Annotated in this window: 55 protein-coding genes and 2 pseudogenes (2 of these 57 cut by a window edge); 33 read left to right on the top strand and 24 right to left on the bottom strand. The window is 59.5% G+C overall.

Annotated elements, in window-relative coordinates:
* The 3 genes in view from FHT84_RS09295 to FHT84_RS09285 are tightly spaced (at most 2 nt apart) and all read left to right on the top strand, a layout consistent with a single transcriptional unit that may run on beyond the window.
* A protein-coding gene (locus FHT84_RS09295; RefSeq protein ID WP_245430540.1) for a hypothetical protein crosses the window boundary here: on the top strand, positions 1–198 show its 3' portion. The gene continues 54 nt to the left of window position 1, outside the view; 198 of the gene's 252 nt are visible here — the last part of the coding sequence; its start codon lies beyond the left edge, outside the window; the stop codon is at positions 196–198.
* Positions 199–200: 2 nt separating this feature from the next.
* A complete protein-coding gene (locus tag FHT84_RS09290; RefSeq protein ID WP_112345773.1) occupies positions 201–872 on the top strand; it encodes a response regulator transcription factor in 672 nt (223 codons plus the stop codon).
* Positions 869–2,260 (top strand): HAMP domain-containing sensor histidine kinase, encoded by a 1,392-nt coding sequence (locus FHT84_RS09285; protein ID WP_183761876.1) that lies wholly within the window; start codon positions 869–871, stop codon positions 2,258–2,260. Before FHT84_RS09290 ends, FHT84_RS09285 begins: the two co-directional genes overlap by 4 nt.
* A 35-nt stretch (positions 2,261–2,295) precedes the next feature.
* Here the strand turns inward: FHT84_RS09285 and FHT84_RS09280 are convergent, their stop codons facing one another.
* Positions 2,296–3,231: a sugar-binding transcriptional regulator gene (locus FHT84_RS09280; protein WP_113248851.1), complete on the bottom strand. Its 936-nt coding sequence runs from the start codon at positions 3,229–3,231 to the stop codon at positions 2,296–2,298.
* 434 nt (positions 3,232–3,665) lie between these two features.
* Between FHT84_RS09280 and FHT84_RS09275 the strand changes: the two genes are divergently transcribed.
* The 6 genes from FHT84_RS09275 (at position 3,666) to FHT84_RS09250 (ending at position 9,958) form a co-directional block, all read left to right on the top strand.
* A complete protein-coding gene (locus FHT84_RS09275; protein WP_113248850.1) occupies positions 3,666–5,300 on the top strand; it encodes an ABC transporter substrate-binding protein in 1,635 nt (544 codons plus the stop codon).
* Positions 5,301–5,381: 81 nt separating this feature from the next.
* Positions 5,382–6,395, top strand: coding sequence for an ABC transporter ATP-binding protein (locus FHT84_RS09270; RefSeq protein WP_113248849.1), 1,014 nt, complete (start codon positions 5,382–5,384; stop codon positions 6,393–6,395).
* The gene (locus FHT84_RS09265; RefSeq protein WP_113248848.1) at positions 6,392–7,375 is read left to right on the top strand and encodes an ABC transporter ATP-binding protein; all 984 of its coding nucleotides are present in this window, start codon (positions 6,392–6,394) and stop codon (positions 7,373–7,375) included. Before FHT84_RS09270 ends, FHT84_RS09265 begins: the two co-directional genes overlap by 4 nt.
* A gap of 8 nt (positions 7,376–7,383) precedes the next feature.
* Complete coding sequence (locus FHT84_RS09260) at positions 7,384–8,313, top strand: ABC transporter permease (protein WP_113248847.1); 930 nt, start codon at positions 7,384–7,386, stop codon at positions 8,311–8,313.
* Positions 8,314–8,323: 10 nt separating this feature from the next.
* On the top strand, positions 8,324–9,202 hold the full coding sequence (locus FHT84_RS09255; RefSeq protein ID WP_113248846.1) for an ABC transporter permease: 879 nt from the start codon (positions 8,324–8,326) through the stop codon (positions 9,200–9,202).
* 12 nt (positions 9,203–9,214) lie between these two features.
* Entirely contained in the window at positions 9,215–9,958 is a 744-nt protein-coding gene (locus tag FHT84_RS09250; RefSeq protein ID WP_183761873.1) for a glycerophosphodiester phosphodiesterase family protein, read from the top strand.
* Positions 9,959–10,075: 117 nt separating this feature from the next.
* Here FHT84_RS09250 and FHT84_RS09245 read toward each other — a convergent pair whose 3' ends face one another.
* Positions 10,076–10,882, bottom strand: a complete 807-nt coding sequence (locus FHT84_RS09245) for an MBL fold metallo-hydrolase (protein WP_183761870.1) — start codon at positions 10,880–10,882, stop codon at positions 10,076–10,078.
* 408 nt (positions 10,883–11,290) lie between these two features.
* Between FHT84_RS09245 and FHT84_RS09240 the strand changes: the two genes are divergently transcribed.
* Positions 11,291–12,976, top strand: coding sequence for a Na/Pi cotransporter family protein (locus FHT84_RS09240; protein WP_183761867.1), 1,686 nt, complete (start codon positions 11,291–11,293; stop codon positions 12,974–12,976).
* Entirely contained in the window at positions 12,969–13,457 is a 489-nt protein-coding gene (locus tag FHT84_RS09235) for an NUDIX hydrolase (protein ID WP_112345782.1), read from the top strand. Before FHT84_RS09240 ends, FHT84_RS09235 begins: the two co-directional genes overlap by 8 nt.
* 379 nt (positions 13,458–13,836) lie before the next feature.
* Here FHT84_RS09235 and FHT84_RS09230 read toward each other — a convergent pair whose 3' ends face one another.
* The 3 genes from FHT84_RS09230 to FHT84_RS09220 are packed head-to-tail and all read right to left on the bottom strand — an operon-like array spanning position 13,837 to position 17,257.
* On the bottom strand, positions 13,837–14,274 hold the full coding sequence (locus FHT84_RS09230) for a toxin-activating lysine-acyltransferase (RefSeq protein WP_113248843.1): 438 nt from the start codon (positions 14,272–14,274) through the stop codon (positions 13,837–13,839).
* A gap of 5 nt (positions 14,275–14,279) precedes the next feature.
* Complete coding sequence (locus tag FHT84_RS09225) at positions 14,280–15,605, bottom strand: HlyD family type I secretion periplasmic adaptor subunit (protein WP_183761864.1); 1,326 nt, start codon at positions 15,603–15,605, stop codon at positions 14,280–14,282.
* Positions 15,602–17,257 (bottom strand): peptidase domain-containing ABC transporter, encoded by a 1,656-nt coding sequence (locus FHT84_RS09220; RefSeq protein ID WP_210278833.1) that lies wholly within the window; start codon positions 17,255–17,257, stop codon positions 15,602–15,604. The genes FHT84_RS09225 and FHT84_RS09220 overlap by 4 nt, the downstream gene beginning before the upstream one ends.
* A 713-nt stretch (positions 17,258–17,970) precedes the next feature.
* On the opposite strand from FHT84_RS09220, the gene FHT84_RS09215 reads away from it, so the two are divergent.
* From FHT84_RS09215 to FHT84_RS09185, 7 genes are all read left to right on the top strand, one after another.
* Complete coding sequence (locus tag FHT84_RS09215; protein ID WP_113248840.1) at positions 17,971–18,636, top strand: CPBP family intramembrane glutamic endopeptidase; 666 nt, start codon at positions 17,971–17,973, stop codon at positions 18,634–18,636.
* A 638-nt stretch (positions 18,637–19,274) separates the two neighbouring features.
* The gene (locus FHT84_RS09210) at positions 19,275–20,114 is read left to right on the top strand and encodes a transporter substrate-binding domain-containing protein (protein WP_112345787.1); all 840 of its coding nucleotides are present in this window, start codon (positions 19,275–19,277) and stop codon (positions 20,112–20,114) included.
* A gap of 54 nt (positions 20,115–20,168) precedes the next feature.
* Complete coding sequence (locus tag FHT84_RS09205) at positions 20,169–20,831, top strand: amino acid ABC transporter permease (protein ID WP_112345788.1); 663 nt, start codon at positions 20,169–20,171, stop codon at positions 20,829–20,831.
* A 4-nt stretch (positions 20,832–20,835) separates the two neighbouring features.
* Positions 20,836–21,495, top strand: coding sequence for an amino acid ABC transporter permease (locus FHT84_RS09200; protein ID WP_112345789.1), 660 nt, complete (start codon positions 20,836–20,838; stop codon positions 21,493–21,495).
* 12 nt (positions 21,496–21,507) lie between these two features.
* Positions 21,508–22,278 carry an amino acid ABC transporter ATP-binding protein gene (locus FHT84_RS09195; protein ID WP_113248838.1) on the top strand — a complete coding sequence of 257 codons (771 nt, stop codon included), beginning with the start codon at positions 21,508–21,510 and terminating at the stop codon, positions 22,276–22,278.
* A gap of 16 nt (positions 22,279–22,294) precedes the next feature.
* Positions 22,295–22,684: a RidA family protein gene (locus FHT84_RS09190; RefSeq protein WP_112345791.1), complete on the top strand. Its 390-nt coding sequence runs from the start codon at positions 22,295–22,297 to the stop codon at positions 22,682–22,684.
* A gap of 17 nt (positions 22,685–22,701) precedes the next feature.
* Positions 22,702–23,508: an IclR family transcriptional regulator gene (locus tag FHT84_RS09185; RefSeq protein ID WP_112345792.1), complete on the top strand. Its 807-nt coding sequence runs from the start codon at positions 22,702–22,704 to the stop codon at positions 23,506–23,508.
* 131 nt (positions 23,509–23,639) lie between these two features.
* On the opposite strand, the gene FHT84_RS09180 is transcribed toward FHT84_RS09185, so the two are convergent.
* The 3 genes from FHT84_RS09180 to FHT84_RS09170 all read right to left on the bottom strand — a co-directional run bounded on the left by FHT84_RS09180 (position 23,640) and on the right by FHT84_RS09170 (position 25,515).
* Entirely contained in the window at positions 23,640–23,885 is a 246-nt protein-coding gene (locus FHT84_RS09180) for a WGR domain-containing protein (protein ID WP_113249067.1), read from the bottom strand.
* A gap of 137 nt (positions 23,886–24,022) precedes the next feature.
* Positions 24,023–24,667, bottom strand: a complete 645-nt coding sequence (locus tag FHT84_RS09175; RefSeq protein ID WP_113248837.1) for a TenA family protein — start codon at positions 24,665–24,667, stop codon at positions 24,023–24,025.
* A gap of 5 nt (positions 24,668–24,672) precedes the next feature.
* On the bottom strand, positions 24,673–25,515 hold the full coding sequence (locus tag FHT84_RS09170) for a BtpA/SgcQ family protein (RefSeq protein WP_113248836.1): 843 nt from the start codon (positions 25,513–25,515) through the stop codon (positions 24,673–24,675).
* Between the two features lie 26 nt (positions 25,516–25,541).
* Between FHT84_RS09170 and FHT84_RS09165 the strand changes: the two genes are divergently transcribed.
* Complete coding sequence (locus FHT84_RS09165; RefSeq protein ID WP_183761861.1) at positions 25,542–26,444, top strand: PfkB family carbohydrate kinase; 903 nt, start codon at positions 25,542–25,544, stop codon at positions 26,442–26,444.
* Positions 26,445–26,447: 3 nt separating this feature from the next.
* Here the strand turns inward: FHT84_RS09165 and FHT84_RS09160 are convergent, their stop codons facing one another.
* From FHT84_RS09160 to FHT84_RS09135, 6 genes are read right to left on the bottom strand one after another with little or no spacing between them, the layout of a single operon-like run.
* Positions 26,448–27,218, bottom strand: coding sequence for a glutamine amidotransferase (locus tag FHT84_RS09160; RefSeq protein WP_112345797.1), 771 nt, complete (start codon positions 27,216–27,218; stop codon positions 26,448–26,450).
* Between the two features lie 17 nt (positions 27,219–27,235).
* Entirely contained in the window at positions 27,236–28,312 is a 1,077-nt protein-coding gene (locus tag FHT84_RS09155) for a phosphotriesterase (RefSeq protein ID WP_113248834.1), read from the bottom strand.
* Complete coding sequence (locus FHT84_RS09150) at positions 28,312–29,316, bottom strand: ABC transporter permease (protein WP_113248833.1); 1,005 nt, start codon at positions 29,314–29,316, stop codon at positions 28,312–28,314. The genes FHT84_RS09155 and FHT84_RS09150 overlap by 1 nt, the downstream gene beginning before the upstream one ends.
* Positions 29,313–30,122 (bottom strand): ATP-binding cassette domain-containing protein, encoded by an 810-nt coding sequence (locus FHT84_RS09145; RefSeq protein ID WP_113248832.1) that lies wholly within the window; start codon positions 30,120–30,122, stop codon positions 29,313–29,315. Before FHT84_RS09145 ends, FHT84_RS09150 begins: the two co-directional genes overlap by 4 nt.
* Positions 30,119–31,069, bottom strand: coding sequence for a substrate-binding domain-containing protein (locus tag FHT84_RS09140; protein ID WP_113248831.1), 951 nt, complete (start codon positions 31,067–31,069; stop codon positions 30,119–30,121). Before FHT84_RS09140 ends, FHT84_RS09145 begins: the two co-directional genes overlap by 4 nt.
* A gap of 20 nt (positions 31,070–31,089) precedes the next feature.
* A complete protein-coding gene (locus FHT84_RS09135) occupies positions 31,090–32,127 on the bottom strand; it encodes a LacI family DNA-binding transcriptional regulator (RefSeq protein WP_113248830.1) in 1,038 nt (345 codons plus the stop codon).
* 151 nt (positions 32,128–32,278) lie between these two features.
* On the opposite strand from FHT84_RS09135, the pseudogene FHT84_RS09130 reads away from it, so the two are divergent.
* Positions 32,279–32,536: pseudogene (locus FHT84_RS09130) on the top strand (oxidoreductase); the annotation flags it as partial.
* 64 nt (positions 32,537–32,600) lie between these two features.
* Here FHT84_RS09130 and FHT84_RS09125 read toward each other — a convergent pair.
* Positions 32,601–33,830 carry an NAD(P)/FAD-dependent oxidoreductase gene (locus FHT84_RS09125; protein WP_113248828.1) on the bottom strand — a complete coding sequence of 410 codons (1,230 nt, stop codon included), beginning with the start codon at positions 33,828–33,830 and terminating at the stop codon, positions 32,601–32,603.
* Positions 33,831–33,926: 96 nt separating this feature from the next.
* Between FHT84_RS09125 and FHT84_RS09120 the strand changes: the two genes are divergently transcribed.
* Positions 33,927–35,456, top strand: coding sequence for a sodium:proton antiporter (locus tag FHT84_RS09120; protein WP_113249066.1), 1,530 nt, complete (start codon positions 33,927–33,929; stop codon positions 35,454–35,456).
* Positions 35,457–35,712: 256 nt separating this feature from the next.
* On the opposite strand, the gene FHT84_RS09115 is transcribed toward FHT84_RS09120, so the two are convergent.
* The gene (locus FHT84_RS09115; RefSeq protein ID WP_162736920.1) at positions 35,713–36,423 is read right to left on the bottom strand and encodes a hypothetical protein; all 711 of its coding nucleotides are present in this window, start codon (positions 36,421–36,423) and stop codon (positions 35,713–35,715) included.
* Positions 36,424–36,438: 15 nt separating this feature from the next.
* The gene (locus FHT84_RS09110; RefSeq protein WP_113248826.1) at positions 36,439–37,350 is read right to left on the bottom strand and encodes a LysR family transcriptional regulator; all 912 of its coding nucleotides are present in this window, start codon (positions 37,348–37,350) and stop codon (positions 36,439–36,441) included.
* 110 nt (positions 37,351–37,460) lie between these two features.
* On the opposite strand from FHT84_RS09110, the gene FHT84_RS09105 reads away from it, so the two are divergent.
* The 3 genes from FHT84_RS09105 (at position 37,461) to FHT84_RS09095 (ending at position 40,897) form a co-directional block, all read left to right on the top strand.
* The gene (locus tag FHT84_RS09105) at positions 37,461–38,810 is read left to right on the top strand and encodes an amidohydrolase family protein (protein ID WP_113248825.1); all 1,350 of its coding nucleotides are present in this window, start codon (positions 37,461–37,463) and stop codon (positions 38,808–38,810) included.
* 61 nt (positions 38,811–38,871) lie between these two features.
* Positions 38,872–40,071, top strand: a complete 1,200-nt coding sequence (locus tag FHT84_RS09100; protein WP_113248824.1) for an arabinose transporter — start codon at positions 38,872–38,874, stop codon at positions 40,069–40,071.
* Positions 40,072–40,126: 55 nt separating this feature from the next.
* Positions 40,127–40,897: an SDR family NAD(P)-dependent oxidoreductase gene (locus tag FHT84_RS09095; protein ID WP_113248823.1), complete on the top strand. Its 771-nt coding sequence runs from the start codon at positions 40,127–40,129 to the stop codon at positions 40,895–40,897.
* A gap of 149 nt (positions 40,898–41,046) precedes the next feature.
* Here the strand turns inward: FHT84_RS09095 and FHT84_RS09090 are convergent, their stop codons facing one another.
* The 3 genes from FHT84_RS09090 to FHT84_RS09080 form a co-directional block, all read right to left on the bottom strand.
* On the bottom strand, positions 41,047–42,471 hold the full coding sequence (locus tag FHT84_RS09090) for an oligosaccharide flippase family protein (RefSeq protein WP_162736919.1): 1,425 nt from the start codon (positions 42,469–42,471) through the stop codon (positions 41,047–41,049).
* Between the two features lie 175 nt (positions 42,472–42,646).
* Positions 42,647–43,555 (bottom strand): CheR family methyltransferase, encoded by a 909-nt coding sequence (locus FHT84_RS09085; protein WP_113248821.1) that lies wholly within the window; start codon positions 43,553–43,555, stop codon positions 42,647–42,649.
* Between the two features lie 276 nt (positions 43,556–43,831).
* A complete protein-coding gene (locus FHT84_RS09080; RefSeq protein ID WP_183761858.1) occupies positions 43,832–44,212 on the bottom strand; it encodes a hypothetical protein in 381 nt (126 codons plus the stop codon).
* Between the two features lie 372 nt (positions 44,213–44,584).
* Here FHT84_RS09080 and FHT84_RS09075 point away from each other — a divergent pair, with 372 nt between their 5' ends.
* The 7 genes and pseudogenes from FHT84_RS09075 to FHT84_RS31370 form a co-directional block, all read left to right on the top strand.
* Entirely contained in the window at positions 44,585–44,971 is a 387-nt protein-coding gene (locus FHT84_RS09075; protein ID WP_145646320.1) for a hypothetical protein, read from the top strand.
* 89 nt (positions 44,972–45,060) lie between these two features.
* Positions 45,061–45,288 (top strand): hypothetical protein, encoded by a 228-nt coding sequence (locus FHT84_RS31375; RefSeq protein WP_246698515.1) that lies wholly within the window; start codon positions 45,061–45,063, stop codon positions 45,286–45,288.
* Positions 45,285–46,748: a TolC family protein gene (locus FHT84_RS09070; protein WP_183761855.1), complete on the top strand. Its 1,464-nt coding sequence runs from the start codon at positions 45,285–45,287 to the stop codon at positions 46,746–46,748. Before FHT84_RS31375 ends, FHT84_RS09070 begins: the two co-directional genes overlap by 4 nt.
* A gap of 14 nt (positions 46,749–46,762) precedes the next feature.
* On the top strand, positions 46,763–48,109 hold the full coding sequence (locus FHT84_RS09065; protein ID WP_183761852.1) for a copper oxidase: 1,347 nt from the start codon (positions 46,763–46,765) through the stop codon (positions 48,107–48,109).
* 33 nt (positions 48,110–48,142) lie between these two features.
* Positions 48,143–48,622: a plastocyanin/azurin family copper-binding protein gene (locus tag FHT84_RS09060; protein WP_113248815.1), complete on the top strand. Its 480-nt coding sequence runs from the start codon at positions 48,143–48,145 to the stop codon at positions 48,620–48,622.
* Positions 48,623–48,646: 24 nt separating this feature from the next.
* Entirely contained in the window at positions 48,647–48,931 is a 285-nt protein-coding gene (locus FHT84_RS09055; protein WP_145646324.1) for a copper-binding protein, read from the top strand.
* Positions 48,932–49,040: 109 nt separating this feature from the next.
* Positions 49,041–49,199, top strand: a pseudogene (locus tag FHT84_RS31370) (DUF411 domain-containing protein); the annotation flags it as partial.
* Between the two features lie 109 nt (positions 49,200–49,308).
* Here the strand turns inward: FHT84_RS31370 and FHT84_RS09045 are convergent.
* Complete coding sequence (locus tag FHT84_RS09045) at positions 49,309–49,839, bottom strand: cytochrome c (RefSeq protein WP_113249065.1); 531 nt, start codon at positions 49,837–49,839, stop codon at positions 49,309–49,311.
* 308 nt (positions 49,840–50,147) lie between these two features.
* On the opposite strand from FHT84_RS09045, the gene FHT84_RS09040 reads away from it, so the two are divergent.
* The gene (locus FHT84_RS09040) at positions 50,148–51,827 is read left to right on the top strand and encodes an FAD-dependent oxidoreductase (protein WP_183761849.1); all 1,680 of its coding nucleotides are present in this window, start codon (positions 50,148–50,150) and stop codon (positions 51,825–51,827) included.
* A 214-nt stretch (positions 51,828–52,041) separates the two neighbouring features.
* Here FHT84_RS09040 and FHT84_RS09035 read toward each other — a convergent pair whose 3' ends face one another.
* The 3 genes from FHT84_RS09035 to FHT84_RS09025 form a co-directional block, all read right to left on the bottom strand.
* The gene (locus FHT84_RS09035) at positions 52,042–52,884 is read right to left on the bottom strand and encodes an alpha/beta hydrolase (protein WP_113248812.1); all 843 of its coding nucleotides are present in this window, start codon (positions 52,882–52,884) and stop codon (positions 52,042–52,044) included.
* An 81-nt stretch (positions 52,885–52,965) separates the two neighbouring features.
* Positions 52,966–53,433, bottom strand: coding sequence for a DUF992 domain-containing protein (locus tag FHT84_RS09030; RefSeq protein ID WP_183761846.1), 468 nt, complete (start codon positions 53,431–53,433; stop codon positions 52,966–52,968).
* A 25-nt stretch (positions 53,434–53,458) separates the two neighbouring features.
* A complete protein-coding gene (locus FHT84_RS09025; RefSeq protein ID WP_113248811.1) occupies positions 53,459–53,977 on the bottom strand; it encodes a DNA starvation/stationary phase protection protein in 519 nt (172 codons plus the stop codon).
* Between the two features lie 595 nt (positions 53,978–54,572).
* Here FHT84_RS09025 and FHT84_RS09020 point away from each other — a divergent pair.
* A protein-coding gene (locus FHT84_RS09020) for an ATP-binding protein (protein ID WP_113248810.1) crosses the window boundary here: on the top strand, positions 54,573–55,723 show its 5' portion. 427 nt of this gene lie beyond the right edge of the window; 1,151 of the gene's 1,578 nt are visible here — the first part of the coding sequence; the start codon lies at positions 54,573–54,575; its stop codon lies off the right edge, out of view.

The raw sequence follows: 55,723 nt of genomic DNA, 5'->3' as shown, positions 1-55,723 counted from the left end.
GAGGATGCCGGTACGCTGCGGCCACTGCGCGACATCTATGCCGTCGTTGCACGCGAAATGCCGGGACGGGTGCTGCGAATCAAGCGGGTTCGCCGCGCCGGCCATCAGGCCTATGCCGTGCGCGTGCTGAAACCCGACGGCAAGCGCGGCGATATCGTGCTCGACGGTGCAACGCTCGCCGTGATCGAGAGACGCTGACGATGCGCATTCTCATAGCCGAGGACGAGCCCAGCATCGTGGCGGATATGCGCCGCTGCCTGGAAGACCAGCACTATGTCGTCTCGACCGTGAGCAACGGCGAAGAGGCATGGTATCGCGGTGATATCGAGCATTTCGATCTCGTTATCCTGGATCTTGGGCTGCCGAAGCTCGACGGCCTGACGGTATTGCGACGCTGGCGTGCCGAGCGCCGCGGCATGCCTGTCATCATATTGACGGCCCGTGACGGCTGGCGCGACAAGGTCGACGGCATGGATGCAGGTGCCGACGACTATTTGACCAAGCCCTTCCGAATGGAGGAGCTTCTCGCCCGCGTGCGCGCACTGATGCGCCGCGCCGCCGGACAATCCTCTCCCATACTTTCCAATGGCGTGCTGGAACTCGACACGCGCCAGCGCACGGTTTCGTTTCGCGGGCAGCCGGTGCAGGTCACGGCCCTTGAATATCGGCTTCTGGCCTATTTGATGCACAATGCCGGTACCGTCCTGTCGCGGTCGCAGATCGCCGACAGTATCTATGACGAGGAAACGGAACTGCTGTCGAACGCGCTCGAAGTCGTCGTCGCGCGCCTGCGGCGCAAATTCGATGGGACGGTCATCGAGACTCGTCGGGGCCAGGGTTATATCATCCCGCGCGAGGCGCCGCCGTCATGACACCGTTCTCGCTGCGGGGGCGGTTGCTGCTGGGTTCCGTGGTGGCGATCATCGTTGCAACCTTTCTGGCCGGGGTCGGCATCAACGCCATTTCCGGACTGGCGGTGAGGGCGCTTGCACTTTCCGAGATAGACGAGGAACTGCGCGTTCTGCTGGCGGCGGTCGATATCAATGCCTCCAATCAGCTCTTCCTCGACGATACGCCGACGGATCCCCGTTTCGGCATTCCGAATGGCGGTTTTTACTGGCAGGTCGGGCGCAACGGCACCGTCGAACTACGCTCGCAATCGCTCTGGGAGCAGAACCTGCCCTGGCTGCGTGCCCGTCCCCGCGATGCCGGCCGGGCAACGGATATGAAAGGGCCGAACGGCAGCCATCTTCTCGCCGTCGAACGATCCATCTCGATCCCCTCGGCCACCGGTGACCAGATCGTCGACATCGTCATGGCGCTCGACAACAGTGAGCTTGCGCCGGCGCGCTGGCGCTTCTTCTATGCCATGGCACCCTCCCTTGGCGTGCTATCGGTCGCCCTGATCGGGGCGGTCGTGGTATTTCTGCGCTATGGATTGCGGCCGCTGAACGATCTCCGCACGGCGTTGATGGCGGTCCAGGAGCGATCCGCACGAAAGATCACGGGCCAGTTTCCGCGCGAGGTCCAGCCCCTGGTGGACGATCTCAACGGTCTGCTGGCGTCCCGCGAGACGCAGCTGACCCAGGCGCGCGCTCGCGCCGGCGATCTCGCGCATGGCCTCAAGACTCCGCTGGCGGCTCTCGAGGCTACGGCGCGGATGCTTTCGGAGGAGGGCATGTCGGAGCGTGCCGCGGCAATCCAGGCGGAGGTCAGCCGTATGGAAGCGCAGATCAAGCGGACGCTGGCGCAGACCCGCGCGAGCCTGGCAGCCGCCCATACGGTCGGCGTCATGGATGCCAGCGCAGACCTGCAGAAGATCATCTCCGTCATGCGGCGCCTGTCGGCGGATCGGGAGATCGAGTTCGAGCTCACGGCACCCGCCGAGATGTGGCTGGCGGTGGACGAAGCGGATTTCGCCGATATTACCGGCAACCTGATCGACAATGCCAGGAAGTGGGCAGCGGGAAGGGTCGAGGTTCGTCTGTCGCTGCAGCCCGAACTCGAAGGCGTGAGGTTGCTCATCGAGGATGACGGTCCCGGCCTGCCCGAGGATGCGGAGATCGCCTTCATCCGCCGTGGCCGGCGACTGGACGAAAGCATCGCCGGAACCGGCTTCGGTCTTGCGATCGCCAAGGATCTGGCCGAGGCCTATGACGGCAAGCTGACGCTCGCCCGCTCCGATCTCGGTGGATTGTCTGTGACCGTCACTTTGCCGGCGCGACTGGTCAAGGACAAGCAAATGGCACCGGAAGTCTGAAGTCGTTCGAGGAACGCTTTTGCTGCCCGATATCATCAGGCGGACAATAACAGCTTTGCGCTCTCCTCGTCCGTGACAAGCGACGTCGCCAGTCCGGCCCGGATCGCCGCGCGCAGGATCGCCTGCTTGTGCAGGCCGCCGGAAGCGATGATGCGACAGGGTATGCCGCGATAATCGGCGAGAGGAGGGGCGATCACCTTTCCGTTCAGCGGATGGTCGACAGGAGCGCCGTCCGCGTCGAGATAATGGCCGAGCAGATCTCCGACTGCGCCGGCCATGGCAAGGGTTTCGACATCCGTGCCGGCCGGCAGCCCATAGCGCACCTGGAGCGATTGCCGGGTCATGTCGCCGACACTCAGGAAGGAAATATCCACTTCGCAGGTCTTGCGGAAAATTCCTTCGAAGACAGATTGGGAGATGATCGCTTCTCGCGATTGCGGACTTTCCGCGTAGATCGGAGCGAGAAAATAGTGGCATTCCGCCTTCAGCACCTGGGCGAAGCCTCGGACGATTTCAAACGTGTTGATTTCAGAGCCGCGCGCCAGCCCGCCCATCATCGAGCGCACCTCGATCTGCGTTTCGCTCGCGGGTGTCATATGGCTCACCGTTTCGCGCAGCGTCGCGCCCCAGCCAACGCCGATCGAGCGCGGCCGGCGTGCCTGGATCAGCCGACCCAGATAGGCCGCGGCACCGCGGCCGATTGCCTGATGGAGCAGGCGCGAATCGGCCGGCGTCGGAACCACGACAGCGCCTTCGAGGCCGAAGCGCTCGCATAAGCGCGATTCGAGCTCGATGCTGGCGGTGAGCGGGGAGGCGAAGCTCACCCTGACGATCCCTTCCTCCACGGCGGCTGCGAGCAACTCGTTCACCCGCCGGCGGGTAAGGGTCATCCGCTCCGCGATCTGTGCCTGGGTCAGGCCTTCCACGTGGTAGAGCCATGCCGCCCGGATCTTCATCTCGTGCACTTCCATATTTCGCCTGCCCACATGCCCAAAAGTTACAAACATCACATAGGTGTAACATATGTAACGTAATGCCATCGGCATGACGATAGAGTTTCTGATTTCCGATTGCGACACGGCATCAATCGACAGCGGGCCAATATCCGGCGGCACGCTCGCTCGGGCGCTTCAAGAGGCCGGCGTCTCCATGAGCGAAGAGGTCCACCGTCGCTTCCTGCACGTTTTCAGCGGAGCGCCCGGCGCCTTTGCATCCAGGAATGCGGCCGCCAGATGATCTCGGCGCGCGGATATTTCGCGCGACGAAACCGCTCCTCGCCGCATCTGCGGTGGGCGCGTTAACCGAAACTTCATGAAGCCGTCAACCTGGCGACATGCAAGCGATCTTAATAGGCAAGGCCGCGCGGCTCCGGGGGGCTCGTGGGTCATCACAAGAGGAGTTTCCGATGCTTTCGATCAATCGACGCGGCGCGCTCGGCCTGCTCGGCGCAACCGCCGGCACGCTCATGCTGCCGCGCTTCGCTTTCAGCCAGGCCAAGCGTCCGTCCATCACCATCGCGGTCCAGAAGATCACCAATAACAACACGCTCGACATATGGAACGAGCAGTCCAACGTCGGCGAGCGCGTCTTCTTCCCGAACCTTTGGGAAGGCCTGATCCTGCGCGACTGGATGGGCAACCAGGGGCCGGTTCCGGGCCTTGCCACCGAGTGGAAGCGCCTCGACGACAGGACGCTCGAACTCAAGCTGCGCCAGGGCGTGAAGTTCCACAATGGGGATGAACTCACCGCCGAAGACGTCGCCTTCTCCTTCTCGCGCGAGCGCTTGTTCGGCAATACCGAGCCCGCAGGCGGCAAAACGATCTTCGAAGACGATCACAAGCCCGCAACCGTCAAGGAATTGCCGGCCACCATTCCCGGCATCGGCCGCCGTCTGTGGCCGGCGCTCGCCGGGGTCGAGATCGTCGATAAATATACGGTTCGTTTCCACAACGCGACGCCCGACGTGACGATGGAAGGCCGTCTGTATTCCTTCGGCAGTCAGATTGCCAACCGCCGCAGCTGGGATGAGGCCGCCGCCTATGCCGATTGGGCTCGCAAGCCCATTACCACCGGTCCCTACATGGTCGGCGAATTCAAGCCCGACGTTTCGCTGACGCTGATCGCCTTCGACCAATACTGGGGCGGCCGCCCGCCGCTCGAGCAGATCCGTTTCGTCGAGGTTCCGGAAGTCGCCTCGCGCGTCAATGGCCTGCTTTCGGGCGAATACGACTTCGCCTGCGACTTGCCGCCGGACCAGATTGCCACGGTCCAGGCTGCTCCGGGCTATGAAGTTCAAAACTCGATGATCTGGAACCATCGCATTTCGGTCTTCAACGTGCAGAATCCCGTCCTTGCCAACCCGCTGGTGCGTCGCGCCATGACGCATGCCATCGATCGTCAGGCGATCGTCGACGCGCTTTGGGGCGGAAAGACCGTCGTCCCGGCCGGCCTGCAGTTCGATTCTTTCCGTTCCAGCGACATGTTCATCGAAGGCTGGAAGGTTCCGGAATATGATCCGAAGCTTGCCCAGGATCTTCTGAAGCAGGCGAACTACAAAGGCGATGCGATACCGTTCCGCCTGCTGAACAATTACTACACCAACCAGACGGCCAACGGCCAGATCATGGTGGAGATGTGGAAGCAGGTCGGCATCAACGTCGAGATCCAAATGAAGGAAAACTGGGCCCAGATCCACGATCCGGCCGGCGTCAAGGGCGTTCGCGACTGGTCGGCCGGCAACAGCATCAACGACCCGATCACGCCCCTGGTCGTGCAGTTCGGCCCGAACGGCGAAGTCCAGCAGAAGAAGGATTGGAGCAACGAGGAGATGAACAAGCTCTCCGTCGTCATGGAAACCTCGACCGACCGTGCGCTGCGCAAGAAGGCCGTCGCCCGCATGCTCGAGATCTGCGAACGCGAAGACCCGGCCTACCAGGTCCTGCATCAGAATGCCGTCTTCACCGGCATGAAGTCATCGCTGAAGTGGAAGGCGGCTCCGGCTTTCGCCATGGACTTCCGCTCCACCAACTGGTTGATCTGACCAGCTCATCGCTTCGGCCCGCGGCGGTGGCAAGCCCGCCGCGGGCCGTCTTTTGCTTCGAACGAAATGCGGGGATGAAACATGGGCACGACCGGCTCCAGCCTTGTGGAACTGCGCGATCTGACGGTCGCCTTCGACGGGGTGCAGGTTCTCCACGGCATCGATCTCGATGTCGGCAGGGGTGAGGCGCTCGGCCTTGTCGGCGAATCCGGCTGCGGCAAGTCGGTGACCTGGCTGGCGGCACTTGGCCTGTTGCCCGCCAAGGCGGGTGTTGCCGGCTCCGTCAAGCTCGAAGGCCGCGAGCTGATCGGCGGGCAGCGTGCCGTGCTCGAAAGCGTGCGTGGCAAGCGCATTGCCATGATCTTCCAGGATCCGTCGAGTTCCCTCAATCCGGTGCTGCGCATCGGCCGGCAGATTGCCGAGGCGCTCGCTGCCCACCGCGGCCTGCGCGGCGAGGCCGCAAGAGCGGAGGCGATACGGCTGATGGATATGGTCGGCATTCCCGACGCGCGTCGCCGCTTCGATTCCTATCCGCATGAATTTTCCGGCGGCCAGTGCCAGCGCCTGATGATCGCCATGGCACTTGCCGGCCAACCCGATCTTCTGATTGCCGACGAGCCGACGACGGCGCTCGACGCTACAATCCAGGCGCAGATCCTCGATCTGCTGATCGAGCTTCGCGCCGAGACCGGCATGGCGACCGTCTTCATCAGCCATGATCTGGGTGCCGTCAGCCAGGTGTGCGAGCGCATCTGCGTCATGTATGCGGGGCGCATTGTAGAGGAGGGCAGTGTCGAGCAGCTTTTCTCCGAACCGCGGCATCCCTATACGCGTGGCCTGTTCGACGCCATTCCCCGCATCGATGGTGGCCGCGAACGGCTGATCCCCATTCGCGGCACCGTGCCGAATCCGAAACATCTGCCGAAGGGCTGTTCCTTCTCGCCGCGCTGTATGCGTGCCGTCGAGGACTGCCGCAACGAGCGGCCGCAGCTTGTTACGCTCGAAGACGGACGCAAGCTTGCCTGTCTGCGGCCCGTGCCAGCAGCAGGGGCTTCCGAGATCCGGTCCGATATTCCGGAGGGCCTGTTGCAATGACCCCGCTCATCGAAGCTCGCAACCTTGTGCGCATCTATGGCATGCGCAGCGGCCTCTTCGGCCGTCCAAGCTCGGTGCGCGCCGTCGATGGCGTGTCGCTGGCGGTCGCGCCCGGCGAGACGCTCGGCATCGTCGGCGAATCCGGTTCCGGCAAGTCGACGCTCGGGCGCATGCTCCTTGGGATCGATGACGCTCAGGAAGGCGCAATTCATTTCGAAGGTCGGCCGATGCCCGAACGCGGCAGCGCGGAGTGGCGCAGACTGCGGGCGAAAATGCAGCTCGTCTTCCAGGATCCGCTTGCAGCCCTCGACCGCCGCCTGACGATCGCCGCCCAGATCGCTGAACCGCTCGAGATCCATAAGCTCATTCCGAAGGAACATCATGCCATGCGCGTGGCGGAGCTCATGGCCGCCGTGGGGCTGCGTGGCGACCAGGCGGAGCGCTATCCCCATGAGCTTTCCGGCGGTCAGCGGCAGCGCGCGGTGATTGCCCGGGCGCTCGCCTCGCGACCGAGGCTTCTGGTGTGCGACGAACCCGTTTCGGCCCTCGACGTGTCGATCCAGGCACAGGTCATCAACATGATGCGGGACCTGCAGGAGCAGAACGGCATCGCCATGGTCTTCATCAGTCACGATCTGAAGGTGGTGCGCAACGTCGCAGACCGCGTCGCCGTGATGTATCTCGGCCGCATCATGGAGGAGGCCTCTTCCGACGTCATCTTCCATTCGCCGCAGCACCCTTACACCAGGGCGCTGGTTTCGAGCATTCCCGTGCCCGGCAAGCCGCTACGCGATCGCGTCATCCTGCAAGGCGAGCCGCCAAACCCCGCAAGCCGCCCATCCGGCTGCGCCTTCCATCCCCGCTGCCCGTTGGCGCGCGACATATGCCGCTCCACCGCACCGGAACTGCGCGAGATTGGCGATGGACGCACTGCCGCCTGTCACGTCGTGACGGGTGAAACCACGCCGGTCGCGGCATAGGGGCCATCATGATTCGCTTTGTTCTCGTCCGCCTCTTCCGTGCCGCACTGACGATCCTGGCCGTCATCACCTTCGCTTTCGTCGTGCTGCGCATGTCGGGCGATCCGGCCCTGGTGATGCTCGGGCCTGATGTGCCGCAGGAAGCGGTCGATGCCTTCCGCAAGTCCTGGGGTCTCGACCAGCCACTATGGGTTCAATATATCGCCTATATCAAATCGATCTTCACCGGCGATTTCGGCGTCTCGATGCGCGACAAGGCTTCGGCGCTGCATCTGGTGCTGGAACGCGTGCCCGCAACCCTGCAGCTGACGATCCCAGCCCTCGTTCTCAAGCTCGTCCTCGGCATCCCGGCGGGTGTCTATGCCGCCTTGCATCGCCAGAGCTTTACGGACCGCGGCGTCATCCTTGCCGCCGTGCTCGGCTTTACCATTCCCTCTTTCGTCATGGGGCTGGTGCTCGTGCTGATCTTCTCCGTCATTCTCGGCTGGCTGCCCTCAGGCGGACAGGACACCTGGATGCACGGTATCCTGCCGACGCTGACCATGAGCATCGGCGGGATCGGCATCCTCGCGCGTTTCTCGCGCAGCGCCATGATCGAGGTCATGGGGCAGCCCTATATCCGCACGGCTTCCGCCAAGGGGCTGACATGGCGCGATGTGGTCTGGAAGCATGCCCTGCCGAATGCGGCGGTGCCGATCGTCACCATCGTCGGCTTCATGGTCGGCTCGCTGCTTGCCGGCGCGGTCGTGGTGGAATCGATCTTTTCCTGGCCGGGCATCGGACGCCTGCTGGTGGTTTCGGTCAGCAACCGCGACCTTGCCGTCGTTCAATGCATCCTGCTCATCATCGCCGCCGCCATGGTCGTGTCGAATCTCGTCGTCGACCTGCTCTATGGCTGGCTCGACCCGCGCCTTCGCTCGCATGCGGCGCGACACTGAGGAGAATATGATGGCTACTGCTGATCTTATCGAAACGCCGGTCTCCCGAAAGCAGGGCGGCCTCGTTTCCTTCCTGCGTCGCAACGTGCCGTTTTCGGTCGCTCTTTGCCTGCTATGGCTTGCGGCCATGGTCGCGACCGCAATTTTTGCCGATCATATCCGCCCCTTCAACATCACCGCCATGGATCTGACCAGCCGGCTGTCTGCGCCGGGCGGGGCCAAGCATCTGCTCGGCACCGACGAACTCGGCCGCGATGTGCTTTCGCGCCTCATTCAGTCGATCCGGGTCTCGCTTGTGATCGCCTTTGGCGCGACGCTGCTATCTTCGATCTTCGGCACACTGCTCGGCTTCCTGGCGGCGCAGTTCCGTGGTTTCGTGGAGCATCTGGTCCTGATGCTCGCGGATTTCCAGGCGGCGCTGCCTTTCCTCATCATGTCGCTGGCGGTGCTCGCCTTCTTCGGTTCCTCGATGCTGCTGCTCGTATGTCTCATGGGTTTTTACGGCTGGGAGCGCTATGCGCGCATCGCGCGAGGGCTTGCCATCGCCGCTGGCGCTCAGGGCTATGCCGCCGCGGTGGTGCAGCTCGGCGCGACACCGGCACGGGTTTACCTGCGCCATATCCTGCCCAATGTCGCCTCGACGCTGATCGTTTCCATGACGCTGACTTTCCCTGAAATCATCCTGATGGAAAGCGGTCTGTCCTTTCTCGGCCTCGGCGTACAGCCGCCGGAAACCAGCCTTGGCAACATGGTCGGCTTCGGCCGGGAGTATCTGACGCGCGCTCCCTGGATCATGCTGGCGCCCGCCATCGTCATCATGCTGACAACGCTCTCCATTTCGCTCGTCGGCGATTGGCTGCGCGACAAGCTCGATCCCACGATCCGATAGGAAACATGCTCCATGACCCTGATTACCGGCCATCGCGGCGCCCGCAACCTCTGGCCCGAAAATTCGCTCACCGGCTTTCGCAATGCTGCCCAGCTAGGTGTGAACGCCGTTGAATTCGATGTCCATCTGACGCTGGCCGGCGAGCTCGTCGTCATTCACGATCCGACCCTTGAACGCACTACCGAGAGCGCCGGTCCCGTACAGGATTTGTCGATCGAGGGCCGCAAGGCGACGCGGCTGAAGGGCACGGATGAGGCCATTCCAACCCTTGCCGAAGTGCTGCAGGTGCTTGCACCGAACGAAGCCATCGACCTGTATGTCGAAATCAAGGTCGACGGGAATGGAACCCCTTACCCGGATATTGCGGCGCGGGTCGCAAGCGAGCTAGCCCGCTTCGGCATCGAGGAGCGCTCCTATCTGACCTCCTTCGACCTTTCGGTCCTGGAGGATTGCCGCCATCATGCTCCGAAAATCTCGCGTCTCGTTTCCGTCAACGCCGCCTGGGCTGAAAGGCAGGGCGGGCTTGCCGCCTTCATCGACCGGGTGGATGAGCTGGTGAAGATCATCGCCATCCACCACGAGCTTATGGAAGCCAAATGGGATCTGATCCGCAATCGGCTGCCTTTGGAACGGCTCTGCGTCTGGACGATCAACGACGAGGCAAACCTCCGCCATTGGCTGGGGCGGGGGATCGGCAGCCTGACTTCGGATAGCCCCGATCTCGCATTGAAGCTGCGCTCGACGATCATGGCATGATCTTCCGCGCCGGCTGGCGTGGACGGTCCGGCAGATTTTCGCTGACGGCGATAATCCCGGATGACGTGCATATCCGTACCGGATCGATCCCGCACGCGGATCGGGAGTAGGGGCACTCTAGCCTGCGATCGCTTTGACATATCTCTCAGCCGAGCGTTCCACCACGCGGTTGCCGTCGCTCTCGACCGTGCGGCCGGGGAATGCGCCATAGATCGCCTCGAACCGGTATGGCTGCACGGCCTGCGAAATTGCCGTGACCGCCTTGGCGGCGAGGGGGATGAGGTTCGGATAGCTGCGCATGAAGCTGACGAATTTACGGTCCATGGTGACCTGCATGGTGTCGCCGACGAAAAGGGCGCCTCGGCCACCCTCGAGCCAGGGACAATGGAGCACGGAACTGCCATCGAAATGACCGCCGCAGCGAATCATGGTCGCCTGGCCGATCTGCAGCGTTTCACTGGTCCGCGGGCGCAGAGCGGAACTGGATCTTTGCACCCATTTGGCATCATCGGCGTGGATATGGACCGGTGCGTTATCGAAGGCCGCACTCCACTCGATCATCGACGAATAGAAATGCGGATGGGAGATCGCAATCGCGCTCAAGCCGCCCATGGCGGCAATCCGGGTTTTGCTGGCCTCGTCGACGAGACTGAGGCAATCCCAGAGGATATTGCCGGCCGGACCTTCGATCAGAAATGTGCGCTGGCCTATGCCGAAAGAAGGCGAGATCTGCAGGCTGTGAACGCCTTCCGCTTCTTTATTCCAGGTCACGCTATGGGTTTGGTGAAGTGCTCCCATGTCTGTCCATTCCTGCCCTGATTGGGGCACGAATTGACGATCGTCCTCGCATATTGGGCAGGTTGGAGGTGGTGCGCCGCTTTCGCGGAACTGCGTGCCGCATGTGATGCAGATAAAACACGTCATCTTGAAGCCCTCGGCTGCTTGTCTTCCCATCTTCCAGGCTTGCGGGCAGGGGACCCTGCGCGCCAAAAGGTCTATGCTGATTTTTATGCTATATTGGCTAGACGTCGGACGGATCAAATCGAAAAAGCGGGAATGCCATCGGATAATAGCGTTGCGGACCGAAAATCGTCGTTTTCAGACGGCCCTTTCCAGACGAAATGAATATTTATCCTAGATGATGACGGGATTTACGTCATTTCATCATCATGATTTTAAACAGTAAAATTGTCCTCCAGTTCATTTTTATGACAATCTGGTCTTGCAAAAGGCATAAAGGCAAAGAAACATAGTCGGCTAATAAAAGTTTGGTTAATTGAGATACTGATGTTCGGCATTCGTCCGGGCATTGCTGACACACGGAGAACCGCTATGGCGCTTATTTTCGGCCTTATTGCTTTGGCCGGCCACATTGCCCTGTTGCTCTGGGGCACGCGCATGGTCCAGACAGGCATTCAACGCGCCTTCGGCCCGGATCTTCGCTCTTTTCTCGGCCGCGCCTTGAGCAATCGCATGAAGGCGTTTTTCGCCGGGATCGGCGTCACCGCAATCCTGCAGAGCAGCACGGCAACCGGCCTGATGGCATCGGGCTTTGCAGCCGGCGGGCTGGTGGACCTCGTGCCGGCGCTTGCCGTCATGCTGGGCGCCAATGTGGGAACCACGCTGATCGTGCAGGTGCTGTCCTTCGATGTCGCGGCTGCTTCGCCAGCGCTCATCCTTATCGGCGTCCTGATGTTTCGGCGGGTCGCGAATTCGCGCATTCATGATCTCGGGCGCGTCATGATCGGGCTCGGTTTCATGCTTCTGGCGCTGCATCAGTTGCTTGAACTGATGACGCAATATGAAGGGTCTAAGGCGCTTGCTTATGTGCTGGATGCGATTGCCGCAACACCGGTGCTCAGCATGCTTCTTGCGGCGATCCTCACATGGGCCGCCCATTCCAGCGTTGCCGTGGTGCTGCTCATCATGTCCCTGGCAAGCAAGGGTCTTGTCGATCTCGATCAGGCCTTTGCTCTCGTTCTCGGCGCCAATCTGGGAACCGCGATCAACCCGCTGATCGAAGGGCAGTCGGGCGCCGATCTATCCGTCAAGCGGCTGCCGATCGGCAACATGCTGACACGCATTGTCGGGGTGATCGCGGTGATCGGCCTCTTGGAGCCCGCCACGCGGCTGTCGGCGATGGTCGACAGCGACAGCGGCCGTGCGGTCGCCAATTTTCACAGTGCCTTCAATGTCGTTCTGGCGGTGGTCTTCATGCCGCTGCTGCGGCCCTATGCCGATCTTTTGACGAAACTACTGCCGCAGAAGATCAACGAAGCCGATCCGACGCGCCCCAGATATCTCGATCCCGCCGCCAAGGAGACGCCTGTCGTTGCTCTCGGGGCTGCGGCGCGAGAGGCGCTGAGGCTGGTCGACGTCTTGTCGGAAATGCTCGCTGGCGCGAAATTGGCGCTGTCGGACACCGACCGGCGGGCATTGGCACGGCTGCGGTCGCTGGACAACATCCTCGACAGCCTCAACACCGCGGTTAAGACCTATTTGACTTCGATCGATCCCGACGAACTCGGCGAAGCCGACAGGCGGCGTTTGAACGAAATCCTGCTGTTTTCGATGAACATGGAGCATGCCGGCGATGTTCTCGACCAGAACCTACTGCCGCATCTGGCCAAACGTCTGCGCCGGGGGTTGAGCTTCTCGAAGGAGGGCCAACTCGAACTGGCAAGACTGTTCGACCGATTGCAATCGAACCTGCGGACAACGGCAGCCCTGTTCATGACACAGAACGAGAGCGCCGCCCGCATGCTGGCGGAGGAGAAGGTTATCTTCCGCAAGGCGGAGCGCGAGGGAACGGAAGCCCATTTCCAGCGCCTGCGGCAAGGGGGTATCGAGACCGCCGAGACCAGTTCGCTTCACCTTGATCTGCTGCGCGATCTCAAGCAGATCAATTCCCATCTTGTCGCCGCTGCCGCCTATCCCGTTCTGGAAGAGCGCGGTGAACTCTTGCAGAGCCGGACGCCGAGCCCGATGCCGCAGGCGGCCGTGACCGCCAATGAGTAAAAAGACCTATCTCGGCCGTCTGGCCGGCGAGGCGGATAAACTCTTCGCCGGCCGGTCCATCGAACAATATGGCGCGATCTGCTACCGGCGGTCGCAGGGACGGGAGAATGTCGAAATCCTGCTGATCACATCGCGCGAAAGCGGCCGGTGGGTCATCCCCAGGGGTTGGCCGATGGACAAGAAACTTCCGCATCAGGTCGCCGAACGCGAGGCGTGGGAAGAGGCGGGTGTCAGAGGAAAGGCGAGGAAGAAGCGCTTCGGCTACTATACCTATCTCAAAGTCCTCGGCACCGGCGAGACCGTGCCCTCTATCGTTCAAGTCCACCTTCTCGAAGTCGCCGAATTGGCCGATCGCTTTCCAGAGCGTGGCCAACGCCAGCTGCAATGGTTTTCGCCCAATGAAGCGGCCGCTCAGGTCCGCGAGCCAGAACTGAAGAGCCTGCTGCGCAGGGTGGAGGCGGCCCTCGCGCCGGACAAGTGAGCGAAGCGACGATCGTCCAATCCAATCTGCGAGTAGGTGCGCCTCATTGCGTGTTCCTTGCGAGTGATAACCCATTGGCGTCATTCGCAAGTCGCACTTGGAAATAGAATGTACCCTTGCACACACACACACAAAAATCAGATAATCTATCTTATGGAACTTACATGGCTACCCCTGACAACACTCTCTGTGGAGCCGGAGCAAACCTGCCGATAAGCTGATCTCCAATGTGTTTCACGGCAGGCTTTAGATTACGGCAAGTTGACCTTGGGTGAAGGAATTCCGCGTCAGATGTTGTCATGGGGAATCCCTCCTTCGGTTCATCGCAACCTCCCCGGCTGGCGATTAAAGCAAAGCATGCGAGAGACGAGGCTCAATTTCAACGAATGTTACGCCACTTCTTAATTCGATTAATTGAGCCATCGGGGTTGCGTTTGATCGAATATCCGTTCTGTCCGGAAAAGTGATTTTGTCGCATATCCCGAATGACCATTGCCGCGTCGCCATAAGGCGCGACAACATCGATGAACCAAAGGTTGTCTCCTGACGCCCATTTTGATTCATGAGGCGTAAGGCCATCGCTCATCAGCTTTAGATGCCTTTCTTCGTCGACGAGTGCCCATGTCACGAAGGCCTTGGGATTGTCCGGCCCAAAAAAGTAAATCTTGCATTGGCCCGCCTTGAGTGCGGGAACGAAGTTCGTTTCCATGTCGGCGACCAACCAGCGTCGGTGAAGCGGAGATTGAAGTGCCAAGAACGCCATACACCCGAGCGCATCCATCGCACCCAATTTTCTGACCGATGAAGTCGTATCCATTGGTGTCATCGCTCCTTCAACCCATTTTGTAGCGCCTTCGTAATAGGTTCGAAAAAGTAGGAAATGAGCCTGCGTGTTGACGTGACGACATCGACGGTCACCGTCATCCCTGGTGAAAAGCCAATGTCCTTGCCGTCCACCAACAATCCAGACTTATCGAGCCGGAGGCGCACGGCATATACCCACTTGGATGCGCCGTTTTCCCGTGCATCCGCCCCGATGCTGGTCACGTGGCCAGGAACGACGCCGAAGCGCTCAGATGGAAAGGCGTCGAACTTTGCGTATGCCTTCTGTCCGCTCTGCAAAAAACCCACGTCTCTGTTATCGAAGAAGGCCTCCACTTCCATGCCACCGTCAGTCGGCACAACACCCATCAAGGTCGCTCCTGCCTCCACGTAGCCGCCCACCGTGTGAACCGTCATATTTTCGACCCGTCCGGCGACCGGTGAACGAAGTGTGAGATTGTTCAGCCTTTCCTGCGCAGCGCGTAATGCAGCATTGGAACTGTCTCGGGCGATCTCCGATTCCCTGAGACGGCGACGCTGCGTGGCGAGATTGTCGGAGATCGCAGATGCCCGCTGACGTCTCGTCGTTTCCGTCGATGCCACCAGGGCAGAAAGTTCGCTTTCGGCTACCCGCGCATCGCCATCGATTGATCTCAACTCTCGAAGCCTATCGAGGTGTTCGTTGCGGCTCATGACCCCCTGCTGCAGTAGAGTATCCGCCGAGGTAAGCTTCTGAGAAACGATGTCACGATCAGTCTTGGCCTTTTCTATGCGGGCATTCTGCGCCTCCTGCTGCAACTCCAATTGTTTCAGTTGAGCATCGGTCTGCAAAATTTGATCGCGCAAGGCAACGAGTGTTGCACGGACAAGCGCCTCGCCTTCTGGCTCCTTCTCGGAGCTAGCAGGCCAGTCCTGACGGAATTTCTGGACGCCAGCCTCGACGAAGCCGGGATTTGCAGGATCTTGTGAGGCAAGTGGCGTAACAATGGCATCAGCCACATCCGCATCGAGCGATTGTTGCTCGATATTGGCCTGGATCCGTTGAATATCACTTTGGGCTGCGGTGGGATCGAGTTTGACCAGGACCTCGCCTTCAGCAACTGTCTGCCCCTCATTGACGTTCAACTCGATGATCTTGCCGTCGGCGAGCGGCTGCACCACCTGAACACGCGATATCGGAACCAATTTTCCAGAGCCACGCGCCACGACTTCTGTCTTGGCAACGATGCTCCCGCCAAGGATGACTGCGAAGAGGATAAGAAGAAGCCAAGTCGTTATTCGGACCGTCGGCGAAGCTCGTGCCATAGATGGCGACACCCCGGTCATGGTCGCACCTGGAGTTTTTCGAGATCGACGACATCCGCTTCGGCACCAAACAGTTCTGGCCGGTGACTTACGATGGCGACGGTGCGAGACTTGGCGAGGTCATTCAGCGTTCGCGTGATAATGGACGCGGACCGCTCATCCAAGGCACTGGTGGGTTCGTCGACAATCAGGATGTTGGGGTTACGCAGGAGAAGGCGGGCCAGCGCCAATCGCTGTCGCTGGCCGCCTGAGAGTGAAGATCCGTGCTCGCCAACATTCGTCTCCATTCCATCCGGAAATTGCTCGATCATTTCTGCACAAGCACTATCCCGTAACGCCGTTTGCATCTCATCATCGGTGGCATCTTCCTTGGCGAGAAGGAGATTTTCTCTGATCGTTCCAGCAAATAATGCCGCTTCCTGTGGCAGGTAGGCTATGTTGGTCCTGATACTTTCGGGGGTGAAGCTATCCATCACCTGATCGTCGATGAAGACGGTACCAGAGTCTGGCGGATACAATCCGCTCAGAACCTTCGCTAGGGTAGATTTTCCAAAGCCTGAGCGCCCCACAATAATGGTCGGTTTTCCAGGTGAAATCGTCAGGTTCAGATTGTCGAGAACTAGACGCTCCGAAGTGTATCCGAACGAAACGGCCTCCAGGCGCAAAGTTGCTGCTCCTTTTAAAATGAGGTTTTGCTTACCCGTTTTGACTTCCGAGGGGGCGTTTAGGACATCCCCGAGACGAAGACGAGCGATCTTGATGCCCTGCCAGTGCTCCCACAGCGACGCCAGTCCAAGGATGGGTGCCGACACATGTCCGGCCAGCAAATGAAACGCTACAAGTTGTCCAAGGGTGATGGAGTTATCCAGAACGAGCATCGCGCCAAAAAAGACGATCAAGATATCAAAAGCATTGCTGAACGCATCGCTGATGATTCCGTTCACAATGTGCAACCTGGTGATCTTGAACCCCAGATCGAGGGAAGCGGACATCGTTCCATCGAGACGCCTGGCATAGCGCTCTTCGGCGGCCTGGGCCTTCACAGTCTCAGCATTCCTGAAGGTCTCGATCATACGGGATTGATGAGCTGAGTTTGCGAGGAACGACTGCTTCAAGCGACGACGCAGGAACGGACCGACTATCGCGATTGCGGCCATCTGCATGGGCAGGATGACGACGATGATCAGGGTAAGAGATGGGCTGATCGAAAAAAAAGCGCCGAGATACACAAATGAGAACACGATATCGATGATCACACCCGAGATGGTTCCAGTCAGAAACCGTCGAATAGTTTCGATTTCACCCATGCGTGCGAACAACTCGCCCACTTGCCATTTTTGCAGGGTGCGGAGCGGCAAATGGAGAACGTGCTCGTAAATACGCCTGCTGAACTCGCGTGTCAGTTGATTGACCAGATCACCGCCGAGATACGTCGACACCGACTTGAATGCACTCTGAAACAAAGCGACGACAACGAGCAGTGCAACAACAATATAAAGACTATCTTCCCGCTGAAATGGGAGAATTCTGTCGATAAGCGCCTGAAAAACAAAAGGTTGAACAAGCCCGAGAAGGCGCAGGACAATAGAAATGATTGAAAGTTCAACTATGTGGCCAGTGTATTTCCCGGTTGTTTTCGTGAACCAGGAAAATGATGCTGGAGTTTCATCCAATGGTTGTTTTCCTATTGGGCGCGACTTTTAGGGTTGATTATAGCCACATCTGGCACAGATAATACTATCTGTGATGCATCACATAATGAAATTTCAACCCAAAGCGCAAGATAGGAGAAGTTTTATGGGTGGTTCATCTGATAGTAGTTCAAACAGCGGATGGGGCGGCCGGATAGGTGCTGCTGTCGGCGGCGTGGTCGGGGGAACGGCTGGATCTGCGGCTGGCCCCATGGGCGGGCGGATCGGCGCTGCAGGCGGCGGGCTCGCTGGCTATGCGATCGGCAACTCCGTAGAGAATAATATTAACAGCGGAGCCTCACCCGACTATGGTGGCTATACCGCGATGGGTGACTACGGTGGAGGCCCCGCATCCGACGGTGGTAGAGGCATTAGCAGCTCCGGAAGCCATAGATAGTTCTCGGAACCGGCGGCAAAGGACATAGATTCTGGTTCTCGTCGGGGTCTATGTCCGATACTGGGGAGGTAACGGTTGAAATATCTTAACATTCTCATACCCCTTGCCATCATAAATCCCCTGTTGATTTTTCTGTTCCCCTTCGGCCTACGGGGAATCGGAGATCATTTCATTTACTTCGCCTTTCTCTCTCCAATTATCTCATTCTTGATATGGGACTTCCTCATTAGTCCATTGTTTAGGCAGCGATGACCCCAACCATTCATTGAAATTCAGGTGGCTAGGCGGCTTTTAGTTCATGGCACAGTTCTGGAAGCGGTTTCTCGTAGCGGTGACAACTATCTGTCGTATGATTTTTCTCGTCTGCGCGGGTGACATCGGAATTATCATAAGCGCAGTATTCGTGGCTTTTCTGATTACCAATATTGCCGGCGTCGTCCTGTCCGCATCGGACGTTACCGGGACGGCACGAACAGAAATAGCCATTGTCGTACCGATCTTGACAATTGACATAGTGCTTTTGGGGTCGATCCTACTGCGTATTCGAGAGATTGCTCAACCGGATCGCGAACATCGCTCGCGGCTCTATGCGTTTGTGACGGGCCTTGTTTTGCTGCTCTTAAAGTCCGCTTGGCAGGGTCTGGACCAGGCAAGCTACAGCTTTTCGGCTACAAGCGTTCTTTTCATACTTACGACCTGCATCATCGCACCGATCTGCGAGGAGCTATTTTTTCGTGGTTATCTATGGCTGAAGCTCCGGAATCATCACTACAACGATAAATTGATCGTTTTCTGCACGACAGTTTTATACATAATACCGCACGTTCCTAATAGTTTGTCGGCATTCTTAGACTATTCACTAATTGGATTTTTTCTTGGGATTATACGATATTTTAGCGGTGGAATACTTCTTTCGTGCGCTTTTCATATGGCTATGAACTTTATCGTGATCTCCGGAATATGAGCGACCATCTCCATGGCGCTACTGCGGTCATGACACCGAACAGATTGAATTTATACTCATCCTCCTCATCTCGGATGCCGTCGGATAGTGCGGCGTAACGATCCGTTATGGCCGCTCCAACGCCTCTCTTGGTCATTTCGTCGGCGATCTCATCAATCAGCGCGGCGATCTCGAGCTGCTCACCAGTGGACGACGGCGGTTGATCGCTCATTCGATCGAGGTGATCGACACTTCGGGCAAGCCAATCAGATGAAATCCGACGCTAAGCCATCCCTTCGCAGTCGTTGCCGATGGGGCGGTGCGCGAAAGCGAGACGGCAACTGACGACTTCCGATTGCGCAAAGCGGCCGATTTGGTCTCGATATTTCACAATTTTATCCGATCGATGCAGGCGGCGGGCTGCCCTGCCCTTCCCTCCTGGTCAGTGCAGCCGCTGGCTCGAGCGCCGATTTCCGATTGCACAAACGCGACACCACACGACGGGCAGCAATTCGCGGGCACTTTGGCGCCGGACTGCCTTCGGTAGCGCCTATTGACAACTTGTTCCTCATAGGACTTGATGTAGGAGTCCATTAAAGCAGATACATGTCCACTATACAGGACATCGGGAACGACGCTCTACAAAAAGGGGAACTACAATGACGATTTCACTTCGAACCGGCCTGATCTCATTGGCCGTGACCGCAATTCTATGCAGCCCGGCACTGGCTGCTGGCAGCAAGCTTGACGAGGTGCTCGCCCGTGGCCACCTCGTCATGGGAACCGGCAGCACCAACGCGCCCTGGCATTTCAAGAGTGCGGACGACAAACTCCAGGGCTTTGACGTCGACATGGGTCACATCATCGCCAAGGCCCTCTTCGGGGATCCGGACAAGATCGAATACGTCAACCAGTCGTCGGACGCGCGCATTCCGAACATCACGACAGACAAGGTCGATATCACCTGCCAGTTCATGACCGTGACAGGCGAGCGTGCTCAGCAGATCGCGTTCACGATTCCCTATTATCGCGAGGGCGTCGGCCTCATGCTCAAGGCAGACGGCAAATATGCCGACTATGCCGCACTCAAGGCGGCGGGCTCTTCGGTGACGATTTCGGTGCTTCAGAATGTTTATGCGGAAGCCATGGTCCATGCAGCTCTTCCGGAAGCAACCGTCGACCAGTACGATTCCGTCGACCTGATCTACCAGGCGCTTGAGTCCGGCCGGGCCGATGCCGCTGCTACCGATCAGTCTTCCCTTGCCTGGTACATGACCCAGAACCCCGGCAAGTATAAGGATGCCGGTTATGGATGGAACCCGCAGACCTATGCCTGCGGCGTCAAGCGCGGCGATCAGGATTGGCTGAACTTCGTCAATACCGCCCTCCACGAGGCGATGACCGGCGTCGAGTTCGACACTTATGCGAAGTCCTACAAAACCTGGTTCGGCAAAGACCTGACACCTCCGCAGATCGGCTTTCCGGTCGAATTCAAGTAATTGGTAAAAAGGAACGGGAGCATCTCCCGTTCCTTCTTCTGGAGGCGGCCTGTCGTGGGTTACACGCTGAATTTCGGCGCCGTTTGGCGCAACTTCGATTTTCTTTTGAGCGGATTGATGCTGAGCCTTGGGCTTGCCGCGATCTCGCTGTTGATTGGTGCCGTGCTTGGTCTTCTGGTGGCCTTTGCGCTCATCTCGAAGCAGCGAATTGCCGCAGTGCCGGCCCGCTGCTACGTCACGCTTATCCGCAATCTGCCGATCCTGGTGCTTGTGCTGTTTGCCTTTTTCGCATTGCCGCAAATCGGTTTCAGGCTCGATAAGATAAAAAGCTTCGTCCTCGTCCTGTCCCTGTACTCGGGCGCCTATCTCGCGGAAGTATTCCGGGCCGGTCTGCTGTCCATTCCCAAGGGGTTGACGGAAGCTGGGCTTGCGATCGGGCTCACCGGAATGCAGATCCGTACATCGATCGTCGCGCCGCTGATGCTGCGCAACGTTCTGCCTTCCTTGTCGTCGACGGTCATATCGCTGTTCAAGGATACCTCGCTCGCCGCAACCATTGCTGTCCCGGAACTGACTTTTGCCGCGCGCAAGATCAATGTCGAAAGTTTCCGCGTGATCGAGACATGGATGGTTACCTCGGCGCTTTATGTCGCAACGTGTTTCGTAATCGCTTCAGTCATGCGCTTCGTTGAACGCCGGCTGGCATTGCCGAGGTAAGCCGATGTCACAGACCTTTTTGGACCAGCTCTGGATCGCCCGCTATGTCATCATGAATGGCCTGGTAATGACCGTATCCATATCGTTGCTGGCAATTCTGAGTGGCTCATGCCTTGGCGTCCTTGTCGGACTTGGCCTGGTTTATGGCAATGCCGTCCTCCGTTTCATCATACGTGCCTATACCGATATAATCCGTGGAACGCCTGTCCTCGTCCTGGTGCTTGCAAGCTATTATGTGTCGAGCGCCGTCGGGCTTGACCTCGGACCCTTTGCCGCCGGTGTCCTCGCATTGGCCGTCTTCTGCTCATCCCATGTCGGAGAAATCGTGCGCGGCGCGCTGCAGGCGATCCCGAAAGGGCAAACCGAGGCAGCCAAGGCGATCGGGCTGACCTTTTCGCAAACATTCACCTCGGTGCTCTGGCCGCAGGCACTGCGCCAATGTCTCCCCGCCTGGGTCAACACCGCCGCAGAGATGGTCAAAGCGTCGACCCTGCTGTCCGTCATCGGGGTGGCCGAGCTGCTTCTCCGCTCACAGGAGATCATCTCCCGTAACTTCATGAGCCTGCAATTCTATTTTCTCGCAGGCGCTCTGTATTTCGTCGTCAACTTCGGGATCGAACGCTTCGGTCAGTTCATCGAGCGCAAGACCGCTCTTCCATCGTGAGGAAGCCAAGCCATGGCCAAGACAATTCTTGAAATCAAGGGCCTGCGGAAGACCTACGGTCATCATGAGGTTCTCAAAGGCGTCGACTGCTCGGTTGCCGAGGGTGAGGTTATTTCGATCATCGGGTCGTCCGGATCGGGCAAGACGACCATGCTGCGCTGCGTCAACATGCTGGAAGAGTTTCAGGACGGCACGATCAGTCTCGACGGCGAGGAGATCGGCTATCACATCGAGGGCAGTTCCCGCCGGCGCAAGAGTGAAAAGGAGATTGCCCGTCAGCGCGCGCTGACGGGGATGGCCTTCCAGCAGTTCAATCTCTTTCCGCACATGAGCGCGGCCGAAAACGTGATGCTTGGCCTGATCAAGGTGAAGAAGATGCAGAAGGCCGCGGCGCGTGCCATCGCCGAGCGCTGGCTCGACCGCGTCGGTCTTTCGGCGCGCGCCAATCACTATCCCGGCCAGCTTTCCGGCGGTCAGCAACAGCGTGTGGCGATCGCTCGTGCGATCGCGATGTCGCCGCGCCTGATGCTCTTCGACGAAGTGACCTCCGCACTCGATCCGGAGCTGGTGGGTGAAGTGCTGCAGGTCATCAAGGGTCTCGCCGCGGATGGAATGACCATGCTGCTTGTCACGCACGAAATGCGTTTTGCCTATGAAGTCTCGTCCCGGGTCATCTTCATGAACCAGGGCGTGATTTGCGAACAGGGCGAGCCGAAGGAAATGTTCGTCAGGCCCAAAACCGAGCGGCTTGCCGAATTCCTGAAAACCTCAAGCTTCAACTAAAAGGGAAAAGAAGAATATGACGATCAAGCGTTATGGTGCGGGTGAAACCGGCGCAGGCGGCCAGCCGCTGCCATTTGCACGTGCCACCGAAGCTGCGGGATGGCTTTATGTGTCCGGCCAGGTGCCGATGGAAAAGGGCGAGATCGTGCCTGGCGGCATCATTGGTCAGAGCCGCAAGGCGATCGAAAACATGATTGCGATCCTCAATGAAGCCGGCTACAGCTTGGAAGATGTCGTGCGCATCGGCGTGTGGCTTGACGATCCACGCGATTTCTGGAGCTTCAATGGTGTCTATGCCGAGTATTTCGGCAAGAACCCGCCGGCTCGCGCTTGTGTTCAATCGCGCATGATGGTCGACTGCAAGGTCGAGGTTGATTGCGTGGCTTACCGCGCCGATCGCGCCTGACAAGGATTGGAGAGAGCATGACCGAGGCCGTAAGCGATGCGGTATCGCGACGCACCCGGGGACTGGACCGCGCCTTCGAGATTCTTGAATTTCTCCGGGTGAAACGACAGCCCATGCGGCCGAACGAAATCGCCTCCGAAATCGGGGCGCCTCGGTCGTCGGTCTATGAACTGGTCAATCTTCTACTCCGCCATGGCATGCTCGATTACCAGGGGAATGACGGCCGTGTTTATCTCGGCCGCCGCCTGTATTTTCTGGGAACAGCCTATGCCGAACAATTCGATTGGATGCGCGAATGTGACCGCATGCTGGTGCGACTGGCCGAGGAAACACGCGAAACGGCGCAGATGTGCCTGCTTGAAGGCAGGAAATATACGGTCGCCATGATGCGCGAGGGTGTCCGGCCTTTTCGCATTTCCTCAAATGTCGGCGAACCGGTTGCGATCCCCTGGACGGCGTCGGGACGCCTGCTGGTGTCGCATCTGACCGATCGGGAAATCATCGATCTGATCCCGCCGGAGGATTTTCTCCTTCCCAACGGGAGGCAGATGGAGCCGTCCGAGTTCATCGGCCAGGTTCGCCAGGCTGGTCGTGACGGCTTCTTTACTTTCAACAGTGAAGTCGAAAATTTCACCCATTGCTTCGCCGTTCCGATCTATCAGGCTGGCGGAGCTTGCATCGCTACCCTCTGCCTCGTCGCACCGCGCGAGGATGGCCTGCGCAACCGCAGCACTTATCTGCAAAGCCTGACAGCCGCCGCCAACGAAATTTCGGAGAAGCTGGGTTTTCACATCGAACGCGATAGGTCCGTTGCGCTCCGTTGAGCTGCCGTTCCAGATACCCAGGCTTGGCGATTGGAAAGAAAGCTACGGCTTCAGTTACCACGCTTTTGGTGGGATCGCCGGAGCAAGCCCTGTTCAACGGAAAGCCGCTGCGCACTTTTCCTGGAATTGCTCTAGGATCGCGGCCGGTATCCTCTGGCCCGCTTCCGCCGGGCCAATGTGAGAAACATCCTGACGGCATCGCTTTCATCGGCGAAGTGATGTGCCATGGTCTGCCCGCCGAACCCGATGCGGCCCCATCTTCTTGTCAAGCATGTGTCGCCGAACAAAGTCGTTGATATCTCCAGGGCATAATAGCGCGCCATGTTCCGCGTGGCATCCGTGCGTTCGATGTAGAGATGATAAGGTTGACTAAGCATGCCGGCAGGATGCTTGATCCAGCCGGCGGGGTCCAACGAGTGTTTTGAATCGGTCGACTCGGTTCGATTCATTTCTTTTATGTATTCGAACCCCGACCGACCCCTCCCCTGCTCGCAGCAGATAACCGGGTCGGCGATCAGGAATAGGCGGCCTCGTGGAAAGCGATTTCCAGGCGCTGCACTTCACCGAAAATGGCGCTCAGCCGCTTGCGCTGGTCAGCACGCATGGTTTCCCCCGCCTGGTCGAGCAAGGCTTTCAGCCATCGTGCCTGCGCCTCGAATTCGGGCTCGGCATGAAGCTTGACCCATTCCTTCAGCAGGGGATCGTGGATCGCCGACCGGTTGGCTTCGACCGACCATGTCCAGTACATCCATTCGGCGGCAAACATCGCGGCGATCGTATCGAGAAACGTGCCGTCGCGGGCGATCGCCAGCATTCCCTCGCGGAAGGCGGCGACGTCTTCTCGGGCGGTGTCGTATCGGGCTGGATCGATGCCACGCGCCGCAAAGGTCTTTTCGAAATAGGCGATCTGCTGGTTCGCGAGGGCGTCGAGTACGCCGATCAGCCAGCGTTTCTGCGCGATGGTCCCGGCCTTTGCGGTGGCATAGGAGAAGATCGCGATCGCCGTGTCGACGAAGGCGCCTTCGAAGACGAGGTAACGTTCGAACACTTCGCTCGGGAGGCGGCCGGCCTTGATATCCTCGACGAAGCGGTGGCGAACCATCGCCTCAAAGACATCGCGGTTTTCGTCAAGCATCTGCTCCGACAGGGTCTGTGCCATCGTCCTCACGCCTCCAGGCCGGGTTTTGCCGCTTCGACGAAGGCTGCGACACGGGCGGGCTCTACGGGGTTCCACCAAACGCCACCTTCCTTCAGTGACGAAGCGACGATGACGCCGTTCGTGCGTTTGAGGATCTCGACGATGTTGTCCTTGGTGACGCCGGAGCCGACCAGCAGCGGCAGATGCGTGGCGGCACCGATCTCCTCGATCTCCTCGATCGTCGCGCTGTTGCCGGTCCTCTGGCCTGTGGCGATCACAACGTCGGCATCGAAGAAGGCGAGATCCCGGGTCAGCTCGTCGATCGTCCGGTCGGCGGTGATGGCGTGTGCGCCGTGCTTCACATGGCTGTCGGCAAAGACCCTGATATGTTCGGCGCGCAGCAGCGAGCGATAGCGCATGGCCTCGGCCGCGCGTCCCTCCATGAAGCCCTCGTTGGCGACATAGGCGTTTGCCCATTGATTGACGCGGATGAAGCGCGCGCCTCCGGCCATCGCAATCGCAAAGGCAGGGATCGGTGCGTTGGCAAGCACATTGATGCCGAGTGGCACGCCGACGGCGCGGGCAATACGGTCCGTCACGACAGACATGAAGGCTGCGGTTTCATGGCCAATATCCTCGGGTTTCGAAAAGGGGATGTCCCCATGGTTTTCGATGATCAGGCCATGGATTCCGCCCTTGACGAGTGCTTCGGCGTCGCGCATGCAGGTGTCATAAATGGAATCCATCGCTGCGCTGCGATAGCGCGGGGCACCAGGGAAAGGCGGGCAATGGATCATGCCGATCAGCGCCTTGTCAGTACCGAAGATTTCCCGTATGGCGCTCGAGGCCTTATCCGATATCTGCTGCATTTCTCTTTCCTTTCTGAAAGTCTGCCATGCGTGCCTATGTCATCGGTAACGTCGCCATCGACGAAACCATATCCGTATTGTCCATGCCCGAAGCCGGCGCCTCGATCCTCGGCCGCGAGGAGACCCGCGACCTTGGCGGCAAGGGCGCCAATCAGGCGGTCGTAATGGGCCGGACGGGCCTTTCCACGACGCTTGTCGCCGCCGTCGGCAAGGATTTTCGCGCCCAGACGATCCGCGACCAGCTTGCCGTAGAAGTGGTCGACGCTCACCTTGTGGGACATCCCGACCGCTCCAGCGACTTCTCCATCATCTTCACCACGCCAGACGGCGAAAATGCCATCGTGACGACGACGGCCTCGGCCGAGGCGTTGACCCTTGCCGAGGCGCTTGCTCCACTCGCGGATGCCACAGCCGGCGATCTCGTCGTGCTGCAGGGCAATCTCAGCGAAAGCGTCACCCGCGGCATTCTTGCCGACGCCAGACATCGTGGCCTGACGACCGCCTTCAACCCCTCCCCGCTGCGGCCCTACTTTGCCGAGCTTTGGCCGCTGATCGACGTCGCCTTTCTCAACAAGGGCGAAGCCGAAAGCCTGACCGGTTCCTCCGGCGAGAGCGCTATTCAACACCTGGCCGAAGCCGGTGTTGCGCAGACTGTTCTGACCCTCGGCGGCGCCGGCGCGATCCTTGCCAGCGGCAGCCAGGTGATTGCGACTGTCCCAGCGCTCGCGACCGAAGTCGTCGACACGACGGGCGCCGGCGACACCTTCATGGCGGTTGCTCTCGCCTCGGCGGCACTGCGGCGTACAAGGCTCGATGCCCGAGCCATTCATCACGCAACAGCGGCCGCTGCCATCACCGTCAGCCGCCGGGGAACGCGTGCAGCCTTTCCGAGCAAAGCGGATCTCGCCGGCATTCTTGCCGGCGAATGACGCTTATTTTTCCTCCGTCAGCCAACCGAGGATATTCTTCCAAAGGCGGCCGTAGCCCTCCCATTCGCAGAAGGCGGGCGAGAGCCAATGCGGGCCGATATCCGAGGTCCACGCAACTGTCCGGCCCTTGCCGAAGCGGCCGGTCACCAGGAGCGGATGCCCGCCCTGATCGTCGGGCAAGCTAGCGATTACTTCCACATCGTCCCGCTCGCGCACCTCGACTTCGTTGACGCCAAGCAGCAAGGGCCATTTGCTCGGGATGCCGGCGACGGTCGCGTGATCGGATTTGACGATAACAGGCGTCGTTCCCTCGGGAATTTCGACACGGTCGTCATAGGGCAGGCAGGTCACCGGCAGCACGTCCTCGACGGCGGTGCGGCGCCAGCGGGCCTTGCCGTCGATCCCCTGGAAGGAAAAATAGCCGCCGACCATCAACAGGCCACCGCCCTTTTCGACCCAGGCCTTGAGCAGTTTCAGCCGGTTCGGGACGGTCTTCGAATGCAGCCAGACCGCCGGCGGAAGAAGCAGCGAGTTGGCGCCGATATCGGAAAGAATGATGGCGTCATAGACATCCAGCCCGGCCATGTCGAAGGGCAGTTGTTCGACCGCTTCATGGGCCGGCATATAGGTGAGCTCATATTCGCTGCCGGCGAGCGCTTTTACGAGCGGCTCGGCGCCAAGGTGGAACGTGACGCTTCCGAACTGGTCGAAGCCCTTATAGTGCGTGGCGGAACTGACCCAGCTTTCGCCGACGAGAAGAACCTTCTTTGTCATGATGTTTCCATTTCTTTTTATGGCGTTGCGTCGGCCTCGAAGACCGATCTCGGATTGGCGCGCATGAAGACGTCGAGCGTTGCATCGTCCAATCCATGGCGCTTCAGGCGCGGCAGGAAGTGGCGCAGGACATAGGCGTAACCGTTGCCGCCGTAATGCTTGAGCATCATCTTCAGGAAGACGTCGTGCGAGAGCAGGAGCCGATCCTTGTGTCCCTTCTCGACGAGCTTGACGAGCGCGCGAGCCGCCTCCTCGTCGCTTGGGCATTGCACCTGCTGATCGGCATAGAAGAAATCCATGCCGATCATGTCGTATTCGAGGAAAGCGCCGCGGGCAGCCAGCTCCGACTGGTAGGTGAGATCGTCATGCGACGGGTTCATGTGGCACAGCACCGTATGCCTGAGATCGCCACCCTCCGCTGCTACGATGTCGAGAACCTTGTGGCCGAGGCGATACCAGCCGGGAAGATGGACCATCAGCGGCAGGCCGGTGCGCACGTGCGCCTGCGCTGCGCCCCGCAGCGATTTTTCCTCCGCGGCCGTGAAATCGGACGAGACGCCGATCTCGCCGATGAGGCCGATCTTCACATCGGTGCCATCGGCGCCCGCGGTTGCCTCGGACACGATTTCATCGGCGATCTGAGCCGCGGACATATCGGCAACCCTCGCCGGATGCGACGAACCGAGATAAAAGCCGGCCCCCATGACGATGTTCAATCCCGTCGTCTTGGAAATCCGCCGCAGAGCCAGCGGATCGCGGCCGATGCCCTGGCATGTCGGCTCGACAACCGTCCGGCCCCCGAGCCCGGCAAAATCTTCGAGCTCCGTCACGGCAAGCTTTTCGTCATCCAGCGTGATGTTGTGCTTGTTGATGAAAGGGTCCTGCCGCAGTTCGCCAAGGATCTCCATGCAGACGAAGCTCTCGGCAAGATATTGCCGGTCCGGCGTCTTCGGCGCGTGCCACCAGCAGCGGCAATCGTTGAGAATATGCTCGTGCATCAGGGTAATGCCGATGTCGGAGACCGGAACCGGTCCCGAGACGGTCATCACATGTCCGGACCGGAGGTGACCGGGTGAAAGTTCATCCGTTGCCATCAGTTCTTCCTCCTCCCCGTCAGTCGGAAGTTGGTGGTGAAGATGCGCGTGTTCAGCCAGATGGCGACAAGGATGATCGCCCCGGTAACGATCTGGGTAAAGAAGGGCGAGATATGCATCAGGATCAGGCCGTTGCCGATGACGGCGATGGTCATGGTGCCGAGAACCGTGCCGATCATCGTGCCCCGCCCGCCCATCAGCGATGTGCCGCCAAGCACGACGGCGGCAATCACCTGAAGTTCGAAGCCGACCGCCGCATTCGATGAGCCGGAGCCAAGACGCGCGGCAATCAAGAGCCCGGCCAGCGCAGATGCGACCCCCGAGACCAGATAGACCGAAGCGACGATCCATTTGGCGGGCATGCCGACACGGCGCGCCGCCTCCATGTTCGATCCCACCGCCACGATCTGGCGCCCGTATTTCGTTGAGGCCATGACGACATAGCCGGCAATCGCGATCAGGATCGCGATCAAGGCCGGAACGGGAAAGCCGGCCAGTTCGCCGCGTCCCATATAGAAGAAGCCCGGATCGCCGTTGATCGGGATGGAATAACCCTGGGTCAGATAGAGAGCGACGCCGCGCAGGATGGAGAGACCGGCGAGCGTGACGATGAAGGCAGGAATATTCTGGTAGGCGATGAACCAGCCCTGCAGCAGGCCGACGATGCCGCCGAAGGCGAGCATGCCGATCGAGACCAACTGCCAGGGTATACCCGTCGCCAGCGTAATGGCGGCGACCGCATTGATGAGCGCCAGCATGGAGCCGACGGAAAGATCGATCCCGCCTGTGACGATGACCAGCGTCATGGCGATCGCCACGACAAGGATGGGAGCTGCCTGGCGCACGACATTGAGAATGTTGCCCATCGTCATGAAGGTCGTCGTCGTCAGCGAGAAGAAGACGAGGCATGCCAGGAAGAAGAAGGCGATCGACAGGACCTGAGCGTTCTCACTCAGGAAATCTGATATCGGCGAGCCTTTGCTGCGTTCGGTGTAGACGGTCAATGTCTCTCTCCCCCGACGATGAGCTTGACGAGATCCTCAAGATTGGTCTTGCCGATATCGCGCTCTGCGACCTTGGTGCCTTCGTACATGACGGCGATCCGGTCGCAGACCCTGAAGAGATCCTGAAGGCGGTGGGTGATCAGGACGACGGAAACGCCGGTCGCCTTGACCCGATTGATGAGCGAGAGAACGGCTTCGACCTCGGCGACAGCAAGCGCCGAGGTCGGCTCGTCCATGATCAGCACCTTGGGGCTGAATGAGGCCGCTCGCGCAATCGCGATCGCCTGGCGTTGGCCGCCGGACAGCTTCTCCACCTTGGCCGATAGGCGCGGAATGCGGATCTCGAGCGCATCCAGCATCTTGCGGGCCTCGGTCAGCATTCTCTGGCGATCGAGGAATGGGCCTCTGGTGATTTCGCGCCCGAGGAAAAGATTGCCGACGACATCGACGTGATCGCACAGACTGAGGTCCTGGAAGACCATTTCGATGTGCCGGCCGCGCGCATCGGCGGGTCCGGAGAATTTGACCTCCTCGCCGTTCAGCGAGATGGTTCCGTCATCCGGCAGATAGGTGCCGGAGATGATTTTGGTGAGCGTTGATTTCCCAGCGGCATTGTCGCCGACGAGGCCGAGGCATTCACCGGGAAAGAGATCGAGATCGACGCCGCGCAACGCCTGATGCGAACCGAAGGTCTTGCGGATGCCGCGCAGTGATACCGCCGGGGTCACAGCCGGCGAGCCGGAGGAATGCCGGGAGGCTTGCGCCTCCCCGGCTCCGGCATGAACAGGCCGGTTCTCCGTCATCATTTGAAGACGGCCCGGTATGGATCGACGTTCTGCTTCGTCACGATCGTAATCGGCACAGAGATGCTCTTTTCGACGCTCTGGCCGGCGGTCAGCTTCGCCAGCGCCTCGACGGCGGCCTTGCCCTCGCCTGCCGGGTCCTGCTGGACGACAGCGACGACATAGCCCTGATCGAGACCGGCGATCGCCTGTGCCGTCAGGTCCCAGCCGAAGACCTTGATGCTGTCCTGCTTGCCCTGGCTCTGAACGGCGGCGATGGCGCCGAGCAGGGCCGGCTCGCCGGTGGCGTAGATCGCCGTCATGTCGGGATTGCCGGTGATGAGATTTTCGGCGGCGGCAAGGGCGTTATCCTGGATATTCTGTCCATCGACAACGCCAGCCGTCTCGATGCTGCCGCCCTTGATCGCGTCTTCGAAACCTTTCTGGCGCAGGTTCTGGATATAGGAGTTCAGGGCGCCGACGATGCCGACCTTGGCCTTGCCACCCATATTCTTCTTCACGTAGTCGCGAAAGTAGGCGCCGATATCGGAACCGGCCTTGCCGTTATCGACGCCGATCTGCGACTTCTGCGGGCCTTCCGGCAGGATCGCATCGATGGCGACGATCGGAATGCCGGCATCCGAAGCCTGCTTGACGGCCGGCATGATGCCGTTGACGTCGATGGCAACGACGATCAGGCCATCGACCTTCTGTTGGACATAGGTTTCGATGGCGCTGTTCTGCGCGGCAGCGTCGTTATTGGCGTTGAAGATGACGAGCTTGTCGCCCGAGGCATCGGCCGCCTTCTGGGCGCCTTCGTTGATCTGATTGAAGAAAAGGGCCTGCTGGTTGATCTGCACCAGCGCGTAGGTCTTGCCGGCGGCATGCGCCAACGGAGCTGCAAAGGTCACGCCCGCTAACGCGGTAAAGGCAAGGGCGACGTTGAACGCCCGACGTCTGATCTGTTCCATGTTCTCATCCTCTGGTTTCGTTATCGTTGCTTGTTATGGGTCGAAGGCGGTGCAACGGAATTCCGCACGACGATTTCGACTGGCACGAGTTCCTCGGTGGCGAGCGATTTGCTTTCCTGCCAGTTTGTCTCGAGAAGAAGGGAAAGAGCGCGCTGTCCGATGGCGCGCACCGGCTGCCGGATCGCCGTCAGGGGCGGCGCAAAAAGATGCAGCGGACTGACATCGTCGAAGCCGATGAGGGACAGGTCATCCGGTATCGAAATCCCCTTCTCGCGCAGGACTTCGATCATGCCGATGGCGATCTCGTCCGAGCTGGCGAAGATCGCGGTCGCCGTCATGCCCTCCTCCAGGAAGCGCAGCGCCATTTCCCGCCCACAGGCGATCGTATATTCGCCGCTGTAGCGCCGGATCGAGACGTCACTGCCGAAGCGCTCCCGCAAGCCCTCGTGCAATCCGTTGAAGCGCCGCTGCGTGCTGATCATGGCATCGGGGCCGCCGACATAGAGCACGTCGCGATGGCCGAATTCAGCCAGATGGCGGCCTGCGAGATAACCGCCCTGCCGATTGTCGCAGAAGAGTTTCGGGACGGTCGCGAGCGGAACGTCCTCGTCGACGACGACGACCTTGCCCGTTCGATTGATGAGAGCGGCGAGTTCACCGCTATCGGGATGGTTGGTGACGAAGACCAATCCGTCCACATGATTGTGCTCGATCAGCCTGAGATAGGCGACCTCGCGGCCGGTCCGGTTGAGGGTCGCATAGAGCGATACGGCCAAGCCCTTGTCGTTGGCCGCCTCTTCGACGGCCGCCACCATGGTCGCGAAGAACGGATTGGCGATATCGGGCACCACGAGACCGATCGTATCGGAGCGGCCTCGGCTCAGCCGCCGGGCATGCGGGTTCGGCTGATATTTGAGGGAGGCGATCGCGTCTTCGATCCGCCGCTTGGTGAGCATGGGCAGGTCCAAGGAACCGTTCAGCATGCGGGAGACGGTTGTCACCGACACGCCGGCAGCCCTCGCGACATCTTTCAATCCCGGCGTGTGTCCCTTTGCCATTTCGCTTGTAAACCGCTTTAGTAAAACGCTTTACTAACACTCAATGACAATCGCGTACCTGTCAAGAGAATTTGACACGGTTACGCCAAGCGGATGCTGAGGCTGCTGACATGGCGACGGCTACAGACGAGGCGAGTACCAGGGCTAGCTACAAGGTCCGTTGGCTCGAGAGGTACGGAGGGTTGTCGACGTTCCCGTCGTCGCGGGCGGTTTGATTACCGGCTACGATCAAGCCGAAATGATCATCGGCACCGGTGATGCCGACATGGTGGCACTGGCGAGAACCATTTTATTCGATCCGAACTGGCCATGGCACGCTGCTGCGGCGCTAGGGGGTAAAGTTCGTGTGCCAAAGCAGTATCTTCGCTCCCAGCCCAATCGCTATCGCGAGCTTTTCGAGACGGAATGACACGCAGTTCTACGGAAACATCAAAACGAACTGGATATCGGGATGTCGCGCGTTGCAATTCCCGCTACGATCGAGGATGGCATTGCGTGAATTCTTGAGCTGCCCTGATGCCACTTGCCCATGCTCCGTGAGCTGTCGAGAAGTCTGATTGACTTGTCGCCTCGCCCGCGAAAAACAGTCGCTCGCCGACGGGGTTTGCCAATCTCCGGCGGTCTCGAGCACAACCGGGCAATGCGTGGCTGTATGAGCCATGGATCCAGTCGACATTGCACCATGAAGAGGCGGCTATTGGCTTGAGGTGTGTCCGGATCTTACTGCCAAGCAGCGCTGTCAACTCCTCGATGGCAAAGGCGAAAGCGTCGAGAACTCCGGCGTCTTCGATCGCGATTGCGCCGAGCCCGCCGAAAAATCCCTCGATGACCGGGCGACCGAGCGGTCGGATGTAGTAGCTGCCCGTTTTATCATTGGCGGGGTTTCCCAGAAGATGGGTCTCGGCCTCCAGACCGTCATTGTCATCCAAGTGGAAGAAAAGCTTGTCCGCGAGGCCAAGCGGCAGGTTCGCAGCTGCCTGCAGGTGATCGTCGATTTCCGGATCGAATTCGATAAGGCCCCTCGCAAGCACGCCTGTCGAGACAGTCACGATCACCGCCCGGGTAGCGATTGCCCCGCGATCGGTCTCGACCCGAACGCCTGACCGGGTGAACCGCACCTTCCTCGCAGGACAGGATACGTATAGAGGAACAGCCGGCATGTTCCTTCCCAGCAACGTTCCATATCCTTCACGCACCCGCCAGTTTGACTGGGTTGCAGCCTTGTCGTAAGCAAGGAAATCCGCGACTGAGAGACGATCGAGCGGTGCACCATTAAGGTATCCGCTTAGAGACTGACAGTAAGCGTTCCACTTCCCACCTGGGTCAAGGGCGTCCGAAGCCCGGTCCGAGGCTGGTGGGGCTCTTTCCATTCGTTCGGACATGACCGACCAAGCCTCAAGAGCAGCTTTTCGATCATCGGGAGTAAATCCGAGATCCCGCCATTGATCTTGCCAGGCAGTGCGACCTTCGACGACATCGAAGCCTTCAGTCCTTGCCAGATCGACCAGTGGATTGCGCTCGGCAGAATGTAACCAGCCACAACCCATGTCGATCGAAAGACCATAGATCTCGTTCGTCCAGGCTCGGCCGCCGATGCGGCTGCTTGCTTCGATGACGACTATCTTGCGGCCTAGCGAGGCCAGCATACGGGCAGCAGAAATCCCAGCCGCCCCAGCGCCGATTATAGCCACCTCGAAGTCCATAACGCGCTCCGTTAATTCTGGTGAAATTGACAGCCGGATGCTCTTGAATCAGGCTACAGACACTATAACGCCTAAAGATCTTTGTTATTGTACATCATGAGCTTTTTCGAAACCCTCGTTGCGCTTCTGGCGGTCGCCGTGGTTCTGTTGCAGATCACCCGGCGAGTCCACCTGCCGTATCCAGGTATTCTTGCCGCGGCTGGCGTAGCGGTCGCGATGGTTCCCGGAGCGCCTAACATCCCGATTGATCCCCACACGGCATTGGCGCTTTTCATTGCGCCTGTGCTCGTTGACTCCGCGTACGATTTTCCTCTAGCGGCGGCAAGACGCATGCTCCTGCCGATCTTTGTTTACGCAGTAGTCGCCGTTCTCGCTACAACCGGCGTAGTCGTCCTCATCAGCGCTTTGACCGTTGGTCTGCCTATAATCGTCGCCCTTACTCTCGGCGCGATCGTCGCTCCTCCGGACGCTGCGGCCGCTACCGCGGTTCTGTCGGGGCTACCGGTCGACCGCAGAGTGGATACTCTGCTCAAGGGCGAGAGCCTGTTCAACGACGCGACCGCCCTTCTGCTGTTCAGTGCGGCCCTGAGCATCCAAGCCAGTGGTGGCCTGGGGTCGGCGACCATAGTCAAGATTGCGATTGCGGCACCGGGTGGAATTCTTTTCGGCATCGCATTTGGTTATCTTCTGTCCAGAGTGAGACCACTGACGGAAAACACGGTAGGCGGAACGCTTCTCCAGTTCGTTTATGCGTTCGCAACGTGGATAATCGCCGAGAGGCTCCATCTGTCGGCGGTCTTGGCCACTGTTGCGAGCGCCATGACGATCGCGACGCTGGCAACGGTCAACGACTCGCCGCGGATGCGCGTCCATTCGTTTGCTGTATGGACGACCGTGGTCTTCCTCCTGAATGTGGTAGCATTCTTGCTGATGGGCCTGCAGGCGAAAAGCATCGTTCAGACAATGTCCCCTGATGAGCTGGCTCGCTCCATCGGCTTTGCCACGATTGTCGTCATCGGAGTGATTGCTTGCAGAATTGCCATTGCTTTTCTCTTTCACGCGGTAGTCACTTTTCGACACGACAGAGGAGGCTACCTCGCGCCATTCCGACATGGAGAGACTATGCTTGTGGGATGGGCCGGGATGCGTGGCCTCGTCACTCTCGCGACTGCCTTCGCTCTCCCATCGGATTTCCCCGAGCGCAACCTGGTCGTACTCGCAGCGTTTGCCGTTGTGCTTGCGACGCTTGTCATCCAAGGCGCAACTCTGGCTCCGATGATCCATCTTCTCCAGCTAGGGCGCCAGGAGGCGGTTCGAAAGGAGACCGATGCGGCAAGAGTCGACCTTGCTGAAGCTGCGATCGCAAGGTTGGCCTCAGAAGAAGGACCCGAAGCCGCAGCTCTTATTGCTGTGTATGCCCAGACCGCAGCGGACCCGGGCGGCCTGTCCGACGATCGACGCCGCGGGCTATTGCGCGCTGCGACCCTAGCTCAGCGCCAGCGCCTCGATGAACTTAGAGACGCGGATCTCATTGGCGCGACGCAGTATCTGGAGTTGCAAGAGGACCTGGACTGGCAGCAGCTGGCGGCCGAGTCCGAGAAAGACAAGCGGATAACGGAAAGCTAAGAAAAGGTGCTCCGCAAATAATGCGTCGCCATTCTGATAAAGAGCCCGAATGATTGGCTACTGAAGCGCGCTTCCAGGCTGGTTACCAATAAACTCCGAAAACTATCGCGTTCACTCATCGACAAAACATCAAGGACGGCCGGGATCGCGTGACGACGATTGCTCTCAGCATTTTATATTGCTTGGTCAACTGGCCTGATATAAATCAACGGACTACATAGATCGCAAACGATTACAGTTTATAGATCTGGAAATATTAGAAATATTGCCCAATCCCGTCGGCGCTGATCATTCTTCGGCAGCGGCACACCGCACACCCTAACCCTCGAAAATCATGCCCAAGCAGACAAAACCCTTCATCTTCGAAATCAAGAACTCCCGCCGCAAAAAGGCTGGATTGGTCGAACAGACGAAATCCATTTGGGGGGCATTCGCGTCCGATCTCAAACAGAGCTTGGTACCGGAGAACGAAGAGCGGATCCGCTCGGCCGCTCCTGCACCCGGTCCGGTTCCATCGGAACTGAAACCCGCAATCGTTGCCGATAGCGTAGCAACCTTGCCGCCGAAATCGCGCTTCCTTGAAAAATGGGCCGCGAGGAAAGCCGAAAAGCAAAAGGCAGGCCCAAGGGATGCCGTTGCGGCATTCCTCGCTCGGATTGAAAAGCAGAAAGCGTTGCTTGCGGAGTTTCAGGCGGATCCCGCAGGTTTCAAGAAATGGCGGTCGGCATGGTTCCGAAAGGTCACTGGTGGCTTTGGTGTCAGCATCAGTTATGATGCCGTCGATGCAGGCGGCGGCCTGCGATATATTGTCGTCGAGACAGTTCGAGACGTCGCCGAATTCCTCGACGATCTCGCTCAGCACGCGCAAACCGATATGAATTTCCAACGTGTGTTGAAAGAGAACCGCCTGCGACGCGCGGACCGGCGAGTTGGCGGTTGAGCGGCCCGCAATATCAATTGGCGGCATACGGCGTCCCGCGACCTAACGCTCGAGTTCGTCAGTGATGTCGGCACAGAAATCGACAAATGCGCGCACCTTTGCTGGCGGGTGCTTGCGCGATGGATGGAAAGCAAAGAGCGGGAAACGCTCACCGTGCCAGTCTGGAAAGAGGTCGATCAGCGACCCTCTCGCCAATGCCTGCCCGATGCCCCAACCGATCACCTGCGCAATACCGGTTCCGGCGAGGCATTCGTCGAGCATTGTCTTCGGGTCGGTGAACGTCAACGGTCCGCTCGTCGGAACATCGATGGTCTCGTCTCCCCGGATGAATTCCCATTCGAATGGCTTCCCGGTGTAGGGGTCGACAAACTGCAGACAGCGATGAGCGGAGAGGTCGCGAGGATGCGCCGGACGGCCATGGCGCTCCAGATAGCGAGGTGACGCCACGGTCAGAATTGGTGCTTCTATCAGTTTTCGTGCAACCAGGCTGGCAAAGCGCGGCTGGCCGAACCGAATTGCGAGATCGATACCCTCTGCAACAAGATCGCCGACATGCTCCCTGGTCACGAACTCGATGGACAGATCGGGATAGCGTTCGCAGAATCCACCAAGCCGGCCTGCGAGCACGAGGGGCAGAAAGAATGGATCGATATCCACTTTCAAGCGGCCGCGCACCGCCGACGCCGAGCCGGACACGACCACGGCAGCGTCCTCGATCGCATTCAAGTGCGGCTTCACCTCCTCATAGAACCGCCGGCCCTCGTCGGTTAGAGTCACCGAACGCGTCGTTCGATCGAGCAAGCGCACACCAAGGCGCGCCTCAAGACGGCCAATGGCCCGGCTTACACCGGAATCGGTGATGCCGATCAGTTCAGCGCCTTTGACGAAGCTCCCGCCTTCAACGACGGCCGCAAGCACGCTCACGCCCGAAAGAATCCGTCCATCGAACGACATGCATCAACTCCTGACTTTTGATCAGGAAGCATCTGACATAAGCGCACTTAATTCAAGAGCGTTCCAGAGAGATAACGGTCCTGCGCTTTTAAACCTGAAAGGACCCAGTCATGAGCAATCTCAGCCATTCCCGCACGCTCTTCAAAGGCGGCACCATCCTGACGATGGACAGAACGGTCGGCAATCTTGCCAGCGGCGACCTGCTCGTGGAAGGCGACAGGATAGCAGCCATCGGACCGAACCTCGCCGTTACCGATGCAACGATCATCGACGCCTCTGACACCATCGTCATGCCGGGTCTGATCGACGCCCATCATCATATGTGGCTGGGCGCCATGCGCCGCATGATGCCGGATGTGCACGACCTCTTTGCCTATATCGATGTGGTCGCCGAAACGCTGGGCTGCCATTATCGCCCGCTCGACATGTATCTCAGCACCCGGCTTACGGCACTCGCCTGCCTTGACGCCGGCATTACGACCATCATCGATGCCTGCCATTCCTCCCGCAGCCCCGAACACACGGACGCAGCGCTCGACGCCCTCGACGGCAGCGGCATCCGCGCCTTGCATATGGTCGGCGCCGCCATGGACAAAAAGGCGTCTGCCGCCCACCTGCCGGGCGATCTAAAGCGGCTTGCAGAGAACTGGAACCAGGGCGATGGCCTTGTGCGTGTCGGCCTGTTCGGCCAGCTTAATCTCGATTGGTGGAAGGTCGCCCGCGGCCTTGACATGCGCATTCTGACCGAGTTCATCGGCGATCTCGCCAAGCTCGGCCCGGAATTTGCCGAAGAGGGCGTGCTCGGCCCGCACAACATCTTCAATCATTGCACCCGCATTCCGCAGGAGACGTGGCGCCTCTTTGCCAATGCCGGCGTGAACATCACCGTCAACCCGCGTTCCGATGCGCTTTTCGGTTTCGATGACGAGAGTTTCGCCTATCAGCAAGCCGTCGACCATGGCTTAACGCCGGCTGTCGGCATCGATCTCGACACTGCCTTCGGCAGCGACATGTTCGGCGAGATGCACGCCCTGTTTTTGCAGCAGCGCTCGGCCATACGTTACCGCAAATTCCGGGGCGAAGATAATGTGCCCCTGCCGATCACCGTCGAGCGCGTCCTTGAGGCGGCAACGGTGAACGGTGCACGCGCCGCGGGACTTGAGAGCGAGGTTGGTTCGCTGGCGCCCGGCAAGCAGGCCGATATCATCATGGTCCGCACCAACGGTGTCGCCGTCATGCCGGTCAACAACGCTGTCGGCACGATCGTCCAGGCTGTCGAGCGCTCGGATGTCGATACGGTCATGGTCGCCGGCAAGATCCGCAAGCATGGCGGAAAGCTGGTCGGCACCGATCTGATCAAGCTGTCAGCTGATATCACCGCGTCGCGCGACCACCTGCTGGAAAAGAGCGGCTATCACCTGGACCGCTTCGGCGCACCCGCCTCCGAGGAAGTGGCCTGAATCGGTGCCGCCGCTTTTCGGCGGCGCTGCCACCCCACAGACTTTCAGAATGGAGGCTGTCATGTCAGCACCTGCCATCAATGATGCGGCCGAAGCGAAGGCCGCTCCCGCATATCTTTCTCGTCCTGCCCCGGGGATCATTGCCGCGCTCTTTTGTGGCTATCTCGCGGTCGGACTTCCGCTTCCGGTTATCCCGCTCTTCATCCACGACAAGCTCGGCTTCAACAATCTGGTCGTCGGCCTCGCGATCGGCATCCAATTCCTCGCCACCGTGCTCAGTCGCGGATATGCGGGGCGCTTGACCGATCTCGAGGGTGGTAAGCGTTCCGCCCTGCAAGGTGCCGCGATCAGTATGACCGCGGGCCTGCTCTATCTGGCGGCGGCCATGCCCATTCTCCCGCCGGACGTCAGCCTTGCAATTCTTCTTGTCGGCCGGCTGATTGCCGGTCTTGGGGAGAGCCTCTTCGTCACCGGTTGCGTCTCCTGGTCGATTGCCTCGGTCGGACCGCAGCGCGCAGGCATGTCGATGTCGTGGACCGGCATTGCCATGTTCGCGGCACTGGCCATCGGCGCGCCGGTCGGCATGGTTCTGTATCAGTCTTATGGCCTGGAGACCGCAATGATCGCCTGCATCCTTGCTCCGCTTCTCGCAGTCGCTATCGCATTTCGGTCGACCTCTTATACGAGCCTGGCAGGCCCGCGTCTGCCCTTTTACAAGGTCATCGGCCAAATCTGGCGCGAAGGGGCTGGGCTGATGCTGCAAGGAGTGGGTCTGTCGGGTCTTACCGCCTTTGCATCCCTCTACTTCGCAGCCCGCCATTGGGACAATGCCGGTTTGGTCATGACTGCCTTCGGCATTGGCTTCATCTTCGTGCGCATCGTCTTCGGTTCGTTGCCCGACAGAATGAGCGGCTATCGCATTGCATTCTGGTCGTCGGTGATGGAGGCAGCCGGCCAGGTGCTGATCTGGGTGGCGCCTAATGAATGGATGGCGCTTGCCGGCGCCCTGGTCACCGGGCTCGGTTGTGCACTGATCTTTCCCGCTCTCGGCGTCGAAACGCTGAAGCGAGTGCCTGCCGCCAATCGCGGCAGCGCCATGGGCGCCTTCGTCGCTTTTCTCGATATCGCCTACGGCATTTCCGGTCCGGTCGCGGGCACCATCGCCGGACAGTTCGGCTATGCAGCCGTCTACCTGTTCGGCGCGATCTGCGCCCTCGCCGGTGCCGCGCTTGTCCAGACCGCCCGCTCTTTACAATCCTGACCGTTGTTCCACATTGCCTGTGAGACTTGCTCACCGGCTACCAAAGGAGATTTCCATGTCTCGCATCTTCGTTTCCGGCTCGTCCACAGGTCTCGGCCTTATGGCGGCTGAACATCTAGCCGAACAAGGTCACCAGGTCGTGCTTCATGCGCGCAATCCGGCTCGCGCCAATGATGCCCGCCGCGCCCTCCCGAAGGCGGAGGCGGTCGTGATCGGCGATCTCGAGACCATCGCCGGTGCAAAGAATGTCGCTGCCGAAGTCAACAGACTCGGCCGGTTCGATGCGGTGATCCACAATGCCGCTGTCGGCTATCGCGAAGCTCATCGCCTCACCTCCGATGGGCTGCCGCATGTCTTCGCCATAAACACACTATCGGCCTACATCCTGACCGCACTCCTCGAACCACCGAAGCGACTGGTCTACCTGTCATCCGGCATGCACCATCATGCAGATGCCAATCTCGACGATATTCTATGGGAAAAGCGCCGGTGGAACGGATCAGAGGCCTATGCCGAAAGCAAGCTGCACGATGCAATGCTCGCATTCGCGATCGCGCGACGTTGGAAGGACGTGTTCTCGAATTCGCTGGAGCCCGGATGGGTTCCGACCAAGATGGGCGGCCCTGGCGCACCTGACGATATGGCACAGGCCCATCTGACTCAAGCCTGGCTGGCAGCCGGCGACGACCCGAAGGCGGATGTCACGGGAGAATACTTCTATCATCTGAAGCGTCGGACCGCGAACCCGCAGGCTCATGAGCCAGCGCTTCAAGACCGCCTCATTACCATCTGTGAGGAGATCTCAGGCGTGACTTTGCCAAAATGAATCATCAGCGGTTGGCCCTTCAGATCGGAACCTGATATCTGTTGGAACTCGCACGGAGCCCCACCTTGCGAGAGATCACAGCGTTCGCTCCGCAACCAAGAGGGCTGCGGATGCACACGATACGTTAGCCGTAGCGATTAACAACTCGCTCATAGGATTGGCGACCAATAGTGGCGCCGGGCTGCCTGAACAGCGATAGCCAAGACACCAGCATAAATCATTGCACCGATAATGGCTTGCAGAGCAGCGGTCCCAAACCACGGCAATTCCGGAAAAAGATCCTGCCACCGTATCATTGTCACAGCTGCCACCATAGCCAAATTCGCCGGTACAATCAACAGGAGGACGCCTTTTGAAATCTCCCGCCAATCCAGCCCCGCGAACTTCGACTGCAGTCTGATGACGGTCGCCAGCACAAACATGGCGCTAAAACACTGGGCCAACGCAAGCTGCCATAGCCCAAACCCTGCGGCGGCAACAATAACGAGGAGCGAGACAGCTACGTTCAACAGCGTTACTGGTAAACGACGCTGGAGCTGCCCCACCACGGAGAGCAGCGGCTCGTTGATATAGCCCGGTAGATACAGTATTTGCCGCACGCAAAAGAATGGAATTAAAGCGGCCGCAGGGCGCCAGACGTCGCCAAGCAACAGGCGGACGGCAGCATCGGATATCTGCATCAACCCAAGATACATCGGGACGGCGACCGCGAGCAGGACAAGAATGAAGCGAACGCCCGCGCGAGCGACGGCGCCCCCGGAAACACTCGACTGTCGTTGGGCGCTCCGAAAAACGATCCAGCTCAACGACCGCGTTGGCTCGGCCAGCAGCTCCGAAATGGCGGCGACGACACGCTCTGCCGCACGATAGTAGCCCGCATCGGCAATACCCAGAAAGCTCCCAACCGCGAGCGTACCGGAATACGAACCGATAAAAGCGACCAGCCGGTTTCCGACAATGTGTCGGGAAAATTCCATGACGCAGGCGAACATATGCTTCGTTAAATGCAGACGCGGCAAATGCGCCACGACGTAGACAGCTCCCAGGAGAAGAACAAGCTGGCAAACGATTTTGCTTATCACCAAAGCCCATGCATGCCCATCAAGGAGAAGTAAGGCGGCCGCCGTACCGAGACCAATCGCCTCCGCCACGATCCGAATTACTGCCCGCTGTCGCAATTGGCCGCGAGCTACCAGGGTCCCGTCATAAGTCGCCGTCAGAGCAGCGGGCAGCATCCAGCAACTGAACAACGCAACAAGCGCACTCTGTGCTTCATCTTCGGTAAAAAGATAGAAGGCTCCCGCTGCGATCAGGCCGGCCGTGGTCAGAAGGCAACCGCTGACAAGTGAAACTGTTGCGACCTGATCGAAGCAATCCTCGTCGTCACCAGCCTTCATTATAAACTCGGCCCATCCTCCTTCCGCGATTACCACCAGCAGGACGGCAATGGCGGACGCAAAGGCAAATAGCCCGAATTCAGCCGGGCTCAGCACTCGTGCGGCGAGGAGGAAGGCCGCGATTTGGGTGAGTTGTGAGATGATTTTCGCCGTTGTAATCCAAATGCCATCGGCCATGATCGATGGCATCCATCGAGGCCTCGGGGTTTCACGGGGCGATAGCCGATTCCGAGAGTTTCCTGCGGCTGTATCTTTTGTAGGTGAGACCATCGTCATAGATCCGCTGTCGCAGTTCTGGCCGCCGAACCCTGCTCGTCATTGGATCGGCGGCCGGACTTGGAAATCTGGTTTGTCAGCGATCTCCGAAACGGAAGACAACGGAATATCGCCAAGGCCAATCCGGCTCATCGCGATCAAGGGGCTCTCTCGCCCATCTCAACCAGGGCCAGCCGCGTTTCGCCGCTTCCGATGCCCATATCTCGCTCTGATTAATCAAAACAGGATGGAAGCCCGAGTCTTTTAGGACTTTGGTTTTGACATCAAGATCGACTCCGTCCACGACCAAGTAGCCGCCAGATGCAACCAATCGCATCATGTTCCTGAGGCAACGTTCGGCGAGCCTGTCTTCCATCGGCCCCATGAAATTATTGGCGAGGAGGAAATGCTGCGTTCCAATCAGATCGAGCAGCTCGTCCCCGGTCGCGTCAGCCGTGAGCCAAGTCGTGTTTTGTCTAAGCCAGTCTTTAACCCTCAGCGACCCGTCCGGGAGAGGTTCAAAGATATCTGCGAGTTGCGGGACATCTTCACTCGCGACTTCCGCTCGCCCGTATGGACCAGGTTCTGCGGCCGGAACGTCTGGGCGATAAATTCCGCTTTTCGCGACTGCCACGACAGCGCTTGAGATATCAATACCGTGTGCAGCAATATTCAGGTCGGCACGGGCCATCCTCATTGCATAAAGGACCGAATATAGCTCCGCTCCCGTGCTACAGCCGATGGATGCGACCTTGACATTGCTGTTCTCCGGGTAGTTTGACGCGAGTTCAGCAAGGACAGCCAGTAGGGGCGGGTTTCGCATGAAATGGGTATAGTGCGTTTGAATACGTTGCGTGTTTTTGGTGAACTTCCGATAGATGTATCGTCCGGCACGGAACATGAGCGGCGTCTGCCGCACGGGGCTTGGAATCGTTTCCCAAACCGTGCGACAAATGCGCCGAGGCGCCTGACGAATGGCGTCAAAACCGATCGTTGTGGTCGACATCGAAAACTCCTTTAAATGTGCCGTCAGCTCCTATGTGGAACGAAAGCAAGGGGGCTCGAATTGGATCAGGGTGGAAAAACGCGAGTGGCAGAGCGGAATTTGTCTTATCTCACGGGCTGCATGGAAACCCATGGAAGCTGCCCAGAGGCCATCTTCGCAACGCAGCGATAGCCGGAGGCCGGGCGAGCTATAACACTCACTTCGAATTCGCTGATGATCGCGGGAATGCTTGATCGCGCCAAAACACTCGACGATCATAAAGACCGCTCGCCAAATTCAAAAGGCGCTCTTCGGAGGACGATAAAGGCTTCGCGGGTCGGAAGGAAATAGGGCTGGAGAATTCATTGCAACCGGCATGCCCGGTTCATCTGGTTTTCGGATATCGAAATTTGCGCTCAACACGGCGACTACCGAGCTAGTCGCTTTGCGGCACTTTCGGTCGTCACGTTGGTGGTGGTTTTGTTTGGCTTTGTCTCGACTGAACTGATTAAAATCGCGGGACGAGTCGAGATCGAAGGCTGTGGCAGCGCTCCGGTAAAGTTGGCGGTGTTCAGGCGCTAACGGAGCATCGGGCACATACAGCGCAAGCGCCAGAATGGCCAAGATGCCGGCAAGCACGAAACACCTTTGAAAAAATGAGATCCACAGCTTCGTCATGCACAACTTTTAGGGTGCACCGACACATCGCTCAATTCGACAAACAGGACTTAGCAAAGGTCCAAAGGAAGTATCCACCTACCCTGGCCGAAAGACTCTCCCATATTTTGAATGTACGAATCCATCTGCAGCTGTAGACCCTGCAATAAAATCGTTGGAGATCCTTCCATCATCGAACGTGGCATGAAATGGCTGGGCAGGCTGACTTTTCTGGTTGTGCCCCGTGACGGCATGACACCGATTCCCTGATTTCCGGCGATTTTATCAAAGGGGCAACTTGCCTTCACCGTCACACAATCGACGCGAATCGCATGGAGTTATGTTGATATTGAAATCCGCCACTTTTGATAGTAGCTGGGTGCTGTGGGCAAAATGTATCGAATCGCACTGAGCAAGATGCTCTTTCTTGTGCGGCTGGTGATCATGGTATCACTGGCTGGATACAATGTGTCCTACGCTAGCGCAGCGATGCACGGCACGATCATTCCCAATCTGGAAAAAGACGCCTCGTCGCTGACGCACCAAAGCAAGCATGACATGACTAAGGCTTCTGATCGCAGTCATGAGCATAGCGGTGCTGCTGACAGCGATGGCAAGCTCGTCAAGCAGGAATGCTGCAAAGATTTCTGCGGTGGTTTTGGAATTGTAAACGAAGGCCAAAATGTCGGTGGGCCTATCGTGACCTCGATCAGACAGTTCATTGATGATCAGAGAACCTCCGGAGAGCTACCGGCCCTTGATCGTCCTCCGAATATCTAAGTGACACAGCGCTCGCTTGGTCGAGCTTAGTCGCCGCGTGCCCACCTTCGGGCTTGCGTGTCATACTGTGACCTATTCGGATTCTTCCAATGAAACACTCGCTTTTCGTGGTGGGGCTGCCGCTTGTTGTCGGCGGCTGCGCATCCACGTTTCCTCCCGACGTAGTGGCGTCTTCCCCTGCGGTCGAACAGCCTTCCCTGCACCCGATCGCACACCGGTCGCCGATCTCGGGCTATGTGCCCAGGCAACCCGTCGATCCCAGGTCGTGGCGTAAACAGAATGATCTCCAGTCTCGAGTCGATGGAGGCGCCTCATGATCGGCCTTGGAAAATCGATGGCCGCGCTGGTATTCCCACTGGTGCTGAGTGGTTGTGTCACGGGCGCCGAATATTCCGGCAAGGATGCAGGCTTTGCTTCCGTTGCCAGCAAGACCGCCATCGCGACAGGCAAGCAGACGGCCTGGATTCAGAACCAGGACCAGGCCCGGTCGGCCGCCGCTGAGGTCAAAAGCCTGCTCGCGCGAAAGAAGGTCCTCTACGCCGAGACGGCCGTCCAGATCGCGCTGCTCAACAATAAGGGCCTCCAGGCCGCCTACGCCGATCTTGGCGACAGCGCTGCCGATGCCTGGCAGACGACGATGCTTATCAATCCGACAGCATCCATCGGGACGACCGGTATGGGCACGCCGGAACTTGAGGCGTTCAAGACCATCGAAGGGATGATCACAACGAACATCCTGGCACTCGCCACGCGGAACCGAGGCATGGCGATCGCCGATACCCGTTTCCGGCAGGCCCAACTGACCGCCGCCATAAGAACGCTTCAGGTCGCCGCCGACACCCGCCGCGCCTGGATCAGCGCGGTGGCGGCGTGGGAGAACGTCGGGCAATTACAGCGCGCCCAGGCGGCGGCGGACGCCGCTTCCGAGCTGGCAGAGAAGCTCGGGGAGACAGGGGCGATGACGAAGGGCGCTCAGGCGCGCGAACATGTGTTCGTCGCCGAGCTCGCCGGAGAGACAGCGAAGGCCCGCCTCGCAGCTCGCCTTGCCAAGGAGGAATTGACGCGGCTGATGGGTCTCTGGGGATCCGACCTGGACTATCAAGTTCCGAACAGCCTGCCGCCGCTGCCCAAAGCCGTTATAAGACGCGATACCATCGAGGCCGAGGCCCTGAAGAGCCGCATCGACCTGCAGGTGGCGAAGCTCGACCTGGAGGCGACAGCCAGGTCCTACGGGCTCACGGAGGCGACGCGCTATGTCTCCGACCTCGAAATCCTGACGGGCTTCGAAACGGAACGGGAAGTCGAGGACAAAGAGAAGAAGACGAGGACCACGGCCCAGGTCGAGCTCGAATTCGTGATCCCGATCTTCGACACGGGCAAGGCGAAAATGCGCAAGGCCGAGCTGGCATACATGCGGGCGGCGAACCAGCTTGCCGAGAAGGCCGTCAATGTCCGCTCGGAAGCACGCTCCGCCTACGAGGCCTATCGTTCGAACTACGACATCGCGCGTCACTACCGCAACAATGTCGTGCCGCTGCGCACCAAGGTCGAGGAGCAGTCGCTGCTGACCTACAACGGCATGATCACCAACACGTTCGAGCTGCTCACCGACACCCGGGACAAGATCAACTCCATCCTGCTTTCCGTCAACGCCAAGCGCGATTTCTGGCTCGCCGAAGCCAGCCTTGCGCCGGCGATCTACGGCGGCGGCGCGACGAACGCATCGGCAGAGACCGAAGTTGCCGCTGCCTCCCGCGGCAGCAGCGGCGGCCATTGAGAAAGGAAGCCACCATGTTCAACAGAAGACAGTTGTTCGGAGCAGGAGCGGCATTGCTCGCCGCCGGCGCCTGGACCAAAACATCGGCCATGGGTCTGCCGGACGCGCCGACCATGGCCTCGGCGGAGATGCAGCCACCCATCCATCCGACATCCGGTCCGGATTACCAGCCGGTCGTGACACTCAACGGCTGGACCCTGCCCTACCGTATGAACAACGGCGTCAAGGAATTCCATCTTGTCGCCGAGCCCGTCGAGCGGGAAATGGCCGACGGGATGACCGCCTATCTCTGGGGTTATAACGGACAGTCTCCGGGGCCGACGATCGAGGCGGTCGAGGGCGACCGGGTCCGGATCTTCGTCACCAACAAGCTGCCGGAACACACGACGATCCACTGGCACGGCATGATCCTGCCGTCCGGCATGGACGGTGTCGGCGGGCTGACGCAGCCGCACATCCCCGTCGGCAAGACCTTCGTCTACGAGTTCGACCTCGTGAAGTCGGGCACTTTCATGTACCACCCGCATTCCGACGAGATGGTGCAGATGGCGATGGGCATGATGGGCTTCTTCGTGGTCCACCCGAAGGACCCGACGTTCATGCGCGTCGACCGGGACTTCGTCTTTCTGCTCAACGCCTATGACATCGATCCCGGCTCCTACGTGCCGCGTGTCATGGAGATGACCGACTTCAACATGTGGTGCTGGAACAGCCGGGTGTTTCCGGACATCAGTCCCCTCGTCGTTTCCAAGAACGACAGGGTACGGGTGCGGGTCGGCAATCTGACCATGACAAACCATCCGATCCACATGCATGGCTACGACTTCGAGGTGACGTGCACCGATGGGGGCTGGGTCCGCCCGGAAGCCCGGTGGCCGGAGGTGAGCATCGACATCCCGGTCGGCGCGATGCGCGCCTACGAATTCGACGCCAAGTATCTCGGCGACTGGGCGATCCACTGCCACAAGTCGCACCACACGATGAACGCCATGGGCCACGACATCCCGACCTTCATCGGTGCGGACAAGTCGAAGCTCGCCGAGAAGATCAGGAAGCTTCAGCCGGACTACATGCCCATGGGTACCAAGGGCATGGCCGACATGGGCGAAATGGAAATGCCCATCCCGGAGAACACCGTCCCGATGATGACCGGCTGGGGGCCGCACGGCCCGATCGAGATGGGCGGCATGTTCTCTGTCGTGAAGGTCCGCGAAGGCATCTCCGCGGACGACTACTCCGATCCGGGCTGGTACCAGAACCCACCCGGAACGCAGGCCTGGGAATGGACCGGCGAACTGCCGGACGCGACCAAAGTCAAAGATGCAAAGACGCAAATCACACCCAAGCCGACGAACGGCTGAAGCTCGATACCTCACATCAAAAAGGATCTACGCATGAAGAATTATATACTGGCATTGGCATTCGTCGCTCTCGCAACCCCTACGCTCGCTTCCGGCAATCACGCTGGCGGCCATGATGAGAAAATGGCCGTTGGCGAGCCCGGCGACAAGACGAAGGTGACGCAGACGATCCGGGTGACGATGAAGGAAACCGAGGACGGCAAGATGCTGTTCCAGCCCGCCGTCATCAACGTCCGGAAGGGTCAAACGGTGAAGATCGCGATCAAGAATGCTGGTGGCACCGACCACGAGTTCGTGCTCGACCAGGAAGACAAGATCCTGGAGCACAAGGCGGTGATGGAGAAGTTCCCGGAAATGGAACATGCCGACGCCAATTCCATCCGCCTTCCGGCCGGTCAATCCGGAGAGATCGTCTGGAAGTTCACGTCCGACGGCGAGTTCAAGTTCGCTTGCCTGATCCCCGGCCACTACGAAGCCGGCATGCACGGCGACGTGACCGTCGCTGCCAAGTAACCTTTCGACATCTGGAACAGCAACATGAAGAACGTTATCAAGATCGCCCTCGCCGCTGCTCTGGCGTTCGGCTCAGCCGCGGGCGCCTTCGCGCAGGAATTCACCAAGGGCGTCGTCAACAAGGTCGATGCCAAGGCCCAGAAGGTCACCATCAAGCATGAGGAGCTCAAAAACCTCGATATGCCTGCAATGACGATGGTGTTCCGGGTCGACGATCCGGCTCTTCTCACGAAGCTGAAGGAAGGTTCCAGCATCGAGTTCGTCGCCGAACGTGTGAATGGCAAGCTGACCGTCACTGAAGTTAAGTAGGCCAACTCCTGCCGCCCGGATCCACGTCCGGGCGGCAGCGAGTGAGGAGTGGAGACGATGCACGGGAGAAGCTTCGTCGCAATGGCGACTTCCGCGCTGGCACCCCCGGCGGTTGGCCGTACCTGCCGATCTGGAGGGATGTCACAGTGCTATTATCGAGGACCAATACCTCGACGGACATGTGCCGCTCGAGGCCGTCCACCGGCGGCTGCAGGAAGGGCGACCGTTACGAGTATTGGCCGTTCCGGGTGTGCCGCCCTCATCAATCAGGGCGCTCTCGCAAGAGGTCAGCAGAAAAGCTGGTCGAGCACCGGCAGTGGATTGCCGATCGGAGGCCCGGGAAGGTTACAGCCTATCCACTTGTCGCGACCAACATCTTACCGGTTCATTCTGAACCCTGCGTGGCAAGTCGTGCAGGTCTGCAGCATCAGGTGGAAGATATGCTCGGCAGGAACGGATGCCAGTTGCGCCTTGTTCTGGACGTGAACCCCGAACGGGCCTCCGCCCATCGCCTCGCCAGGCTTCATCCGCATGCTCTCTGTCATGGCTCCGCGGTTTTCGACAGCGGCCGCCTCCAGCGCCCGCGCATAATCGCGGAGATCATTCGCCAGACCGCCGAAACGCTCGCGTTCCGCTCCGATCTCGGAGCTGGCCTTCGAGCTCGGATCGTCCAGTCCTCGGGCGAAATGAGCAGCCAGCACCGTACCCGATCTGGCGCTGATGGCAGCGGCAGCCCTCTCGAACTCCATCGACGAATAGCGACCGGGATCGCGGAACATCTCCGCCATCGTCTTCGCTGCGGCTGCCATGGCTTTCATGTCGGCCTGCCGAAGTGCGACGACGTCTTGCGTCGCAAAACCGATAGAGGCGAGCACGGGGGCGAGAGCCACCAGGCTGAAGAGCGGCATCATTTTGGAAACTGTCAGGGAAACCCGCACGTTTGATGGATCCAATAAAAGTTTGGCGAAGCATGAAATCATCGCCGTCTGAAGTCCACCGTCTCGGTTGCGAAGCGGGCAAAAAGAGGCCGCCAAGCTACGCCGGCGAGGAATTCCTGGTTGTTCTTCCCGGTATCGCGCAAGAGGAAGCAATTGAGGTATGAATGTCCGCTGGCAGAGCCCCAAGAGTTGGCTTTGATGGTGCGCAATCGCAATGTGGACTGGCGAACTGTTCCGGATGTTGTCATACAAGCATAGGCCGATACGGAGTTCACATCATGGCGATCAGCGATGCTCGGAGGGAGCAAACATATCCAACGCTTTCAGCTCTTCAAATCGGCGCGGCGCGGCGCTTCGCGAGCGGTGAACCGCGCTGTTTCGGCCCCGGCGATATCCTCTATGAGATCGGCGCTCGCAACGTTCCTGCCTGGCTAGTTCTAGAAGGCTCGGCCGATGCAATTCACCGTGGCGCGACTGGGAGGTCATCCGTGATCGGCACCTATGGTCCCGGCCAGTTCACCGGCGAGACCAATCAATTGTCTGGCCATGCAACCCTGGCATCGGTCGTCGCGGGCGATAAGGGCGTATTGGCTATACCTTTCGATGCGCCGCATCTGCGTGCACTGGTGATCGGGTCGGCGGATGTGGGTGAGGCAATCATGCGCGCCTTTATACTCCGTCGCGTTGCGCTGATCGAAGAAGGGCGGATCGGGGGCGCCGGATCGATTCTGGTCGGGCGCCGGGATGCCCCCGACATCGTGAGATTGTCTGGATTTCTCACCCGGAATGGCTATCCCCACGCCCTCGTCGCCGCATGCGAAGTCGAGGGACGCGAGTTGGTCGAACGGCTCGGCATCGCACCGGAAGATCTGCCATTGATGATCTGTCCAAACGGGACACTGCTCAGAAATCCGAGCGACGCAGACGCGGCGTCTTGTCTCGGCATCATGCCGGATCTCGATCCGAAGAATGTCTATGACGTGGCAGTTGTCGGTGCGGGCCCGGCTGGGCTGGCCACTGCCGTCTATGGGGCATCTGAGGGACTGTCCGTTCTCGTTGTCGATTCGCGGGCCTTCGGCGGCCAGGCGGGCGCATCCGCCCGGATCGAAAACTATCTTGGCTTTCCCACGGGCATCTCCGGACAGGCTCTTGCAGGTCGGGCCTTCAATCAGGCGACGAAATTCGGCGCCGAGGTTGCGATCCCGCTGACCGTCGGAAAGCTGAGCTGTCACGGAACCGATGCGGCAGCTCCGTTCTCCCTTGAGCTTAGCAATGGATGTACTGCACGCGCACGTTCCATCGTGATCGCGTCGGGAGCGCGCTACCGTCGGCCCAATATTGCCAATGTCGAAGAGCTGGAGGGAGCTGGCGTCTCCTACTGGGCATCTCCGATCGAGGCCCGCCTCTGCGCCGGAGAGGAAATCACTCTGGTCGGCGGCGGAAACTCGGCGGGCCAAGCCGTTGCTTACCTCGCACCCCAGGTAAGACGCTTGCACCTCGTGGTCCGGCGACCGCTCGAGCAAACCATGTCCCAATATCTGATCGACCGGATAGCGGCATTGCCCAATGTCGAACTCCATGTGGGTATCGAGATTATGGGCCTGCATGGTAATCGAGAGACAGGCCTGACTGGCGCTACCTTCCGTGACATCCGGACCGGAGAGACCGAGGAATGTGTCTCGCGCCACCTCTTTCTGTTCATCGGCGCCGATCCCTACACCGGCTGGCTCGACGGCTGTGTCGCGACCGATGGAAACGGCTTCGTGCTCACAGGAGAACGCAACGGTGATGGCGAGCGACTGCCGCTGGAAACAAGCTGCCCTGGCATTTTTGCCGTTGGAGATGTACGCGCCGGCTCCACCAAGCGGGTCGCCGCCGCCGTCGGTGAAGGGGCGGCCGTCATTGCGCAGATCCATTCTTTCCTGGCGCGAAATGTCGCAAGGCAAGATCGGCACTAGCCGGCCACCGGCGGCAGGTCTTCCATCTCGGGAGGGCTGGCAACCTCATCGGCATGACCTCCTGAGGTAAAGCAACTTCGACAAAAGTGGTTTGCGTACGGAATTGCGTGAAAACAAGGTGATAGAGCATTGAAGGAACTGCTGTTTTCGCCTGAAATGCTCGAAGGATCGGCCCGCCGCCCGAGTTTTGCGGGCGGCGGATCGCTTCAGCCCGTCAAGCCTTCACAAAGGCCAGCAGGTCCGGATTGATCACGTCCGCATGGGTCGTCAGCATGCCGTGGGGGTAGCCCTTATAGACCTTCAGTGTTCCGTTCTTCAGGAGCTTGACCGACAATTCCGCTGAATCTGCGATCGGCACGACCTGATCGTCATCGCCGTGGAGAACGAGCGTCGGCACGGTAATCGCCTTCAGATCCTCCGTCTGGTCGGTTTCGGAAAAGGCCTTGACGCCGTCGTAATGGGCCTTGGCGCTACCCATCATGCCCTGACGCCACCAGTTCTGGATGACACCGGGATAGATTTTGGCATCGGGGCGATTGAAGCCGTAGAACGGACCGGTCGGCACGTCGAGGAAGAACTGGGCGCGGTTTTCGGCAACGCCTTTGCGGAAGCTGTCAAAGACTTCGATCGGCAGGCCGCCCGGATTGGTTTCGGTCTTCAACATCAGCGGCGGAACGGCGGAGACGAGCACAGCCTTGGCAACACGGCCCTGAGGCTCGCCGAATTTGGCGACGTAGCGCGCGACCTCACCACCGCCCGTCGAGTGACCGATATGAACCGCGTTCCTGAGATCGAGATACTCGGCTACGGCGGATGCGTCGGCTGCATAATGATCCATGTCGTGGCCGTCGCCGACCTGCTGGGAACGGCCGTGACCGCGGCGATCATGTGCCACGACGCGATAACCGTTCTGGACGAAGAACAGCATCTGCGCATCCCAGTCGTCGGAGGACAACGGCCAGCCGTGATGGAAGACGATCGGCTGGGCATCCCTCGGACCCCAGTCCTTGAAATAGATATCGACGCCGTCCTTGGTTTTTACGAATGATTCGGTCATTGGAATGCTCCTTCAATGCAGGATGGAATGGATCTTGAAAAATGCGAGCGACGGCATGGCCATCGCACGGCGAGCGAGAGCTTACGGAGCGAGCCGCAGCTCGAGCGAGGTGACGCCGACGGCAAGGTTAAGTCCGGTATCGCCATCGACGGCCAGCGGCTGTAGCGACAGGCTCTTCAAGCTTCCACCGACCAGGATTTCGGCATCAGCGCCTACCCCGAGGCTTGCGCCAGCGGTCACGCCGTCATAGGTGCCCTGCAAACCGCCCACCGGTTCGCGGGTGGCGTTGTAGACCAGCCAGACCATGCGGCCCTTGTCCACAGTTCCGACATCAAGGCCGAATTCCGTAATATTGCCAATGTAGTGCTGGACCGGCGCGTTTCCGCTCGGGGTGAAGGTGCAGGCCAGGTCCTGCCGGGTGCCGACTATGGCGCCGATCCCGGCGGAAACGTCGCAGTCCAGCTGGCCGACCTCGGCGCGCTCCGCATGGGAAACGCCGGGGACCAGGAGCATGCCGGCTGCAAGCATGGTAAAGATGGTGGTTTTCATCGGATGATCCTCTTCGCAACAGGGCTCAGCGCGCACGGCGGGTCGTTTCGAACAGGAACCATGCTCGGCGTTCCGTTTCGTCGATCCAGTTTTCAAGGATGCTGGTGGTGGCGTGGTCGTTGTGGGAGGAGGTCAGCGTGTGCAGTTGGCGCATGATTTCCACGAGCTGCAGATTGTCCTCGCGAAGCTCGGCCAGCATGTCGTCGGGAGTGACGAAATCCGCGTCGTTGTCCAGGAGACGCTGCACCCGGGTAATATGGCCGATGGAGCGAATGGTTGTTCCGCCGATCTTGCGGGCGCGCTCGGCGATATCGTCAGTCATGGCGAAGATCTGTTCACCCTGCTCGTCGAGCATCAGGTGGTAATCGCGGAAATGCGGGCCGGAGACATGCCAGTGGAAATTCTTCGTCTTGATGTAGAGCGCGAAAACATCCGCCAGAAGCGCGGTCAGCGCGGCGGCGATGTCGCGGGGCGCTTCGGCGCCAAGGTCGGTCGGCGTTGCAAGGGCAAGCTTGCGGTTTCTGGTAGCGGTGGTCGTATCCATGATCGTTCTCCTTGTTGCAGCCGGCCGCTCAGTGCTGAGCGACCTGCGGCTGCTGTCTGATCGGCGCTGAGGATAGGGAGAAGTATGGAGCCGGAGAAATCGGCTGCTTGTACAGTCGACCCGATACCTAAGTGTAGTTTCGGCAGATTCCGCCTTGAGCTAGCTTTTGTCCATCGCCTCTGCCCAAAGGCGATTGGCGCTCAGCCAGAAGCTCCGGTATCCCCTCCCCCGGAGCCGCGGATTCCCTCCCAATCCGCCAAGGCCGTCTCCTGCCGCAGGAGACGGCCTTTTTCTTTCGCCTCCGGCATCCAGGCAATCTATTCGCTCCTGTGAGGGCGTTTTCCGATCACGATCCTTAGCCAAAGGATCGCGTACGGCGTGCAGACCCAGGCAATGAATGCAGATTTTTGCTCCGTCGAACAGCGTGTAGCCGGCCGGCCCGGTGGGCGCCAAATCGGATGTGAGGATTTTCATTAGCGCCGCCTTTATTTGCCGTTATCCTGATGCCTCGACGGCGGTGGCAACTAAGACCTATGTATAGGTCAGATGGTGTCGAAAAAGCCGTATTGTCGGCAAAAATCGCATCGGGGGAACAATGTCGATTGCGTCTATGATATTTCGAGCGCGCGAGCCGATAGGCGGCGCGCATATGGCGTTCGGTCTTGGGGCGTTTTCGCTGGCGGCCGTCGTATTTTATGTCGATACCTATACGGACATAAAAGGCGCGATCGCGGTGCTCTATGTCGTCGCCGTGCTCTTGGCCGCGCAGGCGGTAAGCCGATCGGGACTCATCGCGATCTCCTGCGCCTGTGCCATTCTTTCCCTGTTATCCTATGCCCTGACCCATGCACAGGATGTCGATCTTCAATCCGGGCTCAGGCTTATCGTTGCACTCGCGGCGTTGACCGTCACGACCATGCTGCTTGTCAAAACAGAGACCAACAGACTGGCGCTGCTGTCCGTCAACACGGCGCTCAAGGAAAGCGAGGAGCGCTATCGCTCCATCTTCGACCGCACGCGGGTGGCACTCTGGGAACGCGACTATTCGAAGCTTCATACCCTGCTGATGAGCCTTAAGCAGCAGGGCATCACCGACATGCAGGCCCATGCCCGCGCCAATCCAGGTTTTACGCAGCAATGCATCGATCTCATCACGGTCGTTGCTTCGAATGAAGCCGGAAAGGAAATGCTGGGTTACGACTCCTCGATCCGCGGCACTCTTCAGCGATCGGTCGTTTCCTCGTCCGGCAAGTTCGTCGATGTGCTGCAGGCGATCATCGACAATCAGCGTGTCTTTGAAGACAAAGTGGTAGTGCGCACCGACAGCGGCGAAGACAAGCTTGTACTTCTTTCCATCAGTTTTCCCGCCGAGGCGACCTCCTTCAACCGCGTGGTGGTCAGCATGGTGGATATCACCCAGCGCGAAATGGCGTTGAAGGCGCTGGCTGAAGCCCAGGCGGAACTGACAAAAGCCTCGAAGGCAGCCACCGTGGGAGCCATGTCCGCGTCTCTCTCCCACGAGTTGAACCAGCCGCTCGGTGCCATCATCGTCAATGCGCAGACATTGCTGCGCTGGCTGGACCGCGATCCGCCGGATCTTGCCGCCGCCCGCCGCTCGGCCGAGCGCATGATCCGCGACAGCCAGCGCGCCAGTGAAATCATCCAGAACACGCGCGACTTGCTGGCCCATACGAGGGGTAAGATGGAAACCTTCGACCTCGATGAGTTCATCGATGAAACGCTGAG

It is taken from the genome of Rhizobium sp. BK289 (assembly GCF_014193575.1).
GTDB classification, from domain to species: domain Bacteria; phylum Pseudomonadota; class Alphaproteobacteria; order Rhizobiales; family Rhizobiaceae; genus Rhizobium; species Rhizobium tropici_C.
Note: the sequence above shows the minus strand (reverse complement) of the source record. Positions and strands in the feature narration are given on the sequence as shown.

Excerpts from the sequence above, each read along its gene's own strand:
- FHT84_RS09200 (WP_112345789.1), top strand. The coding sequence starts at position 20,836 with ATGTCACAGACCTTTTTGGACCAGCTCTGGATCGCCCGCTATGTCATC.
- FHT84_RS09285 (WP_183761876.1), top strand. The coding sequence starts at position 869 with ATGACACCGTTCTCGCTGCGGGGGCGGTTGCTGCTGGGTTCCGTGGTG.
- FHT84_RS09085 (WP_113248821.1), bottom strand. The coding sequence starts at position 43,555 with ATGTCGACCACAACGATCGGTTTTGACGCCATTCGTCAGGCGCCTCGG.
- FHT84_RS09105 (WP_113248825.1), top strand. The coding sequence starts at position 37,461 with ATGAGCAATCTCAGCCATTCCCGCACGCTCTTCAAAGGCGGCACCATC.
- FHT84_RS09250 (WP_183761873.1), top strand. The coding sequence starts at position 9,215 with ATGACCCTGATTACCGGCCATCGCGGCGCCCGCAACCTCTGGCCCGAA.
- FHT84_RS09160 (WP_112345797.1), bottom strand. The coding sequence starts at position 27,218 with ATGACAAAGAAGGTTCTTCTCGTCGGCGAAAGCTGGGTCAGTTCCGCC.
- FHT84_RS09110 (WP_113248826.1), bottom strand. The coding sequence starts at position 37,350 with ATGTCGTTCGATGGACGGATTCTTTCGGGCGTGAGCGTGCTTGCGGCC.
- FHT84_RS09235 (WP_112345782.1), top strand. The coding sequence starts at position 12,969 with ATGAGTAAAAAGACCTATCTCGGCCGTCTGGCCGGCGAGGCGGATAAA.
- FHT84_RS09070 (WP_183761855.1), top strand. The coding sequence starts at position 45,285 with ATGATCGGCCTTGGAAAATCGATGGCCGCGCTGGTATTCCCACTGGTG.
- FHT84_RS09045 (WP_113249065.1), bottom strand. The coding sequence starts at position 49,839 with ATGCCGCTCTTCAGCCTGGTGGCTCTCGCCCCCGTGCTCGCCTCTATC.
- FHT84_RS09245 (WP_183761870.1), bottom strand. The coding sequence starts at position 10,882 with ATGACGTGTTTTATCTGCATCACATGCGGCACGCAGTTCCGCGAAAGC.
- FHT84_RS09215 (WP_113248840.1), top strand. The coding sequence starts at position 17,971 with ATGGCACAGTTCTGGAAGCGGTTTCTCGTAGCGGTGACAACTATCTGT.
- FHT84_RS09135 (WP_113248830.1), bottom strand. The coding sequence starts at position 32,127 with ATGGCAAAGGGACACACGCCGGGATTGAAAGATGTCGCGAGGGCTGCC.
- FHT84_RS09040 (WP_183761849.1), top strand. The coding sequence starts at position 50,148 with ATGGCGATCAGCGATGCTCGGAGGGAGCAAACATATCCAACGCTTTCA.
- FHT84_RS09030 (WP_183761846.1), bottom strand. The coding sequence starts at position 53,433 with ATGAAAACCACCATCTTTACCATGCTTGCAGCCGGCATGCTCCTGGTC.
- FHT84_RS09275 (WP_113248850.1), top strand. The coding sequence starts at position 3,666 with ATGCTTTCGATCAATCGACGCGGCGCGCTCGGCCTGCTCGGCGCAACC.
- FHT84_RS09280 (WP_113248851.1), bottom strand. The coding sequence starts at position 3,231 with ATGGAAGTGCACGAGATGAAGATCCGGGCGGCATGGCTCTACCACGTG.
- FHT84_RS09120 (WP_113249066.1), top strand. The coding sequence starts at position 33,927 with ATGAGCTTTTTCGAAACCCTCGTTGCGCTTCTGGCGGTCGCCGTGGTT.
- FHT84_RS09165 (WP_183761861.1), top strand. The coding sequence starts at position 25,542 with ATGCGTGCCTATGTCATCGGTAACGTCGCCATCGACGAAACCATATCC.
- FHT84_RS09265 (WP_113248848.1), top strand. The coding sequence starts at position 6,392 with ATGACCCCGCTCATCGAAGCTCGCAACCTTGTGCGCATCTATGGCATG.
- FHT84_RS09210 (WP_112345787.1), top strand. The coding sequence starts at position 19,275 with ATGACGATTTCACTTCGAACCGGCCTGATCTCATTGGCCGTGACCGCA.
- FHT84_RS09190 (WP_112345791.1), top strand. The coding sequence starts at position 22,295 with ATGACGATCAAGCGTTATGGTGCGGGTGAAACCGGCGCAGGCGGCCAG.
- FHT84_RS09225 (WP_183761864.1), bottom strand. The coding sequence starts at position 15,605 with ATGACCGGGGTGTCGCCATCTATGGCACGAGCTTCGCCGACGGTCCGA.
- FHT84_RS09270 (WP_113248849.1), top strand. The coding sequence starts at position 5,382 with ATGGGCACGACCGGCTCCAGCCTTGTGGAACTGCGCGATCTGACGGTC.
- FHT84_RS09100 (WP_113248824.1), top strand. The coding sequence starts at position 38,872 with ATGTCAGCACCTGCCATCAATGATGCGGCCGAAGCGAAGGCCGCTCCC.
- FHT84_RS09125 (WP_113248828.1), bottom strand. The coding sequence starts at position 33,830 with ATGGACTTCGAGGTGGCTATAATCGGCGCTGGGGCGGCTGGGATTTCT.
- FHT84_RS09035 (WP_113248812.1), bottom strand. The coding sequence starts at position 52,884 with ATGACCGAATCATTCGTAAAAACCAAGGACGGCGTCGATATCTATTTC.
- FHT84_RS09080 (WP_183761858.1), bottom strand. The coding sequence starts at position 44,212 with ATGACGAAGCTGTGGATCTCATTTTTTCAAAGGTGTTTCGTGCTTGCC.
- FHT84_RS09090 (WP_162736919.1), bottom strand. The coding sequence starts at position 42,471 with ATGGCCGATGGCATTTGGATTACAACGGCGAAAATCATCTCACAACTC.
- FHT84_RS09255 (WP_113248846.1), top strand. The coding sequence starts at position 8,324 with ATGGCTACTGCTGATCTTATCGAAACGCCGGTCTCCCGAAAGCAGGGC.
- FHT84_RS09185 (WP_112345792.1), top strand. The coding sequence starts at position 22,702 with ATGACCGAGGCCGTAAGCGATGCGGTATCGCGACGCACCCGGGGACTG.
- FHT84_RS09195 (WP_113248838.1), top strand. The coding sequence starts at position 21,508 with ATGGCCAAGACAATTCTTGAAATCAAGGGCCTGCGGAAGACCTACGGT.
- FHT84_RS09175 (WP_113248837.1), bottom strand. The coding sequence starts at position 24,667 with ATGGCACAGACCCTGTCGGAGCAGATGCTTGACGAAAACCGCGATGTC.
- FHT84_RS09075 (WP_145646320.1), top strand. The coding sequence starts at position 44,585 with ATGTATCGAATCGCACTGAGCAAGATGCTCTTTCTTGTGCGGCTGGTG.
- FHT84_RS09140 (WP_113248831.1), bottom strand. The coding sequence starts at position 31,069 with ATGGAACAGATCAGACGTCGGGCGTTCAACGTCGCCCTTGCCTTTACC.
- FHT84_RS09145 (WP_113248832.1), bottom strand. The coding sequence starts at position 30,122 with ATGATGACGGAGAACCGGCCTGTTCATGCCGGAGCCGGGGAGGCGCAA.
- FHT84_RS09060 (WP_113248815.1), top strand. The coding sequence starts at position 48,143 with ATGAAGAATTATATACTGGCATTGGCATTCGTCGCTCTCGCAACCCCT.
- FHT84_RS09095 (WP_113248823.1), top strand. The coding sequence starts at position 40,127 with ATGTCTCGCATCTTCGTTTCCGGCTCGTCCACAGGTCTCGGCCTTATG.
- FHT84_RS09065 (WP_183761852.1), top strand. The coding sequence starts at position 46,763 with ATGTTCAACAGAAGACAGTTGTTCGGAGCAGGAGCGGCATTGCTCGCC.
- FHT84_RS09115 (WP_162736920.1), bottom strand. The coding sequence starts at position 36,423 with ATGCCGCCAATTGATATTGCGGGCCGCTCAACCGCCAACTCGCCGGTC.
- FHT84_RS09025 (WP_113248811.1), bottom strand. The coding sequence starts at position 53,977 with ATGGATACGACCACCGCTACCAGAAACCGCAAGCTTGCCCTTGCAACG.
- FHT84_RS09055 (WP_145646324.1), top strand. The coding sequence starts at position 48,647 with ATGAAGAACGTTATCAAGATCGCCCTCGCCGCTGCTCTGGCGTTCGGC.
- FHT84_RS09170 (WP_113248836.1), bottom strand. The coding sequence starts at position 25,515 with ATGCAGCAGATATCGGATAAGGCCTCGAGCGCCATACGGGAAATCTTC.
- FHT84_RS09240 (WP_183761867.1), top strand. The coding sequence starts at position 11,291 with ATGGCGCTTATTTTCGGCCTTATTGCTTTGGCCGGCCACATTGCCCTG.
- FHT84_RS09290 (WP_112345773.1), top strand. The coding sequence starts at position 201 with ATGCGCATTCTCATAGCCGAGGACGAGCCCAGCATCGTGGCGGATATG.
- FHT84_RS09260 (WP_113248847.1), top strand. The coding sequence starts at position 7,384 with ATGATTCGCTTTGTTCTCGTCCGCCTCTTCCGTGCCGCACTGACGATC.
- FHT84_RS09155 (WP_113248834.1), bottom strand. The coding sequence starts at position 28,312 with ATGGCAACGGATGAACTTTCACCCGGTCACCTCCGGTCCGGACATGTG.
- FHT84_RS31375 (WP_246698515.1), top strand. The coding sequence starts at position 45,061 with ATGAAACACTCGCTTTTCGTGGTGGGGCTGCCGCTTGTTGTCGGCGGC.
- FHT84_RS09230 (WP_113248843.1), bottom strand. The coding sequence starts at position 14,274 with ATGGATACGACTTCATCGGTCAGAAAATTGGGTGCGATGGATGCGCTC.
- FHT84_RS09180 (WP_113249067.1), bottom strand. The coding sequence starts at position 23,885 with ATGCTTAGTCAACCTTATCATCTCTACATCGAACGCACGGATGCCACG.